This is a genomic window from Streptomyces netropsis (assembly GCF_014203545.1).
GTDB classification, from domain to species: domain Bacteria; phylum Actinomycetota; class Actinomycetes; order Streptomycetales; family Streptomycetaceae; genus Streptomyces; species Streptomyces netropsis.
In genome coordinates this window covers 1-56,614 of record NZ_JACHJG010000020.1, presented here as the reverse complement: position 1 = coordinate 56,614, position 56,614 = coordinate 1, and the positions used below count along the sequence as shown (strand labels likewise).

Here is a 56,614-nt window from a genome sequence, read left to right as displayed (position 1 = left end):
TACCCCCATCGCGGCGACGGCGAGCGCGTGGACCGGTGAATTCAGGCCCTCGACCGGCGAGGGCCGTACATCGCTGTCGCCGTCGCTGCCGAGCAGGGCGATGCCGCGTTCGGCCAGCAGGGGCATGGCGTCCACATGGAAGCCCGCGCCGGCCGCGTCGAGGTCCCAGGCGCCCAGTTCCCGGCGGCGGCGGAAACGGCCGACCCGGAGCAGCACCGCGTCGCCCTCGCCGATGTTCACGTCGAGCGCCGCCTCCGCGGCGACGACGTCCGCGGCACGCACCGCCTGTCCGGGCTCCAGCCAGGCGTTCCCCAGAACGGCGGGCAGGTCGAGGAGCACCCCCTTGGTCACCAGAGGGCCGAGCGCCGAGACGTCACCGAAGCGGGCTCCACCGGCGCCCACGAGCTCCCGCGCCGTACCGCCGTCGTAGAGCCGCCCGCGGTAGGCGATGTGGGACAGCGCGTCCAGATGGCTGACGCCTTTGCCGTGGTAGTCGGCGCCGATGAAATCCTTGTGGGTGGAGGGCTCGGGAGGCTCGACGTCACCGAGATCGGACATGTAATGCAACGCCGGTTTGCCGTTGTCCGGGCCTGAGACGGTGTCCCACGGACGCCCCATCGGGACGACGGTCCCCGACCGGACCAGGGCGGTGGCCCGCCGGACGTGGTCCGCGGTCACCCGGTTCCAGGCCCCACGGTCGGCGGGCGCCCATCGGCCCCACGTGCGGACCGTCGCGAAAAGCGCGTCGAACTCCTCACGGGAGACGACCGGGCCGTTACGGACGGTGGCCGACGGCGGAGTCGGTGTCGGTTCATCGGTGGGATTGCTCATCTGCTGCTCAGCGCTCCGAGGGGGCTGTTGTGCGAGGCGGCAGGGCGGGCTGTTCTCTCCATCCGATGATCTCCTCCGCACGGGTGAAATGGCGACTCGGACTGCTGCGGTCGGTGCTGTGGTGGACATGCACTCTGGCGAGATCACACAGTTGAGCTGCCAGGAGGCGACCGTGCCCGTAGACCCGACAGACCCTGACACCTTCGAGGTCGAGGGCGCTGCCGACATCGACGTACTGGCGGCCGACTCGGCAGAACAACGCGCCTACCCGGCTCCGCAGTGCGATGCGTTTCTTGCCGATGGCGATCCCGACTCCGCCGACGAGCGTGACCGGGCGGAGCAGGCCCGGGTGGTGGAGCTGAACGAAGACGACTACCGCTGAGCCCGTTGTCCACCTGTTGTCCACCCGGCGCCCGCCAGGTGACATGACGGCGTCGCCTCGGTCGACGTGGCACGAGGGCCTGACGGGCGGCCTGCCCGGTGCCAGGTGCCCTCCGTTGCGGGGGCGTTGGTCCGGCACCGGGCAGGCCGCCGGACGGTGTCAGCCGTGGTTGCGGGCGGAGCGTCGTCGCATGGCCAGCATCAGGGTGGCGGAGCCGGCTGCCAGGACCCCGGCGCCACCGACAGCCAGTACGGCCGTTCGGCTGTCACCGCCCGTCTCGGCGAGACGCCCGCCTTGGGCGGATGGGGCGTTGGCCGCCTTCGCCGCGGAGCGGGGCTCGTGTCCGCCCTCGGCGGGCCCGCTCTTGGCGTGCAGTCCTTCGCCGTGTCCGCCGTCGCCGGGTCCGTCACCACCGTGCCCGCCGTGGTCGACCGTCGACTTTCCGGCCCCCTCGGTGATCTGTTCGTCGCTGGGAGCGGACGCGGCTGGTGCCAGTGCCTTTGTCGTCGACGCCTTCTTGCCGAAGTCCACGTCGGAGCAGGTGTAGAAGGCCTCGGGGCTGTCGGAGCGCTGCCAGACGCTGTAGATCAGGTGACGGCCGGACCTCTTCGGGACAGTGCCGTCGAAGACGTAGCTCCCGTCCTTCAGCGTGGGGTCGGTGACCTTGGCGAACGGCTTCGCTTCCAGGTTCGCCCACTTCAGCGGCTTCTTCGGGTCGTAACCGGCCTTCGTGATGTACAGCTCGAACGTGCCGCGGTGCGGGGCCGTCGCCCGGTAGTGGAAGGTGTGCTTTCCCGAAGCCAGTTTCGTCCCCGGCCAGTCGGCGCGCGGCAGGTCCAGGCCCTTGTACTTGTCGCGTCCGGCGCTGCACAGCTTGCCGTCCGGGATGATCTGGCGGTGGCGCCCGGCGGCGTCGCCGATGTTGACCTCGTTCCAGTCGTAGAGCGGCTGGGTGCCACCGGCGGCGACCATCGCCTTGCAGGCGGCCGAGCGCGGATGCTCCGGCCCCTCGGCGAAACAGGCGGACACACGGCTGACGGGATCCGTCATGGAGCCGTGCGCCGCGGCCGGGCCGGCGGTCAGCACGGCGAGGGCGAGGGGTGCGATACCGACCAGGGATATCCGTACGGCCTGGTGACGCATGCGCATGGGGGTCTCCTTGTGGGTGAGGGGGTGCCCCGCACGCCGGCGCGAGGTGGGGGGTGCCGTGCGTGCGGGGCGGTGTGGGGGGTGAGTGGGGGGAAGAGGGAAGCGCGTCAGCCCCGGAGGGCGGCAAAGGCCTTCGTGAAGGCGAACTCGTCCTGCAGGACCGAGCTGCAGGTCGCGGAGGCGGAGTTCTGAGCACCGCCCGGGCACTGCTTGTCGCGCGTGGCGGACCACATCGACAGCCAGCCGATCCCCTTGGACCGGCCGAACGCCACCAGTTGGGCCGCGTCGTCGACCTTGAAGATCTCGGTGGCCACGTCGTTGACGCCGATCATCGGGGTGACCGCCAGTGCCTTCCACGCGGCCTTGTCGCTCAGTCCCAGCACGCCCTTGACCTGTGCCTGTGTCGCGGTGGCCGCGTCGATGGCGTACTGCCCCATGTCGCCGTTGAAGGACGATCCGTAATCCATCGCCATGATGTTGACCGTGGATATGGACACGCCGTTCTTCTTGGCGTTCTCCACCAGGTTGACGCCGTCCTGGGTGAGGCCCGTGGGCATCACCGGCAGGGTGAAGGACACGTCGAGACCGGGGTGCTTCTTCTGGAGCAGGGCGATGGCCTGGGCACGCCGGGTGTTGGCGACCGTATCAGGCAGTGCGCTCCCTTCGACGTCGAAGTCGACCTTGGTGAGCTTGAACGCGTCCACCACCTTGCCGTACGCGGTGGCGAGCTCGTTGGCAGAGGAACAGGCGAGGCCGAGTTCGGAGCCGGCAGCGCCGCCGAAGGAGACCCGCACATCGCCGCCCGCCTGGCGCAGCGGACCGATCTGCTGAGCCACAGGGTTGCTGTCGATGTCGCTCACACCGCCCCACTTGGGGGTGCAACCGCCGCCGGAGGTGATGAAGGCAAGGTTGAAGTTCTTGACGCCGGTCTTCTTGGCCGTGGCCAGGAGGTCGTACGCGGGGTGGAGGAGGGTGTCGACGTACGGGGAGAAGGCGGTGCTCCTGCCACCCGGAGCCGGTGAACTCGCGGTCGGCTGCGGCTGCGTCGGCTTGGACGTCGGTTTGGACGTCGGCTTCGACGTCGGCTTGGAGGTGGCTTCGGACGTCGGCGCGGTGGTGGGCTGCGGGCCGGGGGAGTCGGCCGGCGAGCACTTACCGTTGGTGATCCGGCAGGTGACCGGGGAGCCGGCCGTTCCGTCCCCGGCCGCGACGAATCCGACGGTCACGGATTTGCCGGGGGCGATGGTCCCGTTCCAGCTCTCCGGTTCGACGGTGACGCTCCGGCCGCTGACCGTGTGCTTGCCGTTCCACAGCGAGGTGATCTTCGTGCCTTCAGGCAGCTCGAACGTCAACGTCCAGTGAGACTGTTCTTCGGCCGTGTCATTGGTGACCACGAACTGCCCGGTGTAGCCGCCCGTCCAGGTGTTGGTCCGGGAGAAGGTCGCGCCGACGGACGCGGCGCTGGCCGTACCGGTGAGCGTGAACGCGGCGCCCGTCGCCAGCGTCACGGCGATGCCGGCACCGACCAGCTTCGCCTTGCGGCTCACTCGTCGGCGATGTGCGGAGGAACCCATCGCGTACCTGCCTGTCATGTGTTGGGGGGTGACGCGGCAGCACGCTAGCGAGAACGAATCGGACCAATCGTCGAATGGTGAGCCGGGCCCCGCTATTTATGGCGGGCTTAAGAAACGCATGGGTGGCGGTTAAAGAAGCGGGGCCGGCCGGGCGACGGGAGCCGGTGAGCGAGCCGGCTCAGGAGTCCCGCCGGCCGCCCGTCTCGCGTCCCGCGCCGGAGCGACGTATCCGGCGGCGCCGTTCACGACGTCGCGGCTTGCCTCCTCCGCCCAGCGAGAGCCACACGCGTACTTCCGTCCCACCGAGCACCGACCGCCCGATCCGTACGTCGCCACCTGTGGACTCTGCGACCCGGCGCACGATGTCCAGGCCGAGGCCGGTGGAGCCGGGGCCGCCGTCGCCATGGCCGCGACGCAACGCGGCGTCCGGGTCCGCGATGCCCGGGCCCGCGTCCGAGACGAGCACGATCACGGCGTCCTCGCTGTGGTGCACATCCACCGCGAAGGCGGTGCCCTCGGGGGTGTGCCGGAAGACGTTGCCGAGCATCGAGTCCAGTGCGGCGACGAGTTCGGGACGGGCGACGGGGACCCGTACGGTCGCGTCGACGCCCGCGAGCCGTACCGCACGCCCCTCGTCCTCGGCGAGCGCGGACCAGAAGTCCATCCGGTCACGGATCACTTCGCAGGCATCACAGCCGAGCGAGGGCCGCTCCGTGCGTTCGCCTTGCTCACGGGCAGCGCAGATCAGCTGGTCGACCTCGCGTTCCAACTGCGCGACGGCGGCGCGGGTCTGCTCGGCGGCCGGGCCTTCGCCGAGCGACGCCGCGTTCAGGCGGAGAACGGTGAGCGGGGTACGCAGCCGGTGCGAGAGATCGGCGGCGAGCTCTCGCTCATGCGAGAGAAGCTGCACGATCTTGTCGGCCATGGAGTTGAACGCGACGGCCGCGGCGCGCAGTTCCGCCGGACCGCCCTCGCGGACGCGCACACCCAGCTTCCCCTCCCCGAGCTCGGCGGCGGCCTTCGCGAGCCGCTCCGCCGGGCGCACCAGACGCAGGCCGAGCCGGTCCGCGGTGGCGAGGGAACCGGCGACCAGGCCGAGGCCCACACCGGCGAGAATCACCCAGGACGTGGTGACCCCGTTGCCGACCGAGCGGTGCGGCACGTACACCTCGACCACCGCGAACTCGCCGGTGCTCAAGGCCGTCGGCTGGAGCAGGGCGTAACCGCCGGGCACCGAGGTGACGGCGGAGCGACCACGGCGGGCCGTCTCCACGTCGCGCGGGTCGGCCCGGCGTCGGCCGATGTCGTACGCCTCGTGCGTGCCGTGCACCTCGCGCGAATCAGCACCGGCCCCCTGCCGGGTACTGCCGTTGCCCGGTACGTGGACGGCCATCCGCCCGTCCCCACCGGCCTGCGAGCTCGCGACCGCCCGCTCCAACTGCTCGCGGTCGGTGGTGATGGCGAGCGCGGGGCGTATCTGGGCCGCCTGTCGCTCGGCGTCGGCGAAGGCCCGGTCCCGGGCCAACTCCTTGACCACCAGCCCGAGCGGCACGGCGAAGGCCAGCACCACCATCACGGTGACGGCCAGCGAAACCCTGATGAGTGCCCATCTCACGCCTGCTCCAAGGGTGCCTCCGGCGGCACCGAGGGCGGCCCCTCCGGAGGCTCCAGCTTCACCCCGACCCCGCGGACGGTGTGCAGATAACGCGGCCTGGCGGCAGTCTCGCCCAGCTTGCGGCGCAGCCACGACAAGTGCACATCGATGGTCTGGTCCTCACCGTAGGACTGCTGCCAGACCTCGGCGAGGAGCTCCTTGCGCGGTACGACGACCCCCGGGCGGCCGGCCAGATAGGCGAGCAGGTCGAACTCGCGCCGGGTCAAGTCCAGCGCCCCACCGTCCAATTCCGCCAGCCGACGTAACGGGTCGACCGACAGCCCACCGACCCGCAGCGCTCCGGACGGCACCGCCTCGCCGGGCGCGCCACCCCTGCCCGCCCGGCGCAGCACGGCGGCCATGCGCGCGGTCAGATGCGCCACGGAGAACGGCTTGACCAGATAGTCGTCGGCGCCGTCGGTCAGCAGCCGGATGATCTCCGCCTCGTCGTCCCGTGCGGTGGCCACGATGACCGGCACATCGGTGATGCCGCGCAGCATCTTCAGGACCTGCGCCCCGTCGAGATCCGGCAGCCCCAGGTCGAGGATGACCAGGTCGAAGCCGACCTGTGCCACTTCGCGCAACGCCTCGAGAGCGGTTCCGACGCTGCGGACGGTGTGCGAAGCCTCGGTCAGCTGCCGGATGAGGGCGGAGCGCACGAACGGATCGTCCTCGACTACGAGCAGTCTTGCCATGGGCCGCACCGTACGCCATTCGGGTGAGGCACTATGAGCCAGGTGAGGCGAGGAATCATGCAGGTCCTGTTGTGGGCGCTGGCGACCGCGGCCGCCATGGCCGTGTCCTGGTACGGGGTACGGACCGTCCTGGCGGGCACGGCCTACGAGCCGCCGCGCGCGCTTCCGATCTCCGGCGCGGCGGCTCCGACAGCAGGCGAGTCGGCTTCCTCCACCCGTGGCCCCGAACCCCCGGTGTCTCCCTCCCGCCCGGCCACCACGGCACCGTCCGCGACACGTGTCACGCCCACACCCACGCGCGAGGCCGCGCGCCGGCCCGATGCTCAACCGCCGTCCGGTGCCACCGAGGTGAAGAGCTACGCGGTCCGGGGCGGGCGAGCAGTCTTCGATCTCGGCGAGAACTCGGCCACGCTCGTCTCGGCGACGCCGGACGAGGGGTGGCAGATGCGGGTGTGGAAGCAAAGCGCCTGGATCCGGGTGGACTTCGTGGCCGGCACGAAGACGACTTCGGTGTTCGTCACCTGGAACGGGCACCCACCCCAGGTCCAGACGGTGGAGAGCTGACCCCATCGGTCACTGCCAGGGATGTCAGACCCCTGTGATGTGGTTGGCGCGTTGATGCTGACGCTGATGTGAAGGGGTAATCCGGGTGAATCGTGAGGAATGGCAGGCGTTCTTGACCCTCTGGAGCGAGGAGTGGGTACGCGGCCATGACCCGGAGAGCGACGCGCCGCTGGACGCGGACGTCGTGCGGAGCGGCTGGCTCGGTTTCGCCCCGGCGGGTGCGGACGAGATCGCCGAAGCCGAGGCCCGCCTGGGACGCCCGCTTCCGCCGTCACTCCGCTCCTTCCTGCTGACCACCGACGGGTGGCGGGACGCGGGCTGCTTCATCTACCGCATCGCGGGCACGTCCGAGCTCGACTGGCTGGCCGACACGGACGACGCCCATTGGATCGAGGTGTACGACGAACTCGCAGAAGACGACGAGGACGACGAGGACGAGGACGATGACGAGGCCGAGGACGGTGGCGGCGACGAGGAGCAGTTCCGGTCCGCCGCCGACGAGGCCGCCATCCTGCGCCGGTCCCTGCGGGTCTCACTCGAAGGCGACGCCGCGATACTGCTCCTCGACCCGGACGATGTGGACGAGCGTGGCGAATGGGCGGGGTACTGGCTCTCGTCGTGGTCCGGGGAGGGGCCGGAGCGCTTCGACTCGTTCCACGCCCTGATGCGTGATCAGTACGTCTCCTTCCACGGTCTGCGGAGGCCCGCGGGCACGACGCGCGACCACTGGGACGCGGAGGTCGAACGGGCCCGCCTCGCCTTGCTCACCGGCGAGATCGACGCGCCCATGGAGGTGCTGAAGGAGGCCTCCGCCTTCGGCCGGGGCCGCGCGGACCTCTTGCGCCTGCAGGTCCTGGGGATGCTCGGTGACTGGCAGACGGTGCCGCTCGACCGCGTCGTCCGGCCTTCCCGTGATGGTGTCGGCTTCGAGCAGGATCCCTTGTTCGCGGCGGAGTTGCTCCCTTTGATCTTCGCCGAGGGAAGGCTCACCGGGCGTGGCGAGAGCTTCACCAAGCGACAGGTGCTGGAGCGCGGTTCGGCGAACGTCCAGGCCCTCATCACCGGATTCGCGGACCGGAGCGGTGCTCCCGGCTTCCGTCTCACGTTCGGCAATCCGGAGTTCGACGCCGCGGTGCACTCCCTCCTGGCCGGGCTGACCGCCCACCCGGCGTTCGGTGTTCCGGACCCGCTCGAGGGCACCGAACCGTCGGTGGGTGCGGAGGGTGCCCTCGTGGAGGAGTTCGAGGAGGCGAGGCGGATCCAGCGTCGGCTCATCGACGCCACGTGGCCCGAGCTGAGAGAAGCCATCACTCTGTGGCGCCCGGTCAGCGAGCACCACGTCGCACCGGTCGTCCTCCTCGCGGACCCCGTGCTCGCCGAGATGATCACCGAGGAGCGCGGGCGGGAGATCCTCTCGATGCGTCGAGGGTGACGGACGCGCCTGTCCGTCACCGGTGGCGGGAGCCGTGAGAGCCGTCGGCCCGGAGGGTGACGACTGACGCGCAGGCGCCGTGCGAGGATCCAGGGACCGTGCAGAGACACACTGTGGAGGATGACAATGTTCGCGATATCCCTGGGTGACGGAGCTGAGCTGCGGCCTCTGGAGCCCTGGCAGGCCGAGGAGTTCCTTGCCCACATGGACCGCGGCCGCGAATACATCGGCCGGTACGTCGGGCTCCCCGACGTGGCAGCCGACCTCGACTCCGCGCGCAAGTGGCTCCAGGTGTACGCCGACAAGGCCGCCACCGACACCGGCCGGCTGTACGGCATCTGGCTTGACGGGATCCTCGTCGGCGGCGTCCTCTTCAGGGTCTTCGACGCGACTGCGGGCAACTGCGAGGCCGGTTGCTGGCTGGAGCCGGCCGCGGCCGGACGCGGTCTCGTCACCCGTGCCATAGGCGTGATCATCGACTGGGCGGTCCAGGAACGCGGAATGCACCGTGTGGAGTGGCTGGTGTCCCCCGAGAACACACCGAGCATCAATGTGGCCAAGCGGCTCGGCATGAGCCTCGAAGGAGTCCAGCGCGAGAACGACCTCTACCGAGGTGTACGGCAGGACACCGAGATCTGGTCGGTGCTCGCACCCGAGTGGCGTGCCGCGCGCAGTGCCCGTCCCTGATCCGGTCCCAGGGGCGGGAGTAAGGGGCAATCCTGATGGGTTCTCAGGGGTGTCGGGGCGGCCCCGGATGGGTGATGGATCCGGCGTCGACGGACTGATCGACGCGACCGGACGGACAGCTGTCCGGAAGCCGGGGGAGCGGCTGTGCCGGCCGACGTCTTCGGCGACGCTGCCGTACCGGCTCAGGCCGGTGTCGCCTCGATGACGTGGAAGACGTTCGGCTGGGGCAGCGGGCTGATGGCGCCGAGCTTGAAGCCCGCCTCGGTGCACAGGACGGTGAAGTCGTCCGCTGTGCGTTCCCTGCCGCCGACGTTCACGAGCATGTTGAGGTCGCTGAGGTAGGGCATTTCGGTGGTTCCGGCGGAGACGACGGTCGGCAGGACCGGCTCGACGATCAGGAGGGTGCCGTTGTCGGGGGACGTCGGAGCGCAGCAGACCGCCCGCGGGAGTGGTCGCGAAGGTGCCCGGCGCGGTCTCCGTCAGCAACCGCAGGCCTGCCAGCGCACGGAGCAGACGGTGGGTGGCCTGGGGCTGCGTGCCGAGATCGCGGGCGAGATCGGCTGCCGCACGCTCGCCCTCGCCTAACCGGTCGAAGATTCCCAGGCGTACGGCCACGCCGAGGACCTGTGTGCCCATCTGCCCGAAGGCCAACTGCATGACGATGCTGCGCTCCTGCCGGCCCGCCGGTGTCCGATCCGTGTCGCGCTCCCTGGTCATGTACGGCCCCTTCCGTGGTGGCGCCGCCGTGTGCCTCGCGGCGCACGGCATGGAGAGGTGAGGTGCGCGGGGCGCACACCACCCGTCTTCGACTTAGGTAAGCCTAAGTTGACGATCGTGGCGGTGGTAATGCCCCGTCCGGAGCGCCCGGCGTTCGCGCTCCGCGGCTCAGCGCGGTGGGTCGGACAGTCGGCTGCCGTCGCTCAGCAAGCCGGCTCGTTTGAGGTGGCGGAGCACCGGGACGACCTCCAGTTGGTGCACGGACTTGAGGGTGCCGATCCCTTCCGTCATGTACCTGTACAAGGCGTGCTGATCCTTGCAGAGCACCGTGGCGGCGAGGTTGGTGGTGCCGGTCGTCGCCGCGACGAACGGGACTTGGGGGTGATCGGCAAGCGCACGGCCGACCTCGGCCAGGTCGCTGGGGGGCACGGTCAGGGCGAGGGCGGCCTCGGTCTGGTAGCCCAAGTGGACGGGGAGGATTTCGACCTCGAAGAAGAGGGCGCCGTGGCCGCGCAGGTACTCCAGACGGCGGCGAACCGTGGACTCCGAACGGCCGGTGGCCTTGGCGAGTTCGGGGTAGCCCGCCCTGCCGTCCCGCGCGAGCACGGACAACATCGCATGGTCGGAGTCGTCGAGACGAACGGTGTCGTCGTGGCTCGCCGCGGGGAGCTGCAGGGCCCTGATCTGCTGCTCGCTCAGCTCGGCCGGTCCCAGCCAATGGCCCAGGCTGCTGGTGTACCGATGGAGCAGATTGTGGGCCGACACGCCTGTGACCTGCTGGGTGCGAGGCAGCTTCTGAAGGAGGAGGGTCTCGTGATCCTCCCGGGTGCGCGAGCTGACCAGGCATCCGACCTCGGTACCGCCGGAGTAGACCTTGACCCAGCCGGTGTCGGGGCGGCGGGCGAGCGCTTCGGCGATGGCCAGGGCGGCTCCCGGGACACACCTGATGCGCAGCCTGGATTCGAACAGCCCGACGCGGCTGCCGACCGGCAGGCCCAGCACACGGAGCAGCCCCGCGCCATGGAGCCGGCGGTAGTGGCGGATCACCGTCTGGTCCGTGGTCTCCAGCACGGTGGCGAGGCGGCTGAACGCGGCCCGGCCGTCGATCATCAGCGCCTGCGCGAGCCGACGATCGAAGAGATCGAACTCAAGAGTGTCCATGGTTTCCATCATTTCATGGTCGCCAATCATCGACTTCCGTCATTAAGGCGCTCTGGATTCCTGAAAACTGTTGGACGTGCGAGGTTCTACCCCTTGCCGGGTGTGCGGCTTTCCGGGCAGGACCCACGAGGTCTCCGCCCAGCACACCCGGCCTTGTCGGTGAAGACCTCTGGAGGTTCGGATGCGTAAGTGGCTGCCGCTCGTAGCGGTGTGCCTGGGGACGTTCATGCTGCTCGTGGACGTCACGATCGTCGTGGTGGCGCTGCCCGACATGGCGGAGAGTCTGCATACCTCCTTCGCGGACCTGCAGTGGGTGATGGACGTCTACGCCCTGGCGCTCGCCGCGCTGCTGCTGGGCGTCGGTTCTCTCGCCGACAGGATCGGCCACCGGCAGGTGTACGTAGGCGGTCTGGTGCTGTTCGCACTCGCCTCGCTGGCGTGCGGGCTGGCGACGGGGCCGCAGGCCCTGATCGCTTTCCGGGGCGTGCAGGGGATAGGCGGGGCGGCGATGCTGGCCACCACGACTGCTCTGATCGGCAGCATTTATCACGGCAGGGACCGCGGGGTGGCGTTCGGCGCCTGGGGGGCGGTCAGCGGTGCCGCCTCCGCGGCCGGGCCGGTCCTGGGCGGGGTGCTGACCCAGCACCTGGACTGGCGCTGGATCTTCTTCGTGAACCTCCCCATCAGCGTGCTCGCCATCGCGATGACCCTGCGGTTCGTCGTCGCGACCCCCACCCGGGGATCCCGGGGCGTGGACCTGCCCGGCCTGGTGACCTTCACCCTCGCGGCGGGATCCGCCACCTACGCGCTGATCAAGGGCAGCGAGTACGGCTGGACCTCGGCCACCACCCTGGGACTCTTCGGGCTCGCGGCGGTGGCGCTGCTCGCCTTCCTCGTGATCGAGACGCGTCGGCGGCAGCCCCTGCTGGACCTCACGCTCTTCCGCCAGGGGGCGTTCTCGGGGCTCATGATCGCCGCGGTGCTGTTGTCCGTGGCCGCGTTCTCCTACCTGGCCTACACCTCGCTCTGGCTCCAGTCCGTACGCGGCATGGGGCCGGTGGCGGCCGGGCTCACGTGTCTGCCCATGAGCGCGGCCGCGTTCCTCGTCGCTTCGTTGTCGGGGCGCTTCCTGCACGGGGCCTCGGCGCGCTGGATGATCGGGCTGGGACTGCTGCTGATCGGTGGGGGCGCGCTCCTCCAGGCCACGATCGACGCGGAGTCGAGCTGGACCGTTCTGGTCCCCGGCCTCGCGGTGACGGGTATCGGCGTCGGGCTCGCCACTCCCATGCTGGCGTCCGCGGCGCTGGCGTCCGTCGGCCCCGAGCGCGGTGGGATGGCCAGCGGCGCCGTGAACACCGCACGTCAGCTGGGGAACGCCCTGGGCATCGCCGTTCTGGGGGTGGTCTTCCACGCAGGGCTGACCGGCTCGCTCCGGGACCACGGACCGGACTCCGTGGCCGATCCGGCCGCGACGGCCGATGCGCTGGCAGGAGGCCAGGCGGGAGCCGTGGTCGCTCACGCGGGTTCCCCCCAGCAGCGAGCCGTGGCCGGTCGCCTGGTGCACGAGGCCTTCGCCGCGGGTCTGCAGCAGACCTTCCTGGTCTCGGGCGCTCTGGGGGTGCTCGGTGGCATCGTCGCGCTGGTGCTCATCCGGCGCCCCAGGACGCTCCCGGCGGCGTCATCCCACGGAGGTGACGCGACCTCCACGGACGCGAAGAGCGCCTCGCCCCGACCCCAGGCGATGTCGGCGGGCGTTACGGGAGACGGGAGCCTGTAGACCGGGCCGAGCCGAGTACGCACCCATCGGCACCGGACGTATATTCGATGGAGGGGCACACAGAAGACCAGCCGGGAGGCCGTCGTATGTTGCGTGCCATTGCGGACGTCCTGCGGGCAATCGGAAGCACGATTGCCTCGGTCGTGGCTCTTCCCTTCAAAGCACTCGCCCGTTTGTTCGGCGGGGCTTCCAAGTCCGGCAAGTGACCTTGAACGGGCTACGCCTCCTGCGGAGGCGTAGCCCGAAGGCCGGAGTCCACCTGACTGCGGGCGACCACGGTCACCGCATCGCCCCGGGACGTGCGACGAGGTTCAGGTGATCTTCGCGGTCACGGGAGAACGGAATCCGTGCAGTCTGGTAGAAGGCATAGGCGGATGCGGCGAACGGCAGGTATCCGAGGTAGCCGGGGAGCGGCATCCGGAAGAGGTGAGGGTGCGAGAGGAACCCGGGAAGGTGATACACCCAGTGCCCTCCGGCGGTCCCGTAGTTCCAGAACTCCCAGAAGAATCCGCACGTCAGGCCCGCCGCCGCCAGGACCAGGGGCAATCGCCATCGGCCCTGAGCCGCCTCGGCCCAGATGCTGGGCCGGCCTGCGCGGCTGTTGAGGGGATCGAGAACCATCACGGGGAAAGCCCACACCAGCGGGAACAGCTGGCGCGGGAAGGCCAGCATGAGGCCGAACGACGCGACGCCGAGTGCCGTTACGCCCCCTGTCAGCGGCCGATTGTGCGGCAGGACCGGCCCACGGCAGGGGCCGAGGAAGGGCCGGATCGACCGCAGTAGCTCAGCGGTTTCGAACAGCGCGGGCAATACGGTGCTGAAGCACAGTGAGAACAGCAGGACGTGGCTGATCTGATTCTGGGGGACAGGGCGTACGTACGACCAGTTGTGCAGCGCCCAGTTGCACCACTCGAACGCCCACCAGAACGGGACGGAGCAGACGAAGACAAGAAGGAATCGTCCCTTTCCACGGTCGATCAGCGAAGTGCCCGTACGCCGGTGGACCAAGCCATCGGCCGTGAGGATGTAACCGAGCCACAGTCCGAAGAAGAACACCTCGCTCCAGGCAGAGGTCACCGTCCAGTACAGGGACCAGCTCACACCCGTCAGGACCAAGCCCGACGCAAGGCGCCGGGAGCCCCTGAAGGTGAAGCTGCGCTTCGGCCCGACATCCGTGCTGGGGTGCACAGTCCCTCCTCGATCTCGAGTATCGGGCCGGCCCGTGAGTACCGCGCTTCCTGTGGACCGAGGCAGTGAGCCGACGGGTCCGATCAGGGCATGGTCAGCGTTGTGCCGACGCTGGAGATCCAAGCGCGGTGGCGCCGCGCGCGGTGTATTCGGTGCGAGGCCGTGGGACGGGCCTCGGCGCGCTTCGGCTGACCACGGTCGGAGGACCGTGGTCAGACCCTCACCAGGGGGTGCGGGCTTCGGCTGCGGGCCGCGAACCCCAGGACCAGGAGCGGCGGCCCCCCGTCTCGGCTCATTGCCCGCCTTTCGTATCGACTACGCGCCAGCTTCCTTCCTCGCGAGTCAGATGAACGATGATTCCTTTTCCGGCATTTACTGCCGTTACCCTTGCGGTGTTGTCGCTGGGAAGGTCAGCCGTTGTGGCTTTCCATTGCTTGGCGAATTCGAGTTGATCTTCTGGTACCGGTCTGTTCTTCATCTCTGTCAGTTTTTTGTCGTCACGGCATACGGAGAGGGATCCGGTGCCGTTTACAGCTCCCTTGGACGCAAGGCCGCACACGGTTTCCATGTCGCCTCTGTACGTGGCCCGGAGGAAGTCGACCGCCACCTTCTCGGCCTGCCGCTCCGGGCTGTCGTCCTGCCCGCTCTGCGTCAACAGGACGGTTGCGCCACCGCCCAGCGCTACCACCACGGCTGCGAGCAGCCCCCAGAGTGCCCCACTCTTCTTCGTGATGCTCTTGTTGCTGTCCCCGCCGATCACCTTGCCCTTCCCGTGGGCGGTGAGGGGTGAGTTGACGAAGGTTCTGTTGTTCTGGCCGTGCGGCTCGACACGGATGCGCTGCTGCATCTTTTGCAGTTCATGGGCCAGTTGCTCGGCGAATTCCGGCTCTTGGTGAAGGAGCTCGCGCAGGGCGTCGGAGGCGTCGGCTCGCCGCTGCGCATCATCCGGGGCGGCTTGTAACTCTTGTGAAGCGACAGAGGAATGGGGGCTGATTCCCAAACGGCCTATCACCAACTGGCTGACGGCGGAACCCACCTGCGTTGCTGCTCCTGTGGCTGAAGCAAGGAGGAAATCTCCCGTAACCGCCACAGATCGTTCCGCCAGCTGAGCAAGATCCACTACATCTCCCTCGGTAGTCATCAAAACAGATTATCCATTTCGATGACTACCGGCGGAAGAACGCGCGTACCCCGGCAAGAAGATGCGGCGCTCCGGCCGCACACAAAAGGCGCCGCCCCTCCTCATTCTCGAAGAGGAGGATGTCACGGGTTCTTGAAGTCGCTGTCCTGGCCATGGGTGACGGCGAGGAGTGCCATGTCGTCGGTGATGCATCCGCCGGTGTGGCGGCTCACGTCCGTGAGGAGGGCGTCGAGCAGCGCATCCGGCCCGGCTGGGACGCTCCCGGCGAGTCCGGCGACGGGGTCGTAGAAGGCCCCGGTCCGGTCCCGCGCTTCGGTGAGGCCATCGGTGTACAACAGGAGGGTCGTCCCCGGAGGGAACGGCACCGTGTCGGTCCGGCCCTCGCCGGGGCTCAGCTCCGCCAGCCCCAGGGGGAGGGTCGGCTCGGAGGGCTCCACGCTGCGCACCCGGCCGTCGTGGAGGAGCAGAGGTGCCGGGTGGCCGCGGTTGACCAGCCGCAGTTCATCGCCGGAGTGCGGGATCTCGGCCAGTACACCGGTGACGAACCCCTCGGTCAGCTCGAGCCCCGCCCTCCGCCGCGCCTCCCGCAGCAGCCCCCGCTCCAGCCTGGCGGCGACCGCGACGAGTGTGGGCTCCTCCTCGGCGGCCTCCCGGAACACCCCCAGCGCCACATCCACCGCCTTGACCGCCTCCATGCCCTTGCCCCGAACGTCGCCGACCAGGCAGCGCACGCCGTACGGCGTGTCCTGCACGCCGTAGAGGTCACCACCGATCTGTGCGTCCTTCACGGCCGACTGATAGCGCACGGCGATCCGCAGGGGGCCGATCGAGGCCGGAGGGTGCGGCAGCACGGCGCGCTGCACGGTGAGGGCGATGGTTCGCGCGGACTGCAGGCGTACATCGCTGACGTACATGAGCCGGTTGACGACGATGGCGAGGGCCGAGACGGTCGCGACGGCCGCCAGCTCGCTCCGCCCGCCCGAACCCCCGATGAAGCCGAAGTGCGTCAGCAGCGCGGCGTCGGCGGCGCAGGCGGCGAGACCCGTCAGGATCGTCGCGCGCAGCGACAGCAGTGCGGCAGCCGCCATCGGAGCGGCCGAGTAGAAGGCCTCGGCGCTGAAGTGCGGGGAGGTGTAGTAGTCGAGGACGGCGCCTCCGACCAGCAGGAGCGCGGGCAGCAACCGGACGTGGCGCAGGCACCAGCGCTTCACGGCGGTGCGCCCCGCGCTCGGTGCCCTCACGTGCCTGCTCCCGCTCTTCCGCGCCGTACAAGCCGTACGACATGCTCAAGCATCCTCGGGCCGGATTTCGACTGCCAGTTATGGGGCGGCCGTATGGGTACGTGGCGAACCGCCGCCGGGACCCGGCGCGACTCGTTCAGGTATTCGAATGCCGGCCTGGTGAATGGCATGCACTCTCCGGGCAAGCGGCGTCCGCTGCTACGTGGTGGGGCTGACGGAGAGCGCGTGGCGGAACTCGTTGCGGGGGTCCCAACGAGCTTTGGCGCGTTGCAGACGAGGGTAGTTGTCCTGGTAGTAGAGGGTGTGCCACGGGCAGCCGGAGGTGTTGAGGACGGCATCGGCGAGGTCGGTGTCCGGGTAGTTGATGAAGGAACCGCCGCTCCCCGCGCCCGGCACGGGGACGCCACCACTGTCGGAGTACACGGACCGGTAGAAGTCGCGCACCCACGCCAGGTGCGGTCCGGAGTCCGCTCGGGGGTCTTCCCAGTCGGTCGCGTAGATCGCCTTGAGGATCGAGTCCCGCTGCGCGACGGCCGTGGCGCCGGGCGGGACGGTGTTGACCTTCCCTCCGTAGGACACCAGCCACAGCGTGCCGTTGCTGTCGCCACCCGCCTTGCTGGACAAATGATCGTGGACGACGGCGATCTGCCGGTCCGTGAAGCGTTTGCGGAGATACGCGGCCTTGGCCTTGAAGGGCGCTGGGGCCGTTTCCTGTACCTGTGCCGCGGCCTGCAGCCACGGCCGGCTCTCATGCCCCCGGGCGGGCCGTACCCCGACCCCGCGGCCCACCGCGGCCACGTAGTCGTCCATCAGGCGCTGCGCACCCGGGCCGGTGGAGTCCAACTGGCCGATCAGGGTGATGGTGCCGGACTTTCGGCTGTTGAGCATCAGGACACTGAACAGCCCGGCGTAGGGCGAGTCCGCCGCGCTGTGTTGCTCGTACCAGCTGCCGTGATTGCGCACCAGCCGGGTGAAGGAGCGCCGGTCGAGGTCGTTCCAGGACCAGGAGGCGTGGAAAGTGGTGACCGACTCCGGAGCCTTGGGCAGCAGCCGCGCGGGGTCGGATCCCCTGGCCTCCGGGTCGCGGAACCAGTACCGGGTGACGACGCCGAAGTTGCCGCCCCCGCCGCCGGTGTGCGCCCACCACAGCTCGTGGTTCGGGTCCGAGGGCTCCCGTGTGGCCACCACACTGGCGGCCCTTCCCGACGCGTCCACCACCACGACCTCGACGGCGTGCAGGTAATCCACGGACAGTCCGTGCCGCCGGGACAGAACACCGTAACCGCCGCCCAGGACGTGACCGCCCACGCCGACCTCGGCGGTCGCACCCGCCGGGACGGTCACGCCCCAGCCGAGGAACAGTCTGCGGTACACCTCGCCGAGCGAGGCGCCCGGCTCGACGGCGAATGCCCCACGCCGCGCGTCGTAGTGGACGGCGGACATGGGGGAGACGTCGACGACGACGCGGACGGACGGATCGTCGACGAAGTTCTCGAAACAGTGCCCACCACTGCGTACAGCGATGCGCCGGCCCTCCCGCACCGCCTGCTGCACCGCGCTGACGGCCTGCTCGGTGGAACCCACCACGCGTACGTAGTCGGGCCTTCCGACGAACCGGGCGTTGCAGCCGCGTCGCGTCAGGGACCGATAGCGCGGATCACCGGGACCGACCGTGACCGGCCCCGTCGCCGGCGTCGTCCGGCCGCCGGTACCCGGCAACGCGAGCGCCGCTGGAGCGGCCATGGTCTGTGCGGCCACTCCCGCGGCCGCCCCGCCTAACAGCGCCGCTCCCGCCAGCACTCCGCGCCGTGTCACTTCATCCATTGCCCGCTCCCGAAGATGCCGAATGCCGCAGAAGATCTCTGCTCTCACCTTCGGGGCCGAAAGACCAAAGGACATCGTCCGTGATGACCAACCGCTGCTCCACCGAAGGATGCAGGGGCGGACCTCCCTGGGAAGGTTGCGCCGGGACCCGGGCCCGACACCGGTGGCACGTACCCTTCTGGGGCCGGGCGACAGCAGCCCCATCCGTGGGAGGAGGGACACTCAAGGGATGAGTGTGGTGATCGACGTCTCCGACGCGCCCCTGGATCGCATCTCCTTCGCGATGTCCCCGCTTGCCGAGCTGGGAGCGGTGCTGCACGTCCTGGCCGAGCCGTCTCACCATCCCGGCCTCCTCGAATGGGCCACGGAGACCAGGACCGCCCTTCCACCGGAACTGGCAGACAGGCTGTACGAGGCGGACATGCTCTGGCGCTCCACGCGATCGGACCTGTTCCTGCCGAGCATCGCGGCGGCTGATCTCAAGGAGGAGCTGGACGCATGGGACCGGCTGGACGACGACGCGTTCGTCGTCGCCGCGGTGGAGATCTCCTGCGCCACCTCGTTCGCTCACCCCAGGCCCTCCCCCTTGCGCCGTCCGGAGGACCGCCGACGGGCCCGGGAGCTCGCCGCCGCGCGCGGGCTCCGCCAGGCGGCGTTCGCCGACCGGCTGCTGGAGGACCCGCACCGCGTACGGGCGTGGCTTCGCCGGCTCCTGGAGGACTGCGAGCAGGCGTTCTTCGGCGAGGTCTGGCAGCGGGTCCGCGCGCAGTTGGCTGCCGACGCCCGCCACAAGAACGAACTTCTCAAGCACCGCGGCCTGGGGCAGGCCGTCGCCGCGGTGTCGCCCGCCATCACCCTGGACACCGCGCGCGGCTGCCTCGTGGTCGACAAGCTGCAGGACGGCCGGGTGACGGGCTCCGGCACCGGGCTCGTCTTCCTTCCCACGGCCTTCGGGTGGCCCCACCTCGTTGTCCGGGATGCCCACGGCGACCGGCCGGTACTCCAGTACCCGTCGCTCTCCCCGAGCTGCCGTCGGCCCTGTCATTGGCAACGGTCCAGCGGCGCCTGGAAGCGGTAGCCCACCCCCTTCGGCTGCGCCTTTGCCGGACTCTCGCCCGCGGGCCCCACTCGACCACGGAACTGGCGGACGCCAACGGCCTCACCGCGCCGGAGGTCTCCCGGCACCTCGGCGTCCTGAAGAAGGCCGGTCTCACCCGCACCCGACGGGAAGGGCGCTACGTCTTCCACGAGCTCGACATCGAACGGGTCGGCCGCCTCGGCGCCGACCTGCTGGGGAACGCGCTGCGCTAGGTGCCGTCCGGCGGGTCGTGCGTGCTTGGGCGGACTGTCGGCCGGTTGCCCGCCAGGCGGTAGGGCCCCGCCGCTGCGGTAACCGGGTGACAGCACCCGCGAGGTGCGCCAGCGAGAGCCCCCCGCGACGCGGACGGAGGGGCTCTTCTCCGGTGGCGCACTTAATGCGTTGACGCCGCCACCGGCGCTCCTCTACGTTGCATAACGCCCCTGTTGCCGTTGATCGGAGAAGGACGTTGCTCGTCTGAGGTCTTGAGACACCGCGCCCCGCAGCCACGCTTCGTCATAGCGTCGCCGCTGCCGGCGTTCCGTGTGCGACCTCGACGCATTGAGCCGTCCTCTCCCCGGTGCAGGGATTTTGTCCACCTTCGCCGACCATGGTCGCCCTGTGGTGTCCCAACACGTTGCCCTACCCACCCCTCCAGCAACCATGTGAGGCCCGCATGTCCGTTTCCCCCGCTTCCATCACCTGCACGTCGCTCTCCTACGTCTGGCCGGACGGCACCACTGTCTTCGAGGACCTTCAGGTCGCCTTCGGGCCCGGCAGGTCCGGACTCATCGGTCTCAACGGGTCGGGAAAATCCACTCTGGTCAAGCTGATCGCGGGAGAACTCGCACCGACCGAGGGCACGGTGCGCGTGGCCGGCGAGATCGGCTATCTGCCGCAGAACGTCACCCTCGACACCACCCTCCGCGTCGAGGGCGTCCTCGGCATCACCGACACGCGTGCCGCTCTGCACGCCATCGAGGCGGGTGATGTACGCGAGGAGCACTTCACGGCAGTCGGCGACGACTGGGACGTCGAGGAACGCGCCACGGCGACGCTCGCCGGACTGGGACTGGGCCATGTCGGCCTGGACCGCACCATCGGCGAGGTTTCCGGCGGGGAGTCGGTCCTCCTGCGCATGGCCGCTCTGCTGCTGCGCCGACCGGATGTCCTCCTCCTCGACGAACCCACCAACAACCTCGACCTGCACGCGCGCCGGCGCCTGTACGCGGCCGTCGAGGCGTGGTCCGGCGTGATGGTCGTGGTCAGTCACGACCGTGAACTGCTCGACCGCGTCGACCAGATCGCCGACCTGCGGGCGGGCGAGGTCACCTGGTACGGGGGCAACTTCTCCGCGTACGAGGAGGCGCTCGCCGCCGAGCAGGAGACGGCCGAGCGCCTGGTACGGGTCGCCGAGTCCGATCTGCGGAAGCAGAAGCGCGAACTGGCCGATGCCCAGGTCAAACTGGCCCGTCGCAAGCGGTACGGACAGAAGATGTGGGACACCAAGCGTGAACCCAAGGTCGTCATGGGAGAGCGCAAGCGGCAGGCCCAGGTCGCCGCGGGCAAGCACCGCATCATGCACGAGGGCAAGCTCGCCGAGGCAAGGGAACGGCTCGACGAGGCCGTGGAGGCCGTGCGCGACGACGACGAGATCCGCGTCGACCTCCCGTACACGGCAGTGCCGCCAGGTCGCTCCGTGTTCACCCTGCACGACCTCCACCTCAGGTACGGGGCCCGGGTGGAGGGCGAGTTCGAGCTGCGCGGCCCGGAGCGGATCGCGCTCGTCGGCCGCAACGGTGCGGGCAAGACGACGCTCCTGCGCACGATCGCCGGAGAGCTGGACGCCGTCTCCGGCACGGCGACGGCCCATGTGCCGCTGAGGTTCCTGCCCCAACGGCTCGACGTGCTCGACGACGAGCTGACGGTTGTCGAGAACGTGGCACGGTTCGCCCCCGAGGCGACGGGCAACAGGATCAGAGCCCGCCTGGCCCGCTTCCTGTTCAGGGGAGCGCGGGCCGACCAGAGGGTCGCGACCCTGTCGGGCGGGGAGCGCTTCCGGGCCACCCTGGCAGCCCTGATGCTCGCGGAACCCGCCCCGCAACTCCTGATGCTGGACGAGCCGACGAACAACCTGGACTTGGCGAGCGTCCGTCAGCTGACCACGGCCCTGGCGTCGTACGAGGGCGCGCTGATCGTGGCCAGCCACGACATCCGCTTTCTGCAGTCCATCGCCGTGACGCGGTGGCTGCGCCTGGACGGTGAGCTGCGGGACACGACGGCGGAGGAGGTACGCGCGGAGATGGCCACGAACTGAGCCCGTGACCGCGGACCGGGGTGGGAGACGGCCGACACGGCCACCTCCCACCCCGGCGAGCAGGCGTTCACTGCCGCAGTCACCGGTCCCCGGCCCGCCCACCCCACGAACGGCCCGGTCGCTACGACGTCGGTTGCCGGGCGGCGGTGGCCGGATCTGACAGAATCCCGTCATTGCCGACATGGCGGGGTGCGATGAAGATGGACGCATGCCCCTCACCCACCGTGTCGTCATCGCTGTCTTCCCCGATGTCGATCTCCTCGACGTCACCGGCCCGGCGGAAGTCTTCGCCTTGGCCAACCGGGAATCAGCAGGCCGGGCGGGCTACTCGGTGCGCTTGGCGGGCCCCGAGCGGGGACCGGTGCGCACCTCGGCCGGCGTCCGGTTGCTCGCGGACACCTCCTTCGCCGATGTCGGCGCGGCGGTGGACACGCTGCTGGTGCCCGGTGCGGTGGATGTGTACCCGGAAGGCCCGGTGGCCCGCACCGACCAGGACGTCGTGGACTGGATCAAGAACACCGCCCCGTACGCACAGCGGGTGGCATCGGTATGTGTCGGCGCGCACCTACTGGCGGCGGCCGGGCTGCTGGACGGCAGGACGGCGACCACCCACTGGTCGACGGCGGCACAGCTCGCCGCCGACCACCCACAGGTGACCGTGAACGCCCACCCCATCTTCGTGCGCTCCGGACGAGTGTGGACGGGGGCCGGGATCAGCGCCTGCATGGACCTCGCGCTGGCCCTGGTGGCCGAGGACCACGGCGAGGACCTGGCTCTGGCGGTAGCCCGTCACCTGGTGATGTACCTCAAGCGGCAAGGCGGCCAGAGCCAGTTCAGTGTGCCGCTGAGCCGCCCCGCAGCCGGTAGGCGAGACATCGACGAACTGCGCCTGTTCATCGCCGAACACCTCGACGCCGACCTGTCGGCGGCCGCGCTCGCGACCCGGATGTGCCTGAGCGAGCGCCACTTCGCCCGCGTCTTCCGCCAGGAGACCGGCACCAGCCCGGCCGCGTACGTCGAGGCCGCACGGGTCGAAGCCGCGCGCCGCCTGCTGGAAAGCACCGACCAGCCGCTCGAACAAGTTGCCGGAACCGTCGGCCTGGGCTCGGTGGAAACGCTGCACCGCGCCTTCCGCAAGCAGATCAGCACGACGCCGGCGGCCTACCGCCGTCGCTTCCGCACGACCATCTGACCACCCGATCCCCTTGGCGTATCCGTGCCACCGCGCGACCTCGTCGTGCGCCGTTCACCGCTCTTGAAGGGCCCCCTTGTGATGACTGCTTCCGCCAGCCTGCGTGACGTGATCGGCCTCGGCAGCCGCTTGCCCCGTCTCGACGAGTCCACCCTGGTAATGATCGACTTCCAGAACACCTACCGTGCCGGAGTCATGGCACTCGAGGGCGCCGAGCAGGCCCTGGCCGCCGGAGCCCGCCTCCTCGCCGCGGCCCGTGCCGTCGGCGCTCCGGTCATCCACGTCGTCAATGACGGTGGCGAAGGCAGCCCGTACGACATCCGCGCCGAGATCGGCTCCATCAGTGACGAGGTCGCTCCCCTCGCGGGCGAACCGGTCGTCGTCAAGCACTTTCCGAACGCCTTCCACGACACCGGGCTGGAGGAGCTCCTGCGCAACCTCGATGCCGGACCCGACCTGGTCATAGCCGGGTTCATGACGCACATGTGCGTCACCTTCACCGCCCAGGGCGCCTTCAACCTCGGCTACCGGCCCACCGTCGTCGCCGAGGCCACCGCCACCCGTGCCCTCACCACACCCGATGGCGACGTGCTGTCGGCCGCCACCCTCCAGGCCGCGGCGCTGACCACCGTCACCGACCTGTTCGGCACCGTCGCCCCGACCGTGGACAGCCTCCGGCCCTCCTAGGGACGTACGGCGTGTGAGCTCGTCTCCGTGGCTCAGCTCACGCACGGACAGGATGACGCCGGAAGACCGGTGGTCACGGTGATCCCCGTGGTGAGCCACATGGCCGCGGTCGGCTTGACTTGGAGTGCACACGAAGGCAGAGACTTGCGTCAGTTCCGGCCCTACGGATGCGCCCGCTCGGTGATGCGACCCGCGCGTTCGAGCGGGCAGCGTGAACCCCGTTGCATGGGGCGGGAGCCCCCCCCAGTACAGGAAAGCGAGCCTTCCCATGACGGTTGACAGAACAGTGGTCATCTCCGGCACGTCCTCCGGAATCGGCCTCGAGGCCGCTGTCGCCGCGGCCCGGGCGGGATGGCGCACCGTAGCCACCATGCGTGACACCTCCCGTGACGCGGTTCTGCGCGAAGCGGCCCGGAAGGAGGGCGTGGCCGACCTGGTCGAGGTCCGCCGGATGGACGTCACCGACCCCGGCTCCGTCCAGGCCTGCATCGCGGGGGTGGTCGCGGACCACGGCCGCCTGGACGCCGTGGTGAACAACGCCGGCGCCGGACACGTGGGGACCCTGGAGCAGGAGAGCGTCGAGGACGTCCGCGCCGTGATGGAGGTCAACTTCTTCGGCGTGCTGCAGGTGACTCATGCCGCCCTGCCCCATCTGCGGTCGTCCGGAGGCCGGGTGGTGACCGTCACCAGCGTCGGCGGCGTCGTGGGGCAGCCGTTCAACGAGGCCTACTGCGCCGCGAAGTTCGCCGTCGAGGGCTTCATGGAATCCCTCCATCCCGTCGCGGCCGGCGTCGGTGTCACCGTGACGGTCGTCGAGCCCGGCGCGGTAGCCAGTGAGTTCGTCAGCAATGCCGGTGTCGACCAGGACGCCCTTCTCGCCCGCGCGAGTGTCTACGCGCCGGCTCTCAAGGCCTACTTGGAGCGCACGGCCCGCAGCTTCGCCGGCGCTCAGAGCCCTCGTGACGCGGCTGCCACCGTGTTGGAGGCGCTCACCGCTGACGCGCCGCCCCTGCGGCTGCAGACGTCCGACGGGGCCCGCGACTTCGTCGGCACGAAGCTCGCGGACCTCGACGGCGGCACGGTCACCAGGCTGACCAGCGGCTGGGTGTCCTGACGGGCCGCCTTCCCTCCTCGTGACGGCAGGGGACGCCCTCACCGGCCGCCAGTTGGAGGGCGGTTGCGCGCACTGCCCCCACCTGCTGCGGCAGGCCGCACCCGCAGGTCAGGCTGTAGCGGTTCGCGCCGCAGCGACCGCCACCGTGGTGTAACGCATCGTGAAGCTGCCACCCAGCGCGTCGATGGCTGCCCCGACGCTCTTCAGCACCTCCGCCAACTTGTCCGACGGCAGCCGGGTGAGGGCGCCATGGGTGGGCATCTGCTCCAGCCACGCGGCCCGCGTGTAGGACCACTCCCAGGCGAATCGCCACTGTTCCGGGGCGTTGAATCCGCCGGCCTCCTGCATTCCGTCGGTGGCCTTGGTGATCAGCGCCTGATAGCCGTCCAGAGCCTGCTTCGTCATCGCCTGGACGGTGAAGGGGGAGTCGGGAGCCACTCGCCGGTAGGCCGCGGCGAACGCTTCGGCCACGTCCGGCGGTAGCTCGAACACGTTCCAGAACGCTGCCAGTCGTCCGCCGGGCCGCAGCACCTGCCGGGCCTTGGCCGCTCCCGCGACCGGGTCCACCCAGTGCCAGGCCTGACCGGCGACCACCGCATCGCATTGCCGGCCGGACGGATCCCAGGCTTCGAACGTCGCTACGTCGACCTCGACTCCGAGCTGCCGCGCCACGTCGGCCATCCGCGCGTCGGGCTCGACTCCGAGCACCTTGCAGCCGGCTGCCTGGAACTGCCGGGCGGCGATACCGGTGCCACAGCCGACATCGAGGACCTCGGGGCCGGGGCTGCCGGCGACGATCCGGTCCACCATGGCGTCGGGGTAGCGGGGCCGGGCCCGGTCGTAGCGTTCGGCATCCGAACCGAATGACTGTGCCGCCTGCCGGTATTGATGAGACTCGTTCCCGGACGGACGCGATCGCGCCGGAGGTAAAGTGGGCATGCGCCCACTATGGTGGGCACGTGCCCACTCGTCAACGGGCGGGCCGGGCGAAGCAAGGAAGGGTGCGGTATGCCGACAGGGGTGGCCATGCGCGACGCGCGCGAGCAACTGTTCGACGCCGCCGAGCGCGTCCTGCTCCGGGACGGGCCGAGCGCGCTGACCAGCCGGGCGGTCACCGCGGAGGCAGGCTGCGCCAAGGGCGTCCTGCACCGGCACTTCGCCGACTTCGACGCCTTCCTCACCGAGCTCGTGCTGGACCGCATCGCCCGGCTCGAGAGCCAAGCCACCGCCCTGCGCGGCTCAGCCGGGACCGGCACCGTGGCCGGCAACCTCGCCGACGCACTGACGGCCCTGTTCGGGTCCGTCGCGCTGGCGATCGTCGCCCTCATCACCTCCCGGGATGAACTGCGCGCCCGACTGCGCCAGGCCACCACCGCCGGCGTGCCCGTCCTGACGGAAGCCACGGCCATGATCGCCTCCTACCTCACCGCGGAACGCGACGTGGATCGCATCGCGGCGGATGCCGATGTCGACACGCTCGCGCTCACGCTCATCGGGACCGGGCACCTGCTGTTCGCCGGCCGTGAAGGCACGCCACCGGAGACCGGAGCCGTCCTCAAGGTTGTGACTACAGTCATCGCCGACGCCACACGCGACGTAGGGCGTGCACGTACGAAGCCCGATGCAGGGCGCCTCAGGATCTCCCCGAACAGCCGCGCCCAGAGGCCGGGTTCGTGAGAATGCGCCACCTTGCATGCGACAGGGCGCCGACTCCCGGTCGCCACTCGCTCCATTTTCCGGCGGCCGGTCCCGCGTGAATCCGCCCGCATCCGCCTGACGGCAATCGTGACCCCTCGCGCTCAGGCGGATTCGGCGGCCAGGGTCTCCCAGAAGTCGACATAGTTCTGCTCGTGCCGGATCCCGAGTTCGAGCAGGCGGGTCCGCGATGCAGTGGCCGGATCCGCTGGATCCAAGTCGGCGAGCCGTTGACGGTACGCGTCGGCCCATTGCCGGTGCCGGGCGGCCTGGGTGCGCGCCAGCGCGGCGACCTCGGCCGGGGAGGCCAGGTCGGTGAAGGTGAGCTTGAGCAGTGCGGGGTTGCGGGTCTCCGGCGGCGACGAGGTCGGGTCGGCCAGCCAGCGGTGCAAGGCCTCGCGGCCGGCGTCGGTGAGGTGGAAGACACGTCGTCGCCGTCCGTGCTCCTCGGCGCGCTCGGTGAGCAGGCCCAGTTCGGCCAGCCGGGGCGGGTCTCGGTACAGCTGCGCGTGCGGGATCGGCCAGTAGTTTTCGACGCTCTGCTCGATGCGGCCCTTCAACTCGTAGGGCGTCATCGGACCGTTACGGGCGATCAGCCCGAGCACCACGTACTGCGAGGGCGTCAACTCGTCCGTCATCCCGTCCTCCAGTGACGCAGTCTGCGATCGATACCGTCTCAGTGAGACTATAGGTTAGTCTCGCGGCGACGATCTCACTGAGATGATTGGGAGTCCCATGAACGTCCACCCTGAGCTGGCCGACGTCCTCGCCGCGCTGCCGGAGTTCGACCCGCTGGCCGATCCCGTGGCCACGCGGACCCACCTGCGCGGGGTGCTCGCCGCCACGCCCTCCCGCGAGGACCCCCACCTCGTCACCGAAGACCTCACCATCCCCGGCCCGGCGGGCGATCTGCGGCTTCGGCTGTATCGGCCCACTGGTGGGACGCCCGCCAGTCGTCCAGCCGTGCTGTACTTCCACGGCGGTGCGTTCATCTCGGGCGACCTGGACACCGGCGACACCAACTGCCGCGACATCTGCCGGGCGGCCGACGCGGTAGTGGTCTCCGTCGACTACCGTCTCGCCCCCGAGCACCCCTACCCGGCCGGCTTCGACGACTGCTACGCCGCGCTGCTCTGGACCGGCGCCAACACCGCCGCCCTCGGGGTGGATCCGAACCGGATCGCCGTCTCCGGCCGCTCGGCCGGCGGGTCACTGGCCGCGGCAACCGCCCTGGCGTCCCGAGACCGTGGTGGCCCCGCACTCGCCTACCAACTGCTCCTGGTGCCCGCCGTGGACGACCGTTGTGACCAAGCATCGGTCGACGCCGTCACCGACGGGCGAGTGATCGACGGACGAGTGGTCCGCGGAATGTGGCCGCTGTACCTGGGGCCGAGGGCGGCCGACCAGTACGCGGCCCCGGCGAGAGCGACAAGCCTGGCCGGGCTGCCGCCGACGTACCTCATGGTCTGCGAGCAGGATCCGCTGCGCGACCAAGGGCTGGACTACGCGAGGCGACTCATCCTGGCCGGCGTCCCCACGGAGATTCATCATGTACCAGGAGCGTTCCACCTCTTCGAGGGGTACGCCCCTACCAGCTCGCCGGCCCGGCGCAGCACCGTCGCGTGGACGTCGGCGCTGGCCGCCGCGCTGCGTAGCGAGGGTCGGAAGGCGGAAGCCTCCTGACCCTCCATGAAGATCAGGAGGGTGAACAGTTCCGCAACCGGTGGCGCAGCCATCCACCGGCCGGCAAGCGGGGTCGGCCACCCCCTGGTCTGGCACTTCACCGGATCAAGAGCGAAGCATGGGATACGAACGCTTCAATGGTCTGCCTCGCCTGGGCGTCCAGTGCATCCCGCTCCACCTGGTCCCGCGCCGTCGACACGTCGCGCGTGCGCTGATAGGCCCGCTCGGCCGCGAGGATCACTTCCCGGTCGTCAGTGAGCAACTTGACTCGATAGAGCACTTGTCGTGTCGCTGTTCGGAGACGGTGTGCTTCATCGCGTGCCGTGACGAAGGCCTCTCCGTCCGGGTCCTGCTGCTTGCGGTACCAGCGGTCCGCCTGGCCGTGGCGGTAGTCCTCCACTGCCGCGGCGAACGAACTGTACGTGGCCAAGCGCTCCTGCCGGAGCGCTTCGGACCGCGCGAACACCTCGCTGCGTCTGGACGCCAGGCGCTGGAAGATGTGCGTGATCACGGCACCCAGGAGTGTGCCTCCGACCGCTACAACACTTGTCCATATGGCTTCCACGGCATCAGCTGATCACATCCGAGGAACCGGACGCTGCCCGACCCGGCATCGACGCGTCCCCTTCGACGTGCCGGTGCCGGGTCGGGTGGGGCTCAGGGGTGCCAGATCTCCTTGATGGTCTTCACCTTGCCCTCGGGGTCCAGCGTGATGTCGTAGATGTTCCCGGAGCAGCTGTACGGCTCCTTGACGGCACCGCCGTTCGTCAGGCAGTCACCGGCGTGCGCCCACAGTTCTCCGACGGGGACGGTCTTGGTGGAGCCGGGCCCGGTGGCCAGTTCGGCCTTCACTTGCTCGGCGAAAAGGTAGTACTTCGCCTTGCCCTCGCCGTGGTAGATCCAGTCGTTGGGTGTGCAGGTGGGCTTGGCGTCCTTGGCTGACATCGAGCCCTTCGACGGGGGTTCGACGGGTTCGATCATCTTGTGGCCGGTGGGCAGCTTCGGCGCCTTCCCGCATTCGCCGGTGCCGTCGGCCTTGTCCGCGGAGGCACCGCCCGCGGTCTGCTTCTCCGACGGCTGCGCGGAGGCGCCGGAGCCGCTGCCTGCGGCCGTGTCCTCTTCCGGTCCGCAGGCGGTGACGCTGCCGAGCGCGGCGACGAGCGCAAGTGCGCTGATGAAACGATGTGTTGTCTTCATGTCAGGTCCCCCGGTGGAAAAATTTGTCGTGATCATGTTCGACCGACGAGGTTTTTTACACCACGAGACAGGGCGAAAGCCAATCGCCGCGCGACGGGCGGCACCCGACTTCTCCAGGGGGCCACTCATCCCCAGGGGGGGCGGAGCGTCCGCCGACGCGATGAGTACCCGGGGCGGTGGTGCGCTCCGGGTGGGCGGCCTGCGGCAAAGGCAGATACCGGATCACCGGGCCGTGAGTCGGACCGGTCCGGCACGTTGCCCACCGACGCGGGGAGTGGAGTGCCGCCCACTCCCATGACCGGTACCCACAGCCCCCTCGGGCCCGTCCTCCGGGGCCGAAGTGCGCACGCGCCCGGCCCAGGTGCGGGCCCCCGCCGTCGGATGCCGCTCACCCCTTGGCCCTGCCAACAGAGCACGACGGCCCGGCATCCCCTCACTCCGCGCCCCTGCCCGGAAGTCGCGAGCAGCGCGTGACGCGGCTGCGCGTCCCGTCCCCGACCGGCGTTGTCAGTGGTCGCCACTAGGTTCAGTCGTGTCCCGCCGCTCTGGCGCGGACATCCCCCTTGGTGTCCCCTTCATGCATAGGAGATGGTGCGTTGTCGGATTGGGAGAGGTCGAGCACGGCACGGGTGATAGCGCCCGCACGACCGCGCAAGCTCGCCAAGGTGCCGTTCGTCGAGCTGGCCGACGGACGCTTGCAGGGCGTGGTGTCCAGCGGTTCGGACATCGAGCGGGTCTACGTCTCGTCGGTCGGGGCCCGCACCTACGCGTTCGCTTGCAGCACCAACAACAACCGGCCCTGCGGCGGCGCGCGGGGTTCGTTCTGCAATCACATCCGGGCCCTGATCAACGAGGCGGTGCTGCAGTACGGCGCCGAGCGCGTCGCCCGCTACCTGAGGGTCGAGAGCGCGGACGGCGAGCCGAGCGGGCAGACCCTCGCCGCCGCCATGAGCGCCACACGTCCACCGCAGGGGGACACCAAGGCCGCCGCGCCCGTCTTCAGCCGGTTCCTGCGGCACCTGGCCTACCTGGAACTCGCCCCGACCACGGCGCCGTTGCCCGAAATGCAGTGGTTCCCGCCCACCAGGGCGGTGGCGTGATGCGCGCCGACCTGCTCGCCGAAACCATCGCCGGACTCGACGAAGCCCTGGCAGCCGTCGACGCCTTCGACCGGGCCCTCGTCGGCGGCCTGCTCCGTCCCCAGCCCGCCCAGGCCGGCGGCCTGACAGAGCTCGCACACGCCGTCGCGGGGACGCCGCTGGCCGCCCGGGTCGCCGAGGCGGCCGGGAAGGCAGCGGCCGGATCCGCGAGCGAAGACCACTTCGTCGCCCTCGCCGCCGCCCGGACCGCGCTGCTCGGCTCCGTCCACGACGCACTCATGGTCCGTCTCGAGGAAGCCTCCGGTCGGCCCCGCGGCGAGGCCACCGTCCCAGCCCCCGGCGAGCGGCAAGCGGCGAACCTGCTCGTCGCCGCCCGCTCCTGGCTCTCCGATCTGGCGCGCTCCGGGTGGCAGGGCATCGACCACGACGTGGTCGCCGGGGCGGCGCCCATCGTCTCCGCGATGCTGGTGGACCCGGCCCTGCGCCGCCTGGCGACGCTTCTCGACGGCTTCGCCGCCGAACTCGTCGCATCCTGCCCGGGCGCGGCCCTGGAACGCATCCCGGCACGCCGCTGGGCCGACCTGTGGTCGCGCGCGATGTTGCTGACGCTGCCCGGTGCTGCCGAGGTGCCCATGGCCGGTACGGTCACCGGCCGCCTGCTGCCCCTCGGCGTCGACGTGCAGGAACACGCGACCGCCGTACAGGCCCAGGTCCACGCGGTCTTCGAGCCGGCGGACGGCGGTGCGCCCCGCCTGGTGCGTGCCGGCGTGTCGGTGCCGAAGCCCGACACGGTCGTCGGAGCCGGCCTCTGGCAGCTGCTCCGCCCGCACATGTCGCTCCTTGCAGCTGTCAGCGAGGGCCGCTCGATGGACCTCGTCGGCATGCCGGTCACCGCCGAAGGCGACCTGCTCTGGAACGACGAGCACGCCCGCACGGGCGAGCCCGCCGACGCCTTCGTCACCGCCCGCATCGTCCTGCCTACCGCCACCGACCCGGCGACCGCACCCCTGGACCGGCACCCGGCGCGCATCGCCGTACCCGTGTTCCTGGAGGGCTACGCCACCGGGAACGACGACGCACTGACGTTCACCATCGCCGGACACCCTCTCACGGTCGACACCGACCGCATCCCGACCGCCGGACCGCTCACCCCCGCAGCCGTCGCGGCGTCCGGCTCGTGCATCGGGTTGCTCCGCTGGGACGCCGGGACGTATCGCGTCCAGCCTCTGGCCGTCGAGACGACCGTGCGGAAGAAAACGGTCGCGATCCACGCCGGGGGATGGGCCGGGGGCACGACCGACAAGGCCGGCATCAAGGCCGAGAAGGCCGCCACCGACGCCGTGGCCGTGCTGCGGGAGCGCGCCGGGAGGCTGCTCCGGAAATGACGGAACACACGACGGAACACACGACAGGGCACACGGCCGCAACCGAACGATCGGCCGCGCACACGCCCCCACAAAACCCCGACGTGGACCCCCACGACAACCGCCGTCAGGTCCTGTACTGGCGGCTCCTCGCCCGCCTCTTCGACCACGAGGAGCAAGCCACGCTGGAATCGGCGAGCCTCGCCGTCGTCGAGGACATCGGCCTGCCGCCCGCACTGCTGGACCCACAGGCCTCCGTCGACTCGGTCGTACAACGCCACCCGGAGCTGGCCGCCGAGTTCGACGGTCTGATGGCACCCGAACCGGAAGACGACGGGGCACGCGACCGGCCCGCCGAGGTACGGCGCGCGGCGCTGGTGTCGAAGGTGCTGCTCAACGTCTTCGCCTCCGGCTCGGGCACGGTCACCGCCGGACAGCTGACGCGCTGGCAGTCCGACGCGGGCTGGCTGGAGCGCGCACTCGGCTGCAAGCCCGGCGAGCTGCGCGGCGGCCGCGCCGGCGGAGGGGCCAGGGGAGGCGCGGCCGCAGGACCGGGCGGCAGCCCCAACGGCACCGGAGGCCTGGGAACGACGCCCGACCTCAGCCGACTGATTCCGGCGATCGGGCCGGAACTCGGCGCCATCGAAGCCGACCTCGTCAAGCGGATGCGCCTGCGCGAGGTGCTGGCCGACCCCAAGCTCGCCGCGCAGCTGACCCCGAGCATGTCCCTGATCGAGCAACTGCTGCGGGACAAGAACAACCTCTCGGGCGTTGCCCTGGCCAACGCCAAGGCCCTGATCCGCCGCTTCGTCGACGAGGTCGCCGAAGTGCTGCGCACCCAAGTGGAAACAGCCACGGCAGGCGCCCTGGACCGCTCCGTCCCGCCCAAGCGGGTGTTCCGCAACCTCGACATCGACCGCACGATCTGGAAGAACCTCACCAACTGGAGCCCGGAGGAGGAGCGGCTGTACGTCGACCGCCTCTACTACCGGCACACCGCCCGCAAGACCACACCGCAGCGGCTGATCGTCGTCGTGGACCAGTCCGGCTCCATGGTCGACTCCATGGTGAACTGCACCATCCTGGCATCGATCTTCGCCGGGCTGCCGAAGGTGGACGTCCACCTGATCGCGTACGACACGCGTGCCCTCGACCTGACCCCCTGGGTGAACGACCCGTTCGAGGCCCTGCTGCGCACCAACCTCGGTGGCGGCAATGACGGCCCCGTCGCGATGGCCATGGCCCGCCCGAAGATCACCGATCCCCGGGACACCGTGATGGTGTGGATCTCGGACTTCTACGAGTTCGACCGCTCCCAGCCGCTTTTCGAGGGCATCGAGGCCGTCCACCGCTCCGGAGTGAAATTCATCCCGGTCGGTTCGGTCACCAGCTCCGGCCGCCAGGAGGTCAACCCCTGGTTCCGGGAGCGCTTCAAAGCCCTGGGCACGCCGGTGCTCTCCGGCCACATCCGCAAGCTCGTCCACGAACTCAAGACGTTCCTCGCCTAGAAAGGCCCTGCTATGTCCGACCTGTTGCGCGCCCCCGCCGAGACCAAGTACGCCGACGAACTGGACTGGCTGGAGTCCATCGACGACAACCCCAAACCCTTCTCCTGGCGCCTGTCCCCGAAGATGGTCCGCTTGTTCATCCTGGGCTCCGAGCGTGCCGACGGCCTGGACCGGGAGATCTCGCAGAAGTGGTTCGGCGACCGCAGTTTCGTCGAACGCTCCATCGTCACGCTGGCCTCCGACCGCGGCCTGCTGCTCATCGGCGACCCCGGCACCGGCAAGAGCTGGCTGGCCGAGCTGCTGTCCGCCGCGATCAGCCGCAACTCCACACTGGTCGTGCAGGGCACGGCAGGTACCACCGAGGACCACATCAAGTACTCCTGGAACGTGTCCATGGTCATCGCCAAGGGCCAGTCGCGGGAGTCCATGATCCCTTCACCGATCATGACCGCGATGGAGGCCGGCGCGATCGGCCGATTCGAAGAACTGACCCGCTCCACCAGCGACGTCCAGGACGCGCTGATCTCGATCCTGTCCGAGAAGTACATCTCGGTCCCGGAACTGGACAGCGACAACATCGTCTTCGCCAAGCCCGGCTTCTCGATCATCGCCACTGCCAACAGCCGCGACCGGGGGGTCAACGACCTGTCCTCGGCCCTCAAGCGCCGCTTCAACTTCGTACGCATCCCGGTGGTGACGAACAAGAAGAGCGAAGCGGAGATCGTCCGCTTCCGCACCGAGGAACTGCTCCGCCGCCACCAGCTCGAGCTGGACGTGCCGCCGACACTGCTCGATGTGCTGCTGCAGAGCTTCGCCGACCTGCGCGCCTCGGCGGCTTCGGCCGGCAGCGACGACGAGAAGCTGGAGTCCGCCCTGTCCACCGCCGAACAGATCGGCGTGCTCGAGGACGCGATCCTGCACTGCAACTTCTTCGGCGAGCGCGCCCTGACCGCCCACACCCTGGCCTCCTCCCTCGTCGGGTCACTGGCCCGGCGCGAGCCAGAGGACCTGGCCATCCTCAACAAGTACCTGCACGGCGTCGTCGAGCCGCGCAGCAAGGAAGAGGGCGGATCCTGGCCGGAGTTCCTGGAGGGCGGCCGCGACGCGATCGCCACCCTGTCATGAGCGGCACGCACGAGGGGACCTTCGAAGCACTGCGCGCGCAGTTGCAGCAGGCCGCCGCGACGTTCGCCGACGGCCCCGACGCCCTGGAGGGCATCCTCCTCGGCATCGTCGACGACGTCGACCGCGCGGTACGCGAGCCACTGGAGATCTTCCCCGTCTGCCACCACTCGCCCGCCTCGGCGATCGCGATGGCACGCCGCCTGCGCCAGAAGCAGCCCAAGGTCGTGTACCTGGAGCTGTGCGAGGACATGGCACCGCTGCTCACCGAACTGCGCAACTGCAGGCTCCCGGTGGCCCTCCAGGCGTTCGCGAGCGAGATCGACGGCTTCCCGCCCGAGTGGGCCCCGCTGTCGGTGGTGGCACCGATCACCGAGGCCTCGGCCGAGTACCAGGCGATCGCCTACGCACTGGACACACCCGGCGTCGAACTGGTCCTCGTCGACCGCTCCTCGGACCACGTCTTCCAGTGGGACCAGCGCGGGAGGCACCCCGACGACCCGGCCGAGCCGACCGAAGCGGACACACCGCCCGCCGAGGAGGAGGCCGCGCTGCACGGCGACGCGGTCGGCGTGGAGATCGGCGACCTGCGGCCACGCTTCGCCGAGCTGGAGGAACACCTGCTGCGTCACGGCAGGGTGCGGCACTGGTCGGAATGGTGGCACCAGTACGTCGAACTGCCGCTCGGCGACAGCGACCACGACACCTACCGCCAGGCCATGCTCCTCATCGGCAGCCTCTTCAGGCGTCTCGCACCCGGCGACCCCCACCGGGTGCGGGTGGACGAGGACCGCGAGCGCTACATGTGGACCAGGATGCGCGAACACCTGGCCGCGACCGGCACCGATCCCGCGGACTGCCTCTACGTCTGCGGCGCCTTCCACGCGGCCAGCCGCGTCGAGGAGTTCGGCGCCCACGGCACCGACACCTTCGAGATCAGCCCGCGCACTGCCACCACGTGGCAGCACGGCCTGATCCCGTCCAGCCACGCGGCGATCGAGGCACAGTTCGGCCTCGCCGCCGGCTCGGTGTCGATCGCCTCGACGGTCTGGGCGAAGAACGTCAAGCGCACGCGCGTGGAACCGTACCGCCTGGTGGGACAGGCGGGCGCGAAGAAGCCGAAGAAGGCCAAGAAGACAGCGGATCCCGTACCGGCGGCGCCTCCCTCCGACAAGCTGACCGGCTTCCTTCAGCAACCGCCCGCCCTGGACCGGCTGGACGAGGCCGAACTGCTCGGCTGGTCGGTGGAGATCGTGCGCGCCGCACGGCGCAACGGCTACCTCGCCTCCACCGCCGACGCCATCGCGGTGTTCGAGACGTCGATCCTGCTCGCCGGGATCCGCGACCGGACCAGACCCACGCCGTACGACTTCCAGGACGCGGCCGTCACCTGCATCGAGAAAGACACCGTGCCGGGCCGGCGCGACGTGCGCCGCCTCGTGGAAATCATGATGGGCGGCGACCGCGTCGGCCAGGTCGGCTACGACGCGCTGCCACCTCTGGCCCGCGACGTGCACGACCGGCTCGCCTCACTGGACCTGAAGCTCCAGCAGCGCGGCGTGCAACGGGCGCTGCTGGACATCGCCGCCCAGCCGGAGCTGGGGCACTGCTCCGACGTGCTGTGGATGCTGCGCTACCTGCTGCCTCAGGGCGCAGCGCGGCCGATCATGGGCGAGCGGAGGCTGGGGGAGCGGCCGATCCAGGAGTCGTGGGACGTCGCGCTGGGCACCCACCAGCGTGCGCTCATCGAGCTCGGCTACGAGGGCGTCAGCATCGAGCAGGTCCTGGAACAGCGCCTGCGCCGCGCGGCGTTCGGCCCGCAGGCCACCGCGGCGAGCGTCCTGGAGGCCGTGGAGGACGCGACGCTGTACCTGCGCAGCCGCCGCCTCGCCGACGAACTGGGTACACGCGCCCTGGAGGTACTGTCGGCCGAACGCAACGTCGACGGCGCGCCGGAGGTGCTGCGCCGGGTGCGGCGCCTGCTGGCGTACTACCGCACCAGCCGGCCGGTGCTGCCGCCGTGGATCGAGTCCTTCGCCAAGACCGGGTACGCGCACTACTGCACCCTGCTGCCGACGGCGTTCACCGACGACGACGCCACCGTCCGCCATGTGGCGGCGATGCTCGGCTTCCTGTTCAGCATGGAGAGCCTGGCGCTGTCGCTGGGCTGCGACCGGACCCAACTCGAGCTGGCGGTCGCCCAGTCGCATCCACAGGACCCGTCGAAGACCGCCCTGCTGTGGGCGGCTCAGGTGCAGCTCGGCCACCTCTCCCGCGCGGACCTCCGGGCGAAGTGCGACGACCTGCTGGGCAACCCCTTGGTGCTGCCCGCCTATCCGCGCTACCTCAGTGGCTTCGTACACGCCCTGGAGCCCGTCCCGGGGCTCACCGACTTCGTCGTGGAGGCAGTGTCGCACGCGTTCGGACGACTGCCGGACCCGGTGCTCCTGCCGTGGCTGCCGACCTTGATCACCACCCTGCGATCGGGTGGCGCCGAGCTGGCCCCGTTGCTGATCCGTGAGGCCGGGCGGATCTTCCCCGGCCGGCTCGCGGCGCTGGACGAGTGGGTACCGCCCTGGCGGGCACAGCCGGAGCCGGACGCCGAGCGTTCGGCGGGGCCCGCGGGAAGCAGCCGCGGCTGTACGCTGCTCGTCGCCCACCCCGCGACGTGCGACGCGGTAGCGAGCCTGCTGGGTTGCGACGGGCCGTGGGAGCCGGCGGACCCCGGCCCGCCGGGCGCGGCACTGGCCGGACGTCATCCGGATACCGCTGTGGCACTGGAGGTGCTGCTCACCGGCGCATGAGGCCGGCGGGGGCGAAAGCCCACCCGGCGGATCCGCCGTCGGGGCGACCGACACAGCAGGCGCCCTCTGTCGGGCACGCCGACCGACGTCGGGCTCCGGCTCGCTGTGGTCCTCGCAGCACTGAGGGGCCCTTGCCGGTGCGCGCCGGCAAGGGCCCTTCTCCAGTAGCGATGCCTCAGTGGTCGGAGTAGCTGAAGTCGCCCACGGTCCAGGCGCTGACGTCCTTGATCGCGACGCGGTACATGCCACCCGTCTCGGGGATGCCGATGCTGCCTTGCAGGATGCGGGCGACGTGGAAGTGCAGATGTGTGGGCGGCTTGCTGCGGTCGGGCCGCTCCTGTGTCAGGCCGGCGGTGAAGATGCCGGAGAACGGGCCAAGGTGGGCCGAGTCCGTCAGGACCTCCGACACACGCTCCCTCCACACGGCTTCGGGAGCCAGCCGTCCGGTGATGACAGCGCCGCCGGTGACCACGGTCAGGGACATCTGATTGCTTTGCTCGGACTCCACCATGGTGGCGACATCGACGAGCAGTTCGTCAGGGATCGACATGAGAGCCGATTCTATCCGTCGGTCCGGTCGGCTGGGTCGGGGCGGGGGAGGGGGGAACGCGGTAAGGGGGCCGAAGCGTGCGGTACCGGGGTAGGGGAGCGGGTGAGGGCCGTCATGGACACCCATGCGGACGAGGGCGGTGCCCGCGATGACGAGGCTCACTCGTCTCGTTACAGGATGCAGATTTCCTCTGCCTCGGACACTCCAAAATCTATGCTCGTGGTAGTAGACATCGGACTGTCGCGCGGTTAACGTTTTTGCCGTAGACGAGGTCAAGCGAGACCCGGCAGAGACGAACTGGCGGGTAGTGGTTCGTGAGTTCGCAGGTCAGGGTGGTTGTGGAGTCCCGGAGCCAAGTTTTGCAGGATGGTGACGGGCCTGACAGCCGCCCTGGGCGGCCCGCAGGTTTCAGGGGCTGCCGACAGTAAGCCCAGCAATGCGCACGACCGGTGAGTGCCGGTCATGCACTTAGGTGATGCAGAGGAAGAGCGGAGGAAGCAGACGCCATCAGGACGGCCCGGGCGAGGAAGGTTCGGCCCGGGTACCGCAAGACCCCGGAACGGAAGGTGGTCCCCGGTCAGGCATCCACGATCCCCGCATTGCCGCCCTCCTTCTGGGTGGGGCAGCGGAAACAGAACGTCGGCGCAGTAGCAGGCCGACAGGTGGTGTTGGATTTCCTTCGGGGCCCTGGTGCCATGAGGCGCCAGGGCCCCTCGACGCGTTGCGCGGCGAGGTGGGATTGGCGCCGGACACTCCGCCCACTGGCCGTCTGGACGCAGCGCACCCCGGCCGAGGCCTCTACCGGCCGATCAGCGGCAGTGCGGGAAAGCTGTGGGCCTGCCTGATGAGGCGGGAGGTTTCCTCCGGGTAGGCGGTGACGGTCGGCTGGGTGTCGAAGAGCTGTACGAGGCGGTGCTCGGTGTCGTACGCGGGCCAGCCGGGGTCGCCGTGGGCGGCGAACGCCGTCCACGCGGCGCGCATGCGGGTGGACAGCGCCTCTGCCTCCGGGGAGGGGTCTTCGCCGATCAGCAGGGCAGGCTGGCCGCGGTCCAGGTTGCCGAAGACGAGCCGGCACGTCGAGGCCGTGGCATGCGCCGAGGGCACCGCCCATGCCCTGGGCGGGCCAGGTCAGTTCCTGGACGTGGGCACGGCCGCCGGCGGCGGTCCGGGCCTGGGCCAGGTGAAGGGTCGGCATGCGGAACAGCCAGTCGGAGTGGACCAGTTCGTACAGCTCGTCCGGGCCCGCGGCCGGAAAGCCGTCGAGGTAACCGCGTGCGCCGTCCCGGCCGGGGCCGAAGGTGCGCAGGCCCTCGCCGCCTGCTCCTGCGTCACCTGGCCGAGCAGGCCGTCGAACGCGGTGAGCAGCCGCTGTTCGTCGCGGGTGTGGCCGACGAGGAGGTCGATGTCCCGGCCGACGCCGTCGGCCAAGGCTTGCCATGGAGTGACGGGCAGAGCATCGCCCTCGACGACCGGAGAGAACGGGATCGGCTTGTGTGCGACCTGGCCCCAGCGTTCCGCCCACCGGGCCATCTTGGCGCCGACCGCGTCACCGGCGGCGGACAGGCTGGCCGGGGCCACCGTGGAGAGTTCGGCCACCGTGGGCCGCAGCCCCAGCTCGGCGGCGCAGGAGGTGGTGATGTCGGCGGTGAGCTCCGGTGAGAAGAACGTGCCCTGCACACTCTGCGCGACGGCCCTGCCGAAGAGCCCGGCCGCACGAGGCATCGCCAGCAGCGCGGCGACCGACCCGGCCCCCGCCGACTGGCCGAAAGACCGTGACACAGGACGGGTCGCCGCCGAAGGCCCGGATGTTGTCACGCACCCACTCCAAGGCGGCGACCTGGTCAAGCAGACCTCGGTTGGCGGGCGCCCCCTCGATCTGCCCGAAACCCTCAAGACCCACACGGTAGTTGAACGTCACCATGACGACGCCGTTGCGAGCCAGCCGGCCACCGTCGTACTCGGGCAGTCCGGACATGCCGATCGGTAGGCGCCGCCCTGGATCCACACCATGACCGGCAGCCCTGCCCCCGGGCCGGGCTCGGGAGACCAGACGTTGACCGTCAGCCAGTCGTCGCCCACCGCATCATGCGACAGCGCGTCCATACCGAAATGGCCGCCCTGAGGGGGCGGCGGTCCGTACGACACCGCCGCCCGCACCCCGTCCGCGTCTCGGCCCGGACACTCCGCAGCATCCCGCTTGCGTCACGACGCGCGCCAGCCGTTTCCACGACGTGGACTCCTCCGAGCACGGCTCCAAGACCACCGGACCGGAAGAGGCCGTCATCGACAGTCGGGACCGGCCAGGGGCTCACCGGCTCACCACGCGGGGCGGATCGGCTCCGGTGGCGTCAGCCGGGTCAGGTCGGCGACAAGCTCACTGAAGCGTGCCTCGCCCAACGCCTCGCGCCATGGTGCGACGGCAGCCCGGGCTGCCTGGTCGGCGGCGCGGGTGGCGGCCCGGCCGGCCTCGGTCAGCCCCAAGAGCCGGGCACGGGCATCGTGGGGGTGGGGATGCCGCTCCACGTACCCCTTGCGGACCAGTTCCTCGACCAGTTGGGCGGCGGCCTGCTTGGTGACCCCCAGATGCTCGGCCAGGTCGGCCGTAGTGGCGTCACCCAGCGAGATGCGGGCAAAGGCGAACCCGTGTGCGGGCCGCAGGTCCTCGAATCCCTGCTGGGTCACGCGGGTGTGGATCTCCTGCACCAGCTGCCCGGAGAGTGCCAGCACGAGCGCGGAGAAGGCCAGGGCGTCATCCATGACTTGACTATATCTGGTCAAGCTGCTTGTCTATATAGACAAGCAACTTGTCTATAAGGAGGTCGGTATGCCCTTCATCCGCAGCGACGAGGCCGTCGTGCACGAGATCCACGGTGCCCGCTTCGTTTCCTACGTCCGCCCGGACACCGGCAGCCGGGACCTCGCCGCCTGGCGCGGCGAGATCCCGGCCGGAATGGTGGGCCCGGCCCACACGATCAGTCACGAGGAAACGTTCTACGTTCTGTCCGGCCGCCTCCGGCTCACCATCGCCGGCGAGACCGCCGAACTCGGCGTCGGTGACGCGGCGGTGGCTCCGGCAGGCTCCGAGCTGGCGGTTGCCAATGCCACCGACCAGCCCGCGCACATGTGGGTCACTACACGTGTCGGGCTCAGCGCCGAACTGGCCGACGGCAGCACCATCACGCCGCCCTGGGCTCACTAGGGCCAGAGGGGGCCGGTGGCCACGCTTCCCGGATCCGCGCCGGTCTCTCTTCCGGGGAAGCAGTCCCTCATTCGGTGCTCAGCCGGAGCCGGTCGCGCTGGATCCGGTGAGCGAGGGTGCGGCGCACGGAGGTCGATGCGGTGGTGGTCTCCTTCGACGGGACGTCGAGCCCACGGCTGATCTCGTCGTACGCGTCCCGGTAGCTGCCGGGCATCTCCGCCTGGTGCAGCCTCAGGTCCTCTTCGAGGAGGCGCCGCAGCTCGTCGACGTTCTGGGGCGTGAAGCGCTTCTTTCCCCGGGCGATGGCATGGACGTAGCGCGTGCAGCGGGCGGTGTCACAGAAGGTCTCGGAGATTTCCTCGGCGAGGCCCCACAGGCGCCCTTCGAGCCATGGCGTGTCGTACTGGTCGAGGGAGAGTGTCATCGGGGGCAGTGGGCCGGCGGCCTGGTGCTTCGTCACCTGCTTCGACACGGCGGGCTGACTCATGTCGGTGAGCCGGGCGATTCTGTCCTGGGTCCAGCCCAAGCCGACGAGCACTCTGATCATTTCGGCGCGCAGCGTCCGCATCTCCTCGCCCGCACGGATGACCTCGTTCATGCCGGCGAGCATCCGCTCGGCTTGTTCCTCGGTCAGCACCCCGGGGTCCTGATGCGTGTCTTCTCCATCTGCCACCGCTCCGTTATACACCCGGGCACCCTCCTCTCATAACCGGGTTGTATAACCTGGTTATGGCTGGCAGAGTCCCGGCCATGCCTACCTTCTCCGCGCCTGACGGAACCCAGCTCGCCTACCGTGTGACCGGCGACGGCGACCCGGTCGTCTGCCTCCCGGGAGGCCCGTCGGACTCCCTCTATCTCGGCGACCTCGGCGGCCTGTCCACGCACCGCCGGCTGATCTTTCTGGACCTTCGCGGCACCGGCCGGTCCGCGATTCCCGAAGACACCTCCTCCTACCGCTGCGATCGTCTCGTCGAGGACGTCGAGGCGCTGCGGGAACACCTCGGCCTCGCCCGGATGGACTTGCTCGCTCACTCCGGCGGCGCGAACCTCGCGATGCGGTACGCGGCGCGATACCCGGAGAACGTCGCCAAGCTCGCCCTGATCACACCCGGTGCACGAGCCGTCGGTATAGCGATCACCGGCGAGACGCGGCGCGAGCTCGCGCAGCTCCGGAAGAGCGAGCCGTGGTTCCCGGCGGCGTTCGCCGCCTTGGAGGCGATCGGTAAGGGCACGGGCAGCGACTGGGAGGCCATCGCTCCCTTCTTCTGCGGCCGGTGGGACGCCGCGGCACGGCAGCACCATGCAGCCGGCCGGCCGAGCAACATGGAGGCTGCCGCACTCTTCGCGGCTGAGGGCGCCTTCGACCCGGAGACCACCCGCGCGGCACTCGCCACCTGCGAGGCCCGCGTACTGCTGCTCGCCGGCGAGTACGACGTGAACAGCCCCCCGTGCTCGGTGGCTGAGCTTGCAGGCGTGTTCTCCGACGCCACGCTCGACGTTCAGCCCGGAGCCGGGCACTACCCGTGGCTCGACGATGCCGACCGGTTCGTGGCGGCCACCGCGGCATTCCTGGGCTGAGGACCTCCGCACGCCCCAGAAGCCTGAAATGGGCCAGACCGCTGGGATCGCTGAACCGGGGCGCATCCGAGCTGCCTACGGGCGCATCCAGCGCTTGGCCTCGTCCGATCCGCACGGCATGCTGATCCGACATGCCGGGCCCGACGCGCGGGTGTGGCAGCCGGGGTGGGGGGATCGCGTTGATCGTCTGGGTGAACGGTGCGTTCGGCAGCGGGAAGAGCACGCTGGTGGACGAGTTGCGTCCGCGCTGGCCCGAGGCTCTGGTCTATGACCCCGAGATGGTCGGCTTTGTGCTGCGGGAGATCGTGGAGGTGCCGACCGGCGACTTCCAGGATCTTCGGTTGTGGCGGCGGCAGGTTGCCGACTTGGCGGTGGGACTGGTCGAGGAGTACCGCCGTCCGGTCCTGGTTCCCATGACCTTGGTCAACCCCGGATACGCCGGTGAGATCTTCGGTGTGTTGAAGGACGCGGGCATCGACCTGCACCACTTCTTCCTCAACGTCTCACGGGAGGTCTTGGAGAAGCGGATCGACGGACGGACCTTCTTCCCTGATGATCCCGAGCGGGAGGAGCGGGTCCGGCGCTGGGGCAAGGACAGGATCGAAGCATGCATGGCCGCGACCGCCACCGTGCCCGGGGACACGGTGTTCCTGGACGGCGCGTTGCCGCCCGAGCAGTTGGCTGACCTGGTGCTGGCCCGTGTCGGCGCGTGTCCGGGCCGGTAGGACATCCGGGGTGATCGCGGTGGTGGCTGGTCGCCCGCGATCCCTTCGCGCAGTGGTAGGCCCGGATCGCCCCCGGGGTCGCGGCTCACCGGCCACGGCTGCGACACATCACGAGGACACCGTCGTCCCCTTTCGGAACCTGCACCCTGCTTGGGCCCGCGTCCCCTTCCGCTCGGGGAGTTTTCATGTTCTTCGGGGGTAACGGATAGAGGCAGACAGGTCAACCCTGACGGGGGGCGTTCGTGATGGCGCGGAAAGTCCCGCACGACGATGCCGCCAAGGACATGGAAGGCCGGACGGCGGCCGACAGGCATCGGCTGTCACGGCCGGTGCGCGTGGTGGTCATGCTGCTGGCATTCGCGGGGATGGTGGCCTTCGGAGTGGTGCTGGCCCGGCTGACACTGGAACCTTCGGCTGCCTCGGAATCGCTGACGCACAGTAACCTGCGCCCAGGCGACTCCGTCCGTGAGTACCTTGCCCGACCGGCCTTCCGTGACACCCTCAAGCAACTCGGCGGCAATATCGCACTGGGTATTCCATTCGGCCTGCTGCTGCCGGTACTGGTGCCCGGCGCCCGGGGGCTGGTCCGCGTAGCCGCTGTCACCGCAGTGGTGATGTTGCTTGTCGAACTGGTCCAGGGCGCCCTCATCACCGGCCGGGCTTTCGACATCGACGATGTGCTGCTCAATACCGCGGGCGCCCTGCTGGGCTACCTGGTGATCGGGCGCAGGCTGGGCCGGGCCGTACACCCGCGGCGCCGTCACTGGTGGCACCGCTTCACCGGGCCTCCGACTTCCCGAGAAGGGCGGTGAGCCGGCGCCTCCGCCCGGTCCAGCCCGTCGAGGCCGACGTGTACCGTTCCGCCCCTTCCGCGGAGCGATCGGTCATCCGGGGCGGGCCGCAGGCGTCGTCACCCGTCCTGGTACGGCTCAGCCGCGGCAGCCACCAGCGCCCGCCTGCCCCTATCGAACCTTTCTGCCTGCCCCGCGCTCGGGGCCCCCGCAGGCACTCAGCCGCGTCGCAGGAAACCCTCCCCGTCGTAGGGCCAGGAGCGGCCGGCTCCGGATGTGCGGTAGGTCACGCGGTTCGACACACTCCCGGTCCGTTTTCGTGGTCCATTTCGAGGTCACCGTCGTGTTTGCCGCAGGGTGTGGGGGTTGCGTGCGGGGCGTCTGGGTTTCTGCCGTCTGTGATCAGGACTTGGGATCTATGCGGTCGCGACTCTGTCACAGTGTTACCGGCGGTATGGCCAGGTGGGGGGCCTGTTGCATAGCGTGACGCGGGCTCGTCGATGGCGCCGGGACAGGGCGCCATTCCCGTACCACTGGATCGAGAGAACCAACAGTGAAGTTCCAACGCACCCGCGCCGCAGCCGTATCCGGATTCGCCCTCGTCGCCCTGACCGGCATGGGCGTCAGTGGCTGCAGCGGTGATCCGGCGGGGGAGGGCTCGGCCTCCGACTCAAGCGACACGTCCGCTGCCGACACGGCGCCCCGCGCTGCCGACAGTGGTGACGCCGCGAAGGATGTCGAGATCTCCAGCTGTACATATAATGACAAGAAGGGCATATCGGCTAGCGTGATGGTCTTCAATCACAATGTGACGGTGACCTACACCTACGACCTCGCCGTGAAGTTCACAGCCGCTGACGGCACTCCAGTGGCCACCCGGGCCACCTCCGTTCCTTTCGTCCGTCCCGGCCGCTGGGAGACTCTCGACATCGCGGCCCCTTACACGCCCAAGGCGGGCGCGTCCACCAGCGGTGTCAAGTGCAAGGTCGACAAGGCGGAGCGCAAGGCAGGCTGAATGCCGTGGCCCGGCCCGGCCCGGCTGCCGTGAGCTGGTCCGGACCACCCGTGTCCGTCACCGCCGACCGCGCCCTTCGTCGGCTGTCGCGCTTGCCGCGGGCCAGGCGTCGATCACGGTCCGCCCACGGGCCGGGTCGCGCCACGGCTCGCGGCGGGGCCGACCGGCCGAATGGCGCTACCGCGCCACCCGGCTCCCGGGCTTTGCCGCACCGGGCGCCGGTGGATGGGCGTCCGGGGGCGGCCTGGGGCAGGCGCGAACGCCTCGACACCACCCCGCTCACCCAGGATCCAGCTGCCGAAATCGCCGCTGACGCCGTCGTCGAGAAGGGCGGGCCTACCGTCATCCGCTGTGCTTCGCGCGGCTGCGCCTGGACGTGACGCCGGCTGATATGCCGCTCTTCGGCGAAGGCGCGCGGCTTGCGGCGGTTTGCTACCGGGTCTGCGGCAAACTACTCCGGGCCCCATGCTGATCAGGAGGATCCGTGGACCTGGAGAGTGTGACCGAGGAGCTGTACGGGCTGCACCCGCAGGATTTCACCGCCGCCCGCGGCCGGCATGTGGCCGCGGCCCGCACCGCGGGCGACCGTGCGCTGGCCAAGAAGGTCCAGACGCTACGCCGCCCGACGCTGTCGGCCTGGGCCAGCAACGTTCTGGTCCGCGCCCGCCCGGACGAAGTGACATCGCTGCTCGCGCTCGGCGAGGGTCTGCGCCAGGCACACCGGGATCTCGAGGGCGGTCGGCTGCGTGAGCTCAGCCGTCAGCAGCACGTCGTGGTCAGTGCTCTGGCCAGGGAGGCCCGCAAGCTCGCGGCGGAGGCCGGTCACCCCGTAAGCGAGGAGGTCCAGCGGGAGGTCGCGGAGACCTTGCACGCGGCCCTGGCCGATCCGGAGGCAGCACAGCTGTGGGCGGCGGGCCACCTGCCGAAACCTCTGGCCGCCCCGGTGGGCTTCACTCCGGCCGAAGGGGGCGCACCGCCATCGCCCGCACCGTCCGTCCGGGACAGCCCCGACGCAGAGGGGAACGGTGGCGCCCACAAGCGCGAGCAGAAAGCGGAGCGGCAGCGAAAGCTCGCGCAGGCCCGGAAAGAGGCCCGCGCCGCGCAGGAACAGGCCGACGCCCGCGAGGGGGAACTGCGACAGGCCGAAACGGACAGCGAGCAAGCTGCCGCGCTCCTGCGGGAGGCGGAACGGCAGCGGGCAGAACTCGCCCGTCAACTGGAGACGGTGGAGCAGCGGGAGGAGACCGCGCGCATTGCCGCCCACCAGGCGCAAACCCAGGCCGAGGCCGCGGCCCGCGCCGCTGACCACGCGCGCCGCCGGGCCGGTGAAGCGATTGCACGCGCCGAGCGCTCCGTGTAACGGAGCCCGATACCGATCTTGGCCTTTAGGCCGCGCACACTGCGTTGCCGGAAGTGGAAGCCCTGGCCGACATCGGCTTCCTGGCCACCGATCCCGGACCGCTGCTGGATGCCTCCCCTGCGGATGATCGGCTACCCCGCGGGAGCGGGGGCATCACCCACGGCATGAGGGCCTGTCCGAAAGCGTGCTGGGGGTCACCCCGGTCGGCCTCTAGCCTGAAACTTCCGCCTCCCCGAAAGGGGCTTCCATATTGGAAAGCACGGCAGGCGCCATCCGGCAGCACTACGAGGGCAGGACATCGCGCATCATCGCGCGCTACGGCCCCGGCCCCCGGGTGCACTACCACATGACGTACTTCGACACTCCGCCTTCCGCGGCGGACCCCTCGGAGCGCGCGACACGGGCCCGGCTGGCCCAGGCCCAGGAGCGGCTCCTTGAACGGGCAGCGGAATTCTGGGACATCGGCCGCTACGCCGCCGGGCAGCTGCTCGACATCGGCTGTGGCGTCGGCGGTGGCTCGATCTATTGGGCGCAGCGCTTGGGGGCCCGGGTGACCGCCTGCACGATCTCCCCGGAGCAGATCCCAGCTGTCGCCGCGTTCTCCCGGCAGGCCCGAGTCGGGCATCTCGTCACTCCGCTCCTCGCGGACGTCTGTGAGCTGGCGGAGGACGGACGGTACGACGCGGCCGTGGCCGTCGAGAGCCTCTGCCACATGCCGGTGGACCAGGCCCTCCCACGCATCCGAGCCGCGCTGCGAACCGGGGGCGGGTTCTTCGTCGAGGACGGATTCGTGGTGGACCGCACCTGGCGCATGCCGTTCAACGACTTTTCGCCTGCCGGGTGGGCACCTTCGGCGACTTCGTCACGGCGGCCGGGCACGCGGGCCTGGCGGTGGAGGACACGCGTGATATCACCCGCCATACCCGGGACTTCTGGCTCCAGACCCTCACGCTGCTGGACTTCGAACTGGAGCGATGCGCGGAGGACGGGCCCGAGCACGCACGGCTGCTGCGCTCCGTCCACTGGCACTCCCGGTTCCTGCGGGCCTGGTACGACGGCAGCATCGAATCACGGCTCGTCCGGCTCAGGGCGGTCTAGGAGAACCCATGCCACAAGCAACGGACTTCTTCATCCCTGTGGTGCCCCGGATCAGCCCGGACGTGCCACAGGCCCGGCGGGGGACGCTCTCCTGGGTCCGCGAACGCCAACTGCTCCCCGACGAGACGTCCTTGGATCGCTTCGCCTCCTGGGACCTGGCCGAACTCGCCGGCCGCGTCTCCCCGCGAGCCGTCGGCGAGGACCTGCGCACGGCCGCTGATGTGCAGAGCTTCTTCTTCCTCTTCGATGACCTCTTCGACACGCCGATCGGTGACCACCCCGGACGTGCCAGGGTGGTCTGCGACGAGTTCACCGCCGTCATGCACCATCTCCGCCCCGTCCCGACGGCCTCCCCGCCGGCCCTCCTGCACGCATGGGCCGACCTCTGGAGCCGTCAGACCGCTGGTATGTCCCGGGCCTGGCGGACGAGGGCCGCCGAGGTTTGGGAAACCTACTTCGCCGGCCATGTCACCGAGGCCCGCCACCGCTTGTCGCGCCGTCTCCTCGGATCCCAGGAATACGTGCTCCTACGCCGACAGGTGGTCGGGGCGGACCCCACCCTGATCCAGTGCGAACGTGCGGGCCACCGCGAAATCCCCGACGCCGTCTTCCACTCCACCGTCTTCCGCACGATGCGCGAGCTCACCGGCGATGTGGCCTTCCTGGTCAATGACGTCCAGTCGGTGGAGAAGGAGGAACGGAAGGGGGAGCTGAACAACCTGGTGCTCATCGTCGAGCGTGAGCGCGCCTGCCCCCGCGTCACGGCGATCGAGGCTATCTGCGACATGGTGCGCCAACGCATCCACCACTTCTCTGCCTTGGAAGGAGAACTCGACTCCCTTTGTGACCGACTCGCCCTCCCCGCAGGTGAGTGCGCGCACGTCGAGGACTTCGTCGCGGACGCGATGTGGGCGTGCATGCGCGGAAACTACGACTGGGGGAGGCGTACGCGACGGTACGCCGCGCGCTGAACCGGTGGCTCAAACCTGTGAGGCACCCAGGTCGGGGTCGAACGGCGCGGTCCGGCGCACGGGGTGCCGAAACGGTGCGGGCAGTCGGAGCTCACCGTCGGCCTCGCACGCCGCTGAACCGGTGATGCTGTTCTCCTCCTACCGGTGGCGCAGGGGCATGGTGCCCAGTGCGTCGAACGCGGCTGCCGACGGCTTCCAGTACTTCGGCCGCCGCTGGTCAGGGCCTGAACGCCGAACGCGCTCAGGCCGCGATGAAAGCTCTGTCCCTGACGGTCTACGAGCACCGTGGCGGTCGTCGGCTCCTCCACGCGCTTGCGCCAGCGTTCACCCTCCGGGACACCAGGCAGCCCTGCAAGGCCCTGGGTTGTGTCCGGCGGATGTCAGAACCCAGCGCGCCACGGTCGCGACCGAACGTCCACATTCACCCTATCGGGGGAATTGTGAACTTAGTGGCAACGATTGTTGACGACTTCTGCTGTGCTGGGCATACCGCACACTGGAGGTCATGTCATGCGATACCGCACCGTCGCGTCGTATGCGCCCGCCGCTGCAGCCCTGCTGGTTCTGGCCATGCCGACAGGAACCGCTCAGGCGGCCACCGGCACCTTCTTCTACCACGAGCAGCCCGGAGACCTCGAACGCTCCCTGACCAACCCCGCGGACAACACGTGCTTCAACCTCGGAAACGGCGGAGGCCGGATCTCCAACCAAACCAACCGGGTAGCCAACGTCTACTTCCAGAGCAACTGCAGTGGCGGGATCTTCGGATTCTTCAACCCCGGCGACAACGGCACGCTGCCCGAGTACCACAGCGTGAGGTTCACAGAGTTCCCCCCGTGACTGCCGCTCACGCAAGGGTGTCCGGGCAGGAGCAGCCTCGCGACGGAATCAGGGAAACGCTGCACCGGATCCTGGATTCCTCTCTGGCCCAAGCGGGCGCACCTCTCCAGGTGGAGTCACGCCGAGGGGGCACCAGGGGTGCCCCCTCACCTCGGGAGAGGAGTCGGGCGGCAGCGCCGGGGGAAGCCTGTTCGCGATGGGCACGGTCGGTCGTCGAAGGGGAATGGCCACATGCGTACTGTGACGTTCGTCGTCGGTACAGGCCGCAGCGGGTCGACCGCACTGTCCGGCATCGTCAATGCGCATCCGGATGTGCTCAGCCTCAATGAGCTGCTGTCGTCGGTGCAGAGCCGGGGCTTTCCCGAGGGCCCCCTCGGCGGTGGGGAGTTCTGGCGGCTGCTCGCCGACCCCAATCCGGAGTTCGAGCGCATGATCCGCAGCGGGGTGCCGATGCCGGAGTTCGTCTACACCCGTCGCCCCGGACGGTACGCGACGGAGACCACCGGCATCCCCGCCCTGGCCCTGATGGTGCTTCCGCACCTCACCGACGACCCGGACGGGCTGTTCGACGAGCTCGGGAAGCAGGTATGCCGCTGGCCGGACCGTACTGCCGCGGAACACTACGAGGCCTTGTTCGATCTGTTGTGCGTGCGATTCGGGCGCAGAGTGGTCGTCGAGAGGTCCGGCTATTCGACGGAGCGGGTGCCGCTCCTGTGCCGGGTCTTCCCGCAGGCGCGTTTCGTGCACCTGTTCAGGGACGGGCCCGACTGCGCCCTGTCCATGAGCCGGCACACGGGTTACCGGCTGATCCTCCTGCTGCGGGAAATCCTCGCGCGGACCGGTGCCGAGCGCCACGGCGAACTGACCCACGATCAGATCCGTTCCCTGCCGCCCGAGCTGTCGGAGCTGCTGGCCGATCGATTCGACCCTGCGCTCGTGCTGGACCGTGACCTGCCGCTGCCCCGATTCGGGGCGCTGTGGTCGGAGCTTGTCGCCCGGGGTGTGGATCATCTCAGCGAGGTGCCCGCACCCATGTGGACCACGCTCGCCTACGAGGATCTCCTCGACGAGCCCCGCAAAGAGCTGACGCGACTGGCCGACTTCATCGGCGTCGAGCCGCTCCCGCAATGGCTCGAAGCCGGGAGTGCGCGCATCGACGGCAGCCACCGGGGCGCCTCCCCGCGGCTACCGACGGCTGAACTCGCCGCGCTGCGGGAGTGTTGCGCTCCCGGCGCGCGCGCCCTGGCAGGCGGCGAGGGTCAGAGCGAGATGACGACAGCTGGTGTCATTCCCGCTCCCGGCGACTCGGGAGGCTCGAGACGTGGTCGGCCTGGCGTACGCGCTTCCATTGGCCCCAATGACCGTCACGGTTGGCCGTAGGCGAGAGACCCTCGCCACTTTTACCGTACCTCCCAGGGCAAGGGGAAAACGTCAGCCCACAGTGCGATTTTCGGTGTGCCTTCGGGGGCTACCGTTTTTGCCATGGCAGAAACGAAAGCGCGGAATGTCGGCCCGTCCGGAATCGAGATCGCCTACGAACGATTTGGTGCACCGGATGCGCCGCCGGTCCTTCTGATCATGGGGGCGGGCGCACAGATGATCAATTGGCCGGAGGGCTTCTGCCAGGCGCTGGTGGATTGCGGCCTGCAGGTGATCCGGTTCGACACCCGCGACAGCGGTCAGTCGACGCACTTCCGTGACGCGCCCGTACCGGACTTCCCGGCCGCCCTGGCCGGTGACCTCTCAACGGCGTCCTACTCGCTCTCCGACCTGGCGGCCGACACCGTCGGCCTGCTCGACGCGCTCGGCTTGGCCGGCGTGCACCTTGTCGGCTCCTCGATGGGCGGGATGATCGCCCAGATGGTCGCGATCGAGTATCCGGACCGGGTGCGCTCGCTGACGTCGATGATGTCCACGACCGGTGAACCAGGCGTGGGCGAGGCCGATTTCTCGGTGTTCGCCGAGCTGGGAGGGCCGCCGCAGGACCGGGAGGCGTTCGTCGAGTGGCAGGTGCGCGCCCTGGGCCTCGCTGCGTCACCGGGCTTCGCGTTCGACGCGGCCGCCGCGGCCGAGCGGGCCGGACGGGTCTTCGACCGCGGCTACGACGCCCTCGGCATGCAGCGCCAGGGCCTCGCGGTCGTAGCGACGGGTGACCGCACTGAACGGCTGCGGTCCCTGCGAGTGCCCACATTGGTGGTGCACGGCGCCTCCGACATCTTGTGCGATGTCAGTGGCGGTCGGGCCACGGCTGCCGCCGTCCCGGGTGCCGAACTGGTGATCCTGGAAGGGATGGGCCACAACCTTCCGCAGGATGTGTGGCCCGAGCTTGTCGGCCATATCGCCATGCTCGTCCACCGCGTCGAGGGCGGCTAACTGGCCAGATGAGGAGCTCAGTCACAGGCAGGCCGCCTGCTGGGGGCTTGAAATGACCCGGAATTCGAACGCGAGCTCTCATGCGGTTTATGGAGCCACCATCCTTCCCCCCCTCGCGCCTGGTGCAGACCCAGCGCGCCTGGAACACCACTGCCAAGCGCTCGCCACACCGCGCCCGAACAACCACTGCGTTGCGCAGTCGGCTGTTACAGCTGTCCGCCCGGAACTGGGGGCACCCCTCCCGGCCCACTGGGCGAGGAGAGGCACCGGCGGCCCGTGTGGAGCTGCGCCGCTTGGTGCGCGCGGACGAGCGGCAGGCGGTGAGATCGGCGTGATGAGCGTCAAAGGCGCGACACGCCTGGAGCCAAAGAACCGATTCGAAGTTCTGAGGGCTGTCCCGAAAGGCGCCCCGCGAAGCGGGCAGCAGCGCGGAGAGGGCGTTGCTGGACGCTGCGGCTAGCCTGTACGCGTCCGTGGAGTGGCGATTGTTGGGGGGGGACTGATGGGACGCAGCAGGATGCCTGTCGGCAACGAGGGCAGGAACGACCTCTGTCTCTTCATCGAGCCGCTGGGGGAGGACTACTGGCTGAATCCTGGAGAGGTTTTCACCGTGGGGCCGGAGTCCGAGGACATCGATGTCTGGTTCGAGACCTTCGTCTCGAAAGATTGCATCACAGTGTGGCTTTACGAGGATGGAGACGCTGCCAAACTGCTTGTCGGCTACACGGTGGTTGATGCCGATGGCAATCTGCTGGAATGTGGCCACCAGAGGCCCTCGGGTCAGAAGTTCTCAGCAGCCGGCCCCGTCATGGACTGACTTGCGACTGTCTCTACTTCGATCACCCGGTCAGGGCGAGGTTGTGCAGATGGGCGACACCGAGCATGGGCTGGTGGACGCCCTCGCCTTTGAGCCGGCAGTCCCGGAGGATCTTCCAGGTCTTCATGCGGATGAATACGTGCTCAACACGGGCCCGGACCTGCTTGTGGGAGCAATTGTGCTCCTCCTTCCAGGCAGGGAGTTCAGTCTGGCCGCGCTCACGGCGGTGAGGGATGACGAGTCATCCGTCCCATCTGGCCGATGATGCGGTGCGCTGCCGACTGTCCGGCTGTGAGGTGAGGATGACCGCGATCGCTTCCTGCTGGCCGGCCGGATCCGTCAGCTCGATGCCCTTGGCCTCCAGCAGATCCTGGTAGTCGGGAACGCCGCTGGTGTGACGCATCAGGTTCCCCGGCGTGACGTCCTGGGTCCAGGCGGGCGGGTTGTCGAGGAAAGTCGGACAGGGGGTTGTTCAGTGCGAGCTGATGCCGCTCGGCCAGCAGAAGAACGGCATCTGCGGTGAATTGCGCAATGATCTGGATCGACGACCTCCTGAAGGCCACCGACTGATCACAACATCACGCAGGCCTTGCGGAGCCGCAGCCAGGCCGCCGCGATGAAGGGGTACGGATCGGGTTCATTTGGGGTGGCGGGTTGCCGGGCTCTGTCCGGCGCTTTGTGCGGCGGCTAGGCCGAGGCCGGGTTGGTTCCTCGTGCTGGACTGCGTGAGGAGGCGCTGGAGCCAGCGGGTGCGGGCGTTGCGCGCGTCCTGGCTGAGGGCGGCCTGTGGTGCCCTGCTGTCGAAGCCGTGGTAGGCGCCGGGCCAAATGTGTAGTTCGGCTTGGCCACCGGCCTGCCAGATCGCGTTTGCGTAGGCCGTGTCTTCATCACGGAACATCTCGGCCGAGCCGGCCTCGATGTAGGCCGGTGGGAGTCGGGTGAGGTCCGTGGCGCGGGAGGGGGCTGCGTAGGGTGGCAGGTCCGCAGCACCGTAGCGGTCTCCCAACAGTGCTTTCCACGCGGTAGCGTTGGAGGTGAGGTCCCACATGTCGATGCCGGTCATCTGATGGCTGGAGAAGGTGTTGTTGCGGTCATCGAGCATCGGGCACAGCAGCAGTTGTCCCAGTGGCTGGGGGCCGCCGCGGTCGCGGGTCAGCAGGGCGAGAGCAGCGGCAAGCCCGCCGCCGGCGCTTTTGCCTCCGATGATGATGCGGTCCGCGTCGATGTGCAGTTCTGCTGCGTGCCCGGCTGCCCAGACGAGTCCGGCGTAGCAGTCTTCCAGGGGGCTGGGGTACTGGGCCTGCGGTGCCAGTCGGTACTCGACTGAGATGACAGCCAGTTCCAGCGGTAGGGCCCACTCGCGAAGGATCCGTGGAAGCACGGACCAGGCGTTGCCTGTGATCATCGCGCCACCGTGCATGTAGTACAGCAGTGGCAGCGGGCCGGCGAGGCCGGCGGGCCGCGCGCTCACGAGTGTGACGTCCGGTCCGTCCGGCGGTCCCGGTACACAGAGCTCCGTCACCTCGAAACGGCCGTCGGTGCGAAGGTCTTCGGCCGTCGGCCTGGGCCGGGTCGCGGCATCCCGCTGCTGCCGGGCCTCGAGGTTGTCCGGGGTGAGCGGCTCTCTCGGCTCTTTGCCCATGGCCGCCACCGCGACGCTCAGTTCGGGGTCGAAGGGGGGAACTGCCTTCGGTGTGGGGAAACGGCCGTGCTCCGACGGTGCGCGGCGGGTGCTCATGACCTACCCCCCGGCCGGACGGCGGGACGCTGTCCGGCACCCCGGCTGGAACAGTTCTGCTGCACCCGAGTGCAGCAGGGGAACGCTCCTCTGAGACCCATACGGCGTAGCCAATCACACCGTCGGGCGGCACCGCTGCCCAGACCGCAGACCGCAGACCGCAGACCGCAGACCAGGGCCATGGGCCGGGGGTTTCCGCGTCACTGTTCCGGACGGCAGGTCGGTACACCACCGACGACGTTGAGTTGAGCAGGGTGACGGGTGGTCAGGAATTCGAGATCATTCCATGGCCCTTTCTGGGCTCACTCCGGTGACAGTTCCCTCAGGCCGACGGCGGCCGGGGCGCCCTTCAGGACGTAGGGTCCGTCGAGGCGCCCATGCTCAAGCCGAGCGGTTCGTCACTATTGCAGGGAGCAGAGGGCTCCTTGGGTTCCTACCTGATGACGGGCAGTCTGGTGGGCCTTGTCCGAACATGCCAGAAAGCCTGGGTGAAGGTTGCCCGTCCGGAGGTAGCCCCATGAGTTGAGCTGAGTTGAGCACATGCTGGTGATCTCTTGCGCTCACTGGCCAACTAGGACTTGTCCGGCCGATCATGTGACTGCTTCGAATCCGGGTCGTTCTCTTGGGCCGAGACTTTCCGGGCAGCTTGTGCCAGAACCGCGCCGGTGTCCGGTCACCGTCACATCGCCATGCGATCACACGCTTGACCTCAATCACGCTTGAGGTGTGATGATGATCCACATGACCACGGAAGCCACATCCCACGCGGCAGACATCGTCCCTAGGGCTGCGACAGGGCCTCCCGGACGGCGTCGATGCCGAGGGCCAGGTCCGCGTGGAAGCTCTGGTGGAGGTCGAAGTCCCGGGTCATGTCGACGTAGTAGCCGTCCGGCAGGGTCGACTCGGCACGCGAGAGGTCGCTGTTCAGTTCGTCGAGCTGGTGGATCATCCGGTGGGTGTCGCTTAGGGACTGCGTGAGGGCCTCGGCGAGCGAGCCGCCGGACTGAGGGGAGGTGTCCGCACCGGGCCGGTGCGACGCGCGCAGCGCCGCCCGCACCGCCGCGCGCCGGAACTGGGCCAGGGCGAGGGACGCTTCGATCCCGTCGTAAGAGACCTCGTTCGTCCAGGGGTCGTCATGGGCGAGGCCCGCCGCCAGGAAGCCGACGCGGCGCGGGACGTCGAGGTCCTTCACCGCCTCGAACATCGGCGCTGCGAGCGCGGCGTCCTGTGCCAGTGCGACCGCGAACGCCCGGGCGTCCTCCCTCCGGAACTCGTCCCTGGTGGCCCGTGTCCCGGACCTCTCGGCCTCCCGCCGGAATCGCTCCACCTGAAGGGCGAGCACCGCTCCGAGCCGTACGGCCGCCAGCTCGACCACGGGAAACCCGCCGAGCGCAGCCTCGCGGCCCTGCGCGTCGCACCGGGCGAGGCCGGCCGCGTACGCCCGTACCCCGGATGGCGCGGGCTCGGCGAACGAGTGCAGCACTGGTGCGCCGAAGGGCGGCACGGGGAGCGAGGGGCCGAGGTTCCACAGCGGCGGTACGGGCGCGCGGCGAGCGGTGGTCCCGTCCGCACCAATGGAGCCGCTCACCTCGTCCAGCCCGGCCCGCAGGTCGAGTACGGGATCCAGCGCGGCGGCCAGCTCGCCCAGCAGCTCCGTGAACCTGACGTCTGCCTCCGCGGCCCCCTCGGCCGCCCCAGACCCCTCGGCCTCCCCCGGCGCCTCGGCACCTCTGGCCTGCCGTACCCCCGTCTCCGCTTCGAGTAGCTTGCCGACGTGGCGCAGGGTGCGGTGCACCTTCGGCATCGACAGGCCCAGCTCGTACCCGATCGCTCCCGGCGCACAGCCGGCCAACCGAAAGGCAATGACGTTGAGTTGGCGCTCGTTCAACTCTCTCAGCGGGGCGAGCGCCACCACCGTCCGGACCTGCACCAGGGCGTCGGTGCTGCCCTTCCCCAGGAGGGCGGGCACCGTCCCGTGCGCTGGGCGGAGCGCTCCGCAGCCGCCTCCGACGGTCATCCGGCACGTCCAGGACCGCAGCGCCTGCGCGGTGACCACGGGGGTCCTGGTGTCCTTCGTGGCCCCGACCACGTTCGCGACCAGCAGGTCCATCCACCGCCGGGCCACCGTCATCGAGTCCTGGGCGCGTTGCGCCGCCTCCACCAGGTCCGCGCCCCGCAGCAGCGACAGGGCGACGAGCGGCCCCGCATGCGCCCGGTAGTAGTCCCCGAACCCGACCCCGCTGACGGACACCGCATCCGCTGGATCTGTCGCCATTAACCCAACTCACCTGCCTTTGCCGCCACTTGTAGTTCCCGTCGGAGTTCAAGGTAGAGGCTCGACGCGGGGTGACGGAAACTGCCCCGCCCCCTGGAGCGAGGGCGGGGCAGTCGCGTGGGCGGTGCGCGGCACAGCGAGACCCAGGTCAGACCACCGGGGATGGGTGGGCCGGGTCCTCGAGGCCCGAGACGTGCTGGACCACGCGGATGACCGGGCAGGAGTAGCCGAAATCGCTATCGTCTACCAGGCCGCACTCCACATCGTCGGCCTTCTCATCTGGACCCGACGCTGGCCGACGAGACAGGATCTAGGTGGTGGGTGTGGGGTAGGTGGGGTATTCGATTCCGGTGATGTGTTGGACGACGCGGATGACTTGGCAGGAGTATCCGAATTCGTTGTCGTA

At 69.6% G+C, this 56,614-nt stretch carries 50 protein-coding genes and 5 pseudogenes (1 of these 55 cut by a window edge); 31 read left to right on the top strand and 24 right to left on the bottom strand.

Annotated elements, in window-relative coordinates; genetic code table 11:
* Positions 1-831: the 5' portion of a cyclase family protein gene (locus FHS38_RS32655; RefSeq protein ID WP_184739834.1), read on the bottom strand. Its footprint begins 141 nt before the window's first position; the window shows 831 of its 972 coding nt (coding positions 1-831); the start codon lies at positions 829-831; its stop codon lies beyond the left edge, outside the window.
* 127 nt (positions 832-958) lie between these two features.
* Between FHS38_RS32655 and FHS38_RS32650 the strand changes: the two genes are divergently transcribed.
* The gene (locus FHS38_RS32650) at positions 959-1,213 is read left to right on the top strand and encodes a hypothetical protein (RefSeq protein WP_221495637.1); all 255 of its coding nucleotides are present in this window, start codon (positions 959-961) and stop codon (positions 1,211-1,213) included.
* A 159-nt stretch (positions 1,214-1,372) separates the two neighbouring features.
* Here FHS38_RS32650 and FHS38_RS32645 read toward each other — a convergent pair whose 3' ends face one another.
* The 4 genes from FHS38_RS32645 to FHS38_RS32630 form a co-directional block, all read right to left on the bottom strand.
* Positions 1,373-2,362 carry a lytic polysaccharide monooxygenase gene (locus FHS38_RS32645; protein ID WP_184739832.1) on the bottom strand — a complete coding sequence of 330 codons (990 nt, stop codon included), beginning with the start codon at positions 2,360-2,362 and terminating at the stop codon, positions 1,373-1,375.
* Between the two features lie 107 nt (positions 2,363-2,469).
* Entirely contained in the window at positions 2,470-3,936 is a 1,467-nt protein-coding gene (locus FHS38_RS32640; RefSeq protein ID WP_184739850.1) for a cellulose binding domain-containing protein, read from the bottom strand.
* Between the two features lie 178 nt (positions 3,937-4,114).
* The gene (locus FHS38_RS32635) at positions 4,115-5,551 is read right to left on the bottom strand and encodes a sensor histidine kinase (RefSeq protein ID WP_184739830.1); all 1,437 of its coding nucleotides are present in this window, start codon (positions 5,549-5,551) and stop codon (positions 4,115-4,117) included.
* The gene (locus FHS38_RS32630; protein WP_184739828.1) at positions 5,548-6,285 is read right to left on the bottom strand and encodes a response regulator transcription factor; all 738 of its coding nucleotides are present in this window, start codon (positions 6,283-6,285) and stop codon (positions 5,548-5,550) included. The genes FHS38_RS32635 and FHS38_RS32630 overlap by 4 nt, the downstream gene beginning before the upstream one ends.
* Before the next feature lie 33 nt (positions 6,286-6,318).
* On the opposite strand from FHS38_RS32630, the gene FHS38_RS32625 reads away from it, so the two are divergent.
* From FHS38_RS32625 to FHS38_RS32615, 3 genes are all read left to right on the top strand, one after another.
* Positions 6,319-6,849, top strand: a complete 531-nt coding sequence (locus FHS38_RS32625) for an RAD23 family protein (RefSeq protein ID WP_184739826.1) — start codon at positions 6,319-6,321, stop codon at positions 6,847-6,849.
* 85 nt (positions 6,850-6,934) lie between these two features.
* Positions 6,935-8,281, top strand: coding sequence for an SMI1/KNR4 family protein (locus tag FHS38_RS32620; RefSeq protein ID WP_184739824.1), 1,347 nt, complete (start codon positions 6,935-6,937; stop codon positions 8,279-8,281).
* A gap of 126 nt (positions 8,282-8,407) precedes the next feature.
* The gene (locus FHS38_RS32615; RefSeq protein ID WP_184739822.1) at positions 8,408-8,968 is read left to right on the top strand and encodes a GNAT family N-acetyltransferase; all 561 of its coding nucleotides are present in this window, start codon (positions 8,408-8,410) and stop codon (positions 8,966-8,968) included.
* 182 nt (positions 8,969-9,150) lie between these two features.
* Here the strand turns inward: FHS38_RS32615 and FHS38_RS36245 are convergent, their stop codons facing one another.
* The 3 genes and pseudogenes from FHS38_RS36245 to FHS38_RS32605 form a co-directional block, all read right to left on the bottom strand.
* The gene (locus FHS38_RS36245; RefSeq protein ID WP_311775309.1) at positions 9,151-9,348 is read right to left on the bottom strand and encodes a methyltransferase; all 198 of its coding nucleotides are present in this window, start codon (positions 9,346-9,348) and stop codon (positions 9,151-9,153) included.
* Positions 9,349-9,457: 109 nt separating this feature from the next.
* Positions 9,458-9,604, bottom strand: a pseudogene (locus FHS38_RS36240) (methyltransferase family protein); the annotation flags it as partial.
* Positions 9,605-9,853: 249 nt separating this feature from the next.
* On the bottom strand, positions 9,854-10,846 hold the full coding sequence (locus FHS38_RS32605) for an AsnC family transcriptional regulator (protein ID WP_260421069.1): 993 nt from the start codon (positions 10,844-10,846) through the stop codon (positions 9,854-9,856).
* 181 nt (positions 10,847-11,027) lie between these two features.
* On the opposite strand from FHS38_RS32605, the gene FHS38_RS32600 reads away from it, so the two are divergent.
* Positions 11,028-12,623, top strand: coding sequence for an MFS transporter (locus FHS38_RS32600; RefSeq protein ID WP_184739818.1), 1,596 nt, complete (start codon positions 11,028-11,030; stop codon positions 12,621-12,623).
* Positions 12,624-12,709: 86 nt separating this feature from the next.
* Positions 12,710-12,829 carry an LPFR motif small protein gene (locus FHS38_RS35825; RefSeq protein WP_260421068.1) on the top strand — a complete coding sequence of 40 codons (120 nt, stop codon included), beginning with the start codon at positions 12,710-12,712 and terminating at the stop codon, positions 12,827-12,829.
* Between the two features lie 73 nt (positions 12,830-12,902).
* Here FHS38_RS35825 and FHS38_RS32595 read toward each other — a convergent pair whose 3' ends face one another.
* From FHS38_RS32595 to FHS38_RS32580, 4 genes are all read right to left on the bottom strand, one after another.
* Positions 12,903-13,811 (bottom strand): hypothetical protein, encoded by a 909-nt coding sequence (locus tag FHS38_RS32595; RefSeq protein WP_184739816.1) that lies wholly within the window; start codon positions 13,809-13,811, stop codon positions 12,903-12,905.
* 292 nt (positions 13,812-14,103) lie between these two features.
* Positions 14,104-14,952, bottom strand: coding sequence for a hypothetical protein (locus tag FHS38_RS32590; protein WP_184739814.1), 849 nt, complete (start codon positions 14,950-14,952; stop codon positions 14,104-14,106).
* A gap of 122 nt (positions 14,953-15,074) precedes the next feature.
* The gene (locus FHS38_RS32585) at positions 15,075-16,193 is read right to left on the bottom strand and encodes a PP2C family protein-serine/threonine phosphatase (RefSeq protein WP_184739812.1); all 1,119 of its coding nucleotides are present in this window, start codon (positions 16,191-16,193) and stop codon (positions 15,075-15,077) included.
* A 198-nt stretch (positions 16,194-16,391) separates the two neighbouring features.
* A complete protein-coding gene (locus FHS38_RS32580; RefSeq protein ID WP_184739810.1) occupies positions 16,392-18,017 on the bottom strand; it encodes an FAD-binding oxidoreductase in 1,626 nt (541 codons plus the stop codon).
* Between the two features lie 229 nt (positions 18,018-18,246).
* Here FHS38_RS32580 and FHS38_RS32575 point away from each other — a divergent pair.
* From FHS38_RS32575 to FHS38_RS32555, 5 genes and pseudogenes are all read left to right on the top strand, one after another.
* Positions 18,247-19,328, top strand: a pseudogene (locus tag FHS38_RS32575) (DUF5937 family protein).
* 443 nt (positions 19,329-19,771) lie between these two features.
* Entirely contained in the window at positions 19,772-21,412 is a 1,641-nt protein-coding gene (locus tag FHS38_RS32570) for an ABC-F family ATP-binding cassette domain-containing protein (RefSeq protein WP_184739808.1), read from the top strand.
* A gap of 208 nt (positions 21,413-21,620) precedes the next feature.
* Entirely contained in the window at positions 21,621-22,604 is a 984-nt protein-coding gene (locus tag FHS38_RS36235) for a GlxA family transcriptional regulator (protein WP_184739806.1), read from the top strand.
* A gap of 81 nt (positions 22,605-22,685) precedes the next feature.
* The gene (locus FHS38_RS32560) at positions 22,686-23,291 is read left to right on the top strand and encodes an isochorismatase family protein (RefSeq protein ID WP_184739804.1); all 606 of its coding nucleotides are present in this window, start codon (positions 22,686-22,688) and stop codon (positions 23,289-23,291) included.
* Between the two features lie 268 nt (positions 23,292-23,559).
* Entirely contained in the window at positions 23,560-24,405 is an 846-nt protein-coding gene (locus tag FHS38_RS32555) for an SDR family NAD(P)-dependent oxidoreductase (protein WP_184739802.1), read from the top strand.
* 108 nt (positions 24,406-24,513) lie between these two features.
* Here the strand turns inward: FHS38_RS32555 and FHS38_RS32550 are convergent, their stop codons facing one another.
* On the bottom strand, positions 24,514-25,344 hold the full coding sequence (locus FHS38_RS32550) for a class I SAM-dependent methyltransferase (protein ID WP_184739800.1): 831 nt from the start codon (positions 25,342-25,344) through the stop codon (positions 24,514-24,516).
* A gap of 69 nt (positions 25,345-25,413) precedes the next feature.
* On the opposite strand from FHS38_RS32550, the gene FHS38_RS32545 reads away from it, so the two are divergent.
* Entirely contained in the window at positions 25,414-26,082 is a 669-nt protein-coding gene (locus tag FHS38_RS32545) for a TetR/AcrR family transcriptional regulator (protein ID WP_184739798.1), read from the top strand.
* A 122-nt stretch (positions 26,083-26,204) separates the two neighbouring features.
* Here FHS38_RS32545 and FHS38_RS32540 read toward each other — a convergent pair whose 3' ends face one another.
* The gene (locus tag FHS38_RS32540) at positions 26,205-26,738 is read right to left on the bottom strand and encodes a PadR family transcriptional regulator (RefSeq protein WP_184739796.1); all 534 of its coding nucleotides are present in this window, start codon (positions 26,736-26,738) and stop codon (positions 26,205-26,207) included.
* A gap of 97 nt (positions 26,739-26,835) precedes the next feature.
* On the opposite strand from FHS38_RS32540, the gene FHS38_RS32535 reads away from it, so the two are divergent.
* Positions 26,836-27,783, top strand: coding sequence for an alpha/beta hydrolase (locus tag FHS38_RS32535; RefSeq protein WP_260421067.1), 948 nt, complete (start codon positions 26,836-26,838; stop codon positions 27,781-27,783).
* A 97-nt stretch (positions 27,784-27,880) separates the two neighbouring features.
* Here FHS38_RS32535 and kilB read toward each other — a convergent pair whose 3' ends face one another.
* Together kilB and FHS38_RS32525 are read right to left on the bottom strand one after the other, a co-directional pair.
* A complete protein-coding gene (gene kilB, locus FHS38_RS32530; RefSeq protein WP_513825916.1) occupies positions 27,881-28,294 on the bottom strand; it encodes a plasmid transfer protein KilB in 414 nt (137 codons plus the stop codon).
* A 146-nt stretch (positions 28,295-28,440) separates the two neighbouring features.
* Positions 28,441-28,980 (bottom strand): hypothetical protein, encoded by a 540-nt coding sequence (locus FHS38_RS32525; protein ID WP_184739790.1) that lies wholly within the window; start codon positions 28,978-28,980, stop codon positions 28,441-28,443.
* Between the two features lie 596 nt (positions 28,981-29,576).
* Between FHS38_RS32525 and FHS38_RS32520 the strand changes: the two genes are divergently transcribed.
* From FHS38_RS32520 to FHS38_RS32500, 5 genes are read left to right on the top strand one after another with little or no spacing between them, the layout of a single operon-like run.
* Positions 29,577-30,080 carry a hypothetical protein gene (locus FHS38_RS32520; RefSeq protein ID WP_184739788.1) on the top strand — a complete coding sequence of 168 codons (504 nt, stop codon included), beginning with the start codon at positions 29,577-29,579 and terminating at the stop codon, positions 30,078-30,080.
* Positions 30,080-31,465 (top strand): hypothetical protein, encoded by a 1,386-nt coding sequence (locus tag FHS38_RS32515; protein ID WP_221495631.1) that lies wholly within the window; start codon positions 30,080-30,082, stop codon positions 31,463-31,465. The genes FHS38_RS32520 and FHS38_RS32515 overlap by 1 nt, the downstream gene beginning before the upstream one ends.
* Complete coding sequence (locus FHS38_RS32510) at positions 31,462-32,952, top strand: VWA domain-containing protein (RefSeq protein ID WP_221495630.1); 1,491 nt, start codon at positions 31,462-31,464, stop codon at positions 32,950-32,952. The genes FHS38_RS32515 and FHS38_RS32510 overlap by 4 nt, the downstream gene beginning before the upstream one ends.
* Positions 32,953-32,964: 12 nt before the next feature.
* Positions 32,965-34,077 carry an ATP-binding protein gene (locus FHS38_RS32505; protein WP_184739782.1) on the top strand — a complete coding sequence of 371 codons (1,113 nt, stop codon included), beginning with the start codon at positions 32,965-32,967 and terminating at the stop codon, positions 34,075-34,077.
* Entirely contained in the window at positions 34,074-36,878 is a 2,805-nt protein-coding gene (locus FHS38_RS32500) for a DUF5682 family protein (protein WP_184739780.1), read from the top strand. The genes FHS38_RS32505 and FHS38_RS32500 overlap by 4 nt, the downstream gene beginning before the upstream one ends.
* A 175-nt stretch (positions 36,879-37,053) precedes the next feature.
* Here the strand turns inward: FHS38_RS32500 and FHS38_RS32495 are convergent, their stop codons facing one another.
* The 3 genes and pseudogenes from FHS38_RS32495 to FHS38_RS32485 all read right to left on the bottom strand — a co-directional run bounded on the left by FHS38_RS32495 (position 37,054) and on the right by FHS38_RS32485 (position 40,185).
* Positions 37,054-37,428, bottom strand: coding sequence for a GvpU-like protein (locus tag FHS38_RS32495; protein ID WP_184739778.1), 375 nt, complete (start codon positions 37,426-37,428; stop codon positions 37,054-37,056).
* Between the two features lie 798 nt (positions 37,429-38,226).
* Positions 38,227-39,624: pseudogene (locus FHS38_RS36570) on the bottom strand (carboxylesterase/lipase family protein); the annotation flags it as partial.
* Between the two features lie 120 nt (positions 39,625-39,744).
* Positions 39,745-40,185, bottom strand: coding sequence for a MarR family winged helix-turn-helix transcriptional regulator (locus FHS38_RS32485; RefSeq protein ID WP_184739776.1), 441 nt, complete (start codon positions 40,183-40,185; stop codon positions 39,745-39,747).
* 67 nt (positions 40,186-40,252) lie between these two features.
* On the opposite strand from FHS38_RS32485, the gene FHS38_RS32480 reads away from it, so the two are divergent.
* A complete protein-coding gene (locus tag FHS38_RS32480) occupies positions 40,253-40,627 on the top strand; it encodes a cupin domain-containing protein (protein WP_184739775.1) in 375 nt (124 codons plus the stop codon).
* A 67-nt stretch (positions 40,628-40,694) separates the two neighbouring features.
* Here FHS38_RS32480 and FHS38_RS32475 read toward each other — a convergent pair whose 3' ends face one another.
* The gene (locus FHS38_RS32475; protein WP_184739773.1) at positions 40,695-41,300 is read right to left on the bottom strand and encodes a sigma-70 family RNA polymerase sigma factor; all 606 of its coding nucleotides are present in this window, start codon (positions 41,298-41,300) and stop codon (positions 40,695-40,697) included.
* A 77-nt stretch (positions 41,301-41,377) separates the two neighbouring features.
* Here FHS38_RS32475 and FHS38_RS32470 point away from each other — a divergent pair, with 77 nt between their 5' ends.
* The 12 genes and pseudogenes from FHS38_RS32470 (at position 41,378) to FHS38_RS32420 (ending at position 52,195) form a co-directional block, all read left to right on the top strand.
* On the top strand, positions 41,378-42,205 hold the full coding sequence (locus tag FHS38_RS32470) for an alpha/beta fold hydrolase (RefSeq protein WP_184739771.1): 828 nt from the start codon (positions 41,378-41,380) through the stop codon (positions 42,203-42,205).
* A gap of 179 nt (positions 42,206-42,384) precedes the next feature.
* The gene (locus FHS38_RS32465; RefSeq protein WP_184739848.1) at positions 42,385-42,930 is read left to right on the top strand and encodes a P-loop nucleotide/nucleoside kinase family protein; all 546 of its coding nucleotides are present in this window, start codon (positions 42,385-42,387) and stop codon (positions 42,928-42,930) included.
* A 284-nt stretch (positions 42,931-43,214) separates the two neighbouring features.
* A complete protein-coding gene (locus tag FHS38_RS32460) occupies positions 43,215-43,742 on the top strand; it encodes a VanZ family protein (RefSeq protein WP_260421070.1) in 528 nt (175 codons plus the stop codon).
* A 532-nt stretch (positions 43,743-44,274) separates the two neighbouring features.
* The gene (locus FHS38_RS32455; RefSeq protein ID WP_184739769.1) at positions 44,275-44,736 is read left to right on the top strand and encodes a hypothetical protein; all 462 of its coding nucleotides are present in this window, start codon (positions 44,275-44,277) and stop codon (positions 44,734-44,736) included.
* A 484-nt stretch (positions 44,737-45,220) separates the two neighbouring features.
* Positions 45,221-46,096 (top strand): coiled-coil domain-containing protein, encoded by an 876-nt coding sequence (locus tag FHS38_RS32450; RefSeq protein ID WP_184739767.1) that lies wholly within the window; start codon positions 45,221-45,223, stop codon positions 46,094-46,096.
* Between the two features lie 346 nt (positions 46,097-46,442).
* A pseudogene (locus tag FHS38_RS36445) lies at positions 46,443-46,910 on the top strand (SAM-dependent methyltransferase); the annotation flags it as partial.
* Between the two features lie 26 nt (positions 46,911-46,936).
* Positions 46,937-47,194: a hypothetical protein gene (locus FHS38_RS35810; protein ID WP_260421066.1), complete on the top strand. Its 258-nt coding sequence runs from the start codon at positions 46,937-46,939 to the stop codon at positions 47,192-47,194.
* An 8-nt stretch (positions 47,195-47,202) separates the two neighbouring features.
* Positions 47,203-48,165 (top strand): terpene synthase family protein, encoded by a 963-nt coding sequence (locus FHS38_RS32440; protein WP_260421065.1) that lies wholly within the window; start codon positions 47,203-47,205, stop codon positions 48,163-48,165.
* Between the two features lie 510 nt (positions 48,166-48,675).
* On the top strand, positions 48,676-49,005 hold the full coding sequence (locus FHS38_RS32435) for a hypothetical protein (protein ID WP_184739762.1): 330 nt from the start codon (positions 48,676-48,678) through the stop codon (positions 49,003-49,005).
* 231 nt (positions 49,006-49,236) lie between these two features.
* On the top strand, positions 49,237-50,385 hold the full coding sequence (locus tag FHS38_RS32430; RefSeq protein WP_184739759.1) for a sulfotransferase family protein: 1,149 nt from the start codon (positions 49,237-49,239) through the stop codon (positions 50,383-50,385).
* 102 nt (positions 50,386-50,487) lie between these two features.
* Positions 50,488-51,378 carry an alpha/beta fold hydrolase gene (locus FHS38_RS32425; RefSeq protein ID WP_184739844.1) on the top strand — a complete coding sequence of 297 codons (891 nt, stop codon included), beginning with the start codon at positions 50,488-50,490 and terminating at the stop codon, positions 51,376-51,378.
* 502 nt (positions 51,379-51,880) lie between these two features.
* Entirely contained in the window at positions 51,881-52,195 is a 315-nt protein-coding gene (locus FHS38_RS32420) for a hypothetical protein (protein ID WP_184739758.1), read from the top strand.
* Positions 52,196-52,217: 22 nt separating this feature from the next.
* Here the strand turns inward: FHS38_RS32420 and FHS38_RS32415 are convergent.
* The 4 genes and pseudogenes from FHS38_RS32415 to FHS38_RS32400 all read right to left on the bottom strand — a co-directional run.
* Positions 52,218-52,436 (bottom strand): annotated as a pseudogene (locus tag FHS38_RS32415) (transposase); the annotation flags it as partial.
* The gene (locus tag FHS38_RS32410) at positions 52,437-52,598 is read right to left on the bottom strand and encodes a hypothetical protein (RefSeq protein ID WP_184739756.1); all 162 of its coding nucleotides are present in this window, start codon (positions 52,596-52,598) and stop codon (positions 52,437-52,439) included. It lies immediately after the preceding pseudogene.
* A gap of 234 nt (positions 52,599-52,832) precedes the next feature.
* Positions 52,833-53,933 (bottom strand): alpha/beta hydrolase, encoded by a 1,101-nt coding sequence (locus tag FHS38_RS32405; RefSeq protein ID WP_260421064.1) that lies wholly within the window; start codon positions 53,931-53,933, stop codon positions 52,833-52,835.
* 781 nt (positions 53,934-54,714) lie between these two features.
* Positions 54,715-56,208, bottom strand: coding sequence for a hypothetical protein (locus tag FHS38_RS32400; RefSeq protein WP_184739754.1), 1,494 nt, complete (start codon positions 56,206-56,208; stop codon positions 54,715-54,717).
* Between the last annotated feature and the right edge of the window lie 406 nt (positions 56,209-56,614).

What these genes read in the sequence shown, in the direction of transcription:
- FHS38_RS32600 (WP_184739818.1), top strand. Translation starts at nt 11,028, where the DNA reads ATGCGTAAGTGGCTGCCGCTCGTAGCGGTGTGCCTGGGGACGTTCATG.
- FHS38_RS32560 (WP_184739804.1), top strand. Translation starts at nt 22,686, where the DNA reads ATGACTGCTTCCGCCAGCCTGCGTGACGTGATCGGCCTCGGCAGCCGC.
- FHS38_RS32645 (WP_184739832.1), bottom strand. Translation starts at nt 2,362, where the DNA reads ATGCGCATGCGTCACCAGGCCGTACGGATATCCCTGGTCGGTATCGCA.
- FHS38_RS32630 (WP_184739828.1), bottom strand. Translation starts at nt 6,285, where the DNA reads ATGGCAAGACTGCTCGTAGTCGAGGACGATCCGTTCGTGCGCTCCGCC.
- FHS38_RS32570 (WP_184739808.1), top strand. Translation starts at nt 19,772, where the DNA reads ATGTCCGTTTCCCCCGCTTCCATCACCTGCACGTCGCTCTCCTACGTC.
- FHS38_RS32470 (WP_184739771.1), top strand. Translation starts at nt 41,378, where the DNA reads ATGCCTACCTTCTCCGCGCCTGACGGAACCCAGCTCGCCTACCGTGTG.
- FHS38_RS32430 (WP_184739759.1), top strand. Translation starts at nt 49,237, where the DNA reads ATGCGTACTGTGACGTTCGTCGTCGGTACAGGCCGCAGCGGGTCGACC.
- FHS38_RS32540 (WP_184739796.1), bottom strand. Translation starts at nt 26,738, where the DNA reads ATGACGGACGAGTTGACGCCCTCGCAGTACGTGGTGCTCGGGCTGATC.
- FHS38_RS32525 (WP_184739790.1), bottom strand. Translation starts at nt 28,980, where the DNA reads ATGAAGACAACACATCGTTTCATCAGCGCACTTGCGCTCGTCGCCGCG.
- FHS38_RS32510 (WP_221495630.1), top strand. Translation starts at nt 31,462, where the DNA reads ATGACGGAACACACGACGGAACACACGACAGGGCACACGGCCGCAACC.
- FHS38_RS32405 (WP_260421064.1), bottom strand. Translation starts at nt 53,933, where the DNA reads ATGAGCACCCGCCGCGCACCGTCGGAGCACGGCCGTTTCCCCACACCG.
- FHS38_RS32460 (WP_260421070.1), top strand. Translation starts at nt 43,215, where the DNA reads ATGGAAGGCCGGACGGCGGCCGACAGGCATCGGCTGTCACGGCCGGTG.
- FHS38_RS32410 (WP_184739756.1), bottom strand. Translation starts at nt 52,598, where the DNA reads ATGCGTCACACCAGCGGCGTTCCCGACTACCAGGATCTGCTGGAGGCC.
- FHS38_RS32605 (WP_260421069.1), bottom strand. Translation starts at nt 10,846, where the DNA reads ATGGACACTCTTGAGTTCGATCTCTTCGATCGTCGGCTCGCGCAGGCG.
- FHS38_RS32515 (WP_221495631.1), top strand. Translation starts at nt 30,080, where the DNA reads ATGCGCGCCGACCTGCTCGCCGAAACCATCGCCGGACTCGACGAAGCC.
- FHS38_RS32550 (WP_184739800.1), bottom strand. Translation starts at nt 25,344, where the DNA reads ATGCCCACTTTACCTCCGGCGCGATCGCGTCCGTCCGGGAACGAGTCT.
- FHS38_RS32545 (WP_184739798.1), top strand. Translation starts at nt 25,414, where the DNA reads ATGCCGACAGGGGTGGCCATGCGCGACGCGCGCGAGCAACTGTTCGAC.
- FHS38_RS32435 (WP_184739762.1), top strand. Translation starts at nt 48,676, where the DNA reads ATGCGATACCGCACCGTCGCGTCGTATGCGCCCGCCGCTGCAGCCCTG.
- FHS38_RS32615 (WP_184739822.1), top strand. Translation starts at nt 8,408, where the DNA reads ATGTTCGCGATATCCCTGGGTGACGGAGCTGAGCTGCGGCCTCTGGAG.
- FHS38_RS32640 (WP_184739850.1), bottom strand. Translation starts at nt 3,936, where the DNA reads ATGGGTTCCTCCGCACATCGCCGACGAGTGAGCCGCAAGGCGAAGCTG.
- FHS38_RS32400 (WP_184739754.1), bottom strand. Translation starts at nt 56,208, where the DNA reads ATGGCGACAGATCCAGCGGATGCGGTGTCCGTCAGCGGGGTCGGGTTC.
- FHS38_RS32505 (WP_184739782.1), top strand. Translation starts at nt 32,965, where the DNA reads ATGTCCGACCTGTTGCGCGCCCCCGCCGAGACCAAGTACGCCGACGAA.
- FHS38_RS32500 (WP_184739780.1), top strand. Translation starts at nt 34,074, where the DNA reads ATGAGCGGCACGCACGAGGGGACCTTCGAAGCACTGCGCGCGCAGTTG.
- FHS38_RS32590 (WP_184739814.1), bottom strand. Translation starts at nt 14,952, where the DNA reads ATGACTACCGAGGGAGATGTAGTGGATCTTGCTCAGCTGGCGGAACGA.
- FHS38_RS32420 (WP_184739758.1), top strand. Translation starts at nt 51,881, where the DNA reads ATGGGACGCAGCAGGATGCCTGTCGGCAACGAGGGCAGGAACGACCTC.
- FHS38_RS32440 (WP_260421065.1), top strand. Translation starts at nt 47,203, where the DNA reads ATGCCACAAGCAACGGACTTCTTCATCCCTGTGGTGCCCCGGATCAGC.
- FHS38_RS32650 (WP_221495637.1), top strand. Translation starts at nt 959, where the DNA reads ATGCACTCTGGCGAGATCACACAGTTGAGCTGCCAGGAGGCGACCGTG.
- FHS38_RS32425 (WP_184739844.1), top strand. Translation starts at nt 50,488, where the DNA reads ATGGCAGAAACGAAAGCGCGGAATGTCGGCCCGTCCGGAATCGAGATC.
- FHS38_RS32555 (WP_184739802.1), top strand. Translation starts at nt 23,560, where the DNA reads ATGACGGTTGACAGAACAGTGGTCATCTCCGGCACGTCCTCCGGAATC.
- FHS38_RS32625 (WP_184739826.1), top strand. Translation starts at nt 6,319, where the DNA reads ATGAGCCAGGTGAGGCGAGGAATCATGCAGGTCCTGTTGTGGGCGCTG.
- FHS38_RS32485 (WP_184739776.1), bottom strand. Translation starts at nt 40,185, where the DNA reads ATGGATGACGCCCTGGCCTTCTCCGCGCTCGTGCTGGCACTCTCCGGG.
- FHS38_RS32495 (WP_184739778.1), bottom strand. Translation starts at nt 37,428, where the DNA reads ATGTCGATCCCTGACGAACTGCTCGTCGATGTCGCCACCATGGTGGAG.
- FHS38_RS35825 (WP_260421068.1), top strand. Translation starts at nt 12,710, where the DNA reads ATGTTGCGTGCCATTGCGGACGTCCTGCGGGCAATCGGAAGCACGATT.
- FHS38_RS32580 (WP_184739810.1), bottom strand. Translation starts at nt 18,017, where the DNA reads ATGGATGAAGTGACACGGCGCGGAGTGCTGGCGGGAGCGGCGCTGTTA.
- FHS38_RS32535 (WP_260421067.1), top strand. Translation starts at nt 26,836, where the DNA reads ATGAACGTCCACCCTGAGCTGGCCGACGTCCTCGCCGCGCTGCCGGAG.
- FHS38_RS32480 (WP_184739775.1), top strand. Translation starts at nt 40,253, where the DNA reads ATGCCCTTCATCCGCAGCGACGAGGCCGTCGTGCACGAGATCCACGGT.
- FHS38_RS36235 (WP_184739806.1), top strand. Translation starts at nt 21,621, where the DNA reads ATGCCCCTCACCCACCGTGTCGTCATCGCTGTCTTCCCCGATGTCGAT.